The 57,671-nt window shown below is 63.3% G+C and carries 45 protein-coding genes, 1 tRNA gene and 1 pseudogene (2 of these 47 cut by a window edge); 25 read left to right on the top strand and 22 right to left on the bottom strand.

All coding sequences use genetic code 11. The features are described 5' to 3' along the window. The 4 genes from nhaB to ACF8R4_RS24600 form a co-directional block, all read left to right on the top strand. Positions 1 to 879, top strand: partial view of a sodium/proton antiporter NhaB gene (nhaB, locus tag ACF8R4_RS24615; RefSeq protein WP_060497766.1) — the 3' portion only. Its footprint begins 624 nt before the window's first position; the window shows 879 of its 1,503 coding nt (coding positions 625-1,503); the start codon falls outside the window, past its left edge; the stop codon is at positions 877 to 879. A gap of 112 nt (positions 880 to 991) precedes the next feature. Beyond that, positions 992 to 1,537: a lipocalin family protein gene (locus ACF8R4_RS24610; RefSeq protein WP_060497767.1), complete on the top strand. Its 546-nt coding sequence runs from the start codon at positions 992 to 994 to the stop codon at positions 1,535 to 1,537. An 85-nt stretch (positions 1,538 to 1,622) separates the two neighbouring features. Beyond that, positions 1,623 to 2,069, top strand: a complete 447-nt coding sequence (locus ACF8R4_RS24605) for an NUDIX hydrolase (protein ID WP_164525259.1) — start codon at positions 1,623 to 1,625, stop codon at positions 2,067 to 2,069. A 16-nt stretch (positions 2,070 to 2,085) separates the two neighbouring features. Beyond that, positions 2,086 to 3,045, top strand: coding sequence for a ribonuclease Z (locus ACF8R4_RS24600; RefSeq protein WP_164524821.1), 960 nt, complete (start codon positions 2,086 to 2,088; stop codon positions 3,043 to 3,045). 314 nt (positions 3,046 to 3,359) lie between these two features. Here the strand turns inward: ACF8R4_RS24600 and ACF8R4_RS24595 are convergent, their stop codons facing one another. Together ACF8R4_RS24595 and ACF8R4_RS24590 are read right to left on the bottom strand one after the other, a co-directional pair. Then, positions 3,360 to 4,643, bottom strand: a complete 1,284-nt coding sequence (locus ACF8R4_RS24595; protein WP_392493641.1) for a Zn-dependent hydrolase — start codon at positions 4,641 to 4,643, stop codon at positions 3,360 to 3,362. Positions 4,644 to 4,781: 138 nt separating this feature from the next. Beyond that, entirely contained in the window at positions 4,782 to 6,272 is a 1,491-nt protein-coding gene (locus ACF8R4_RS24590; protein WP_104834315.1) for an NCS1 family nucleobase:cation symporter-1, read from the bottom strand. Positions 6,273 to 6,616: 344 nt separating this feature from the next. Between ACF8R4_RS24590 and hydA the strand changes: the two genes are divergently transcribed. From hydA to preA, 3 genes are all read left to right on the top strand, one after another. Next, complete coding sequence (gene hydA, locus ACF8R4_RS24585) at positions 6,617 to 8,056, top strand: dihydropyrimidinase (RefSeq protein ID WP_060497772.1); 1,440 nt, start codon at positions 6,617 to 6,619, stop codon at positions 8,054 to 8,056. Positions 8,057 to 8,140: 84 nt separating this feature from the next. Beyond that, positions 8,141 to 9,508 carry an NAD(P)-dependent oxidoreductase gene (locus ACF8R4_RS24580; RefSeq protein WP_200928637.1) on the top strand — a complete coding sequence of 456 codons (1,368 nt, stop codon included), beginning with the start codon at positions 8,141 to 8,143 and terminating at the stop codon, positions 9,506 to 9,508. Next, positions 9,509 to 10,783, top strand: a complete 1,275-nt coding sequence (preA, locus tag ACF8R4_RS24575; RefSeq protein ID WP_105946594.1) for an NAD-dependent dihydropyrimidine dehydrogenase subunit PreA — start codon at positions 9,509 to 9,511, stop codon at positions 10,781 to 10,783. It abuts the gene before it with no gap. Positions 10,784 to 10,919: 136 nt separating this feature from the next. Here preA and ACF8R4_RS24570 read toward each other — a convergent pair whose 3' ends face one another. The 5 genes from ACF8R4_RS24570 to gnd form a co-directional block, all read right to left on the bottom strand. Continuing rightward, on the bottom strand, positions 10,920 to 11,540 hold the full coding sequence (locus ACF8R4_RS24570; protein WP_060497831.1) for a TetR/AcrR family transcriptional regulator: 621 nt from the start codon (positions 11,538 to 11,540) through the stop codon (positions 10,920 to 10,922). After that, on the bottom strand, positions 11,540 to 11,896 hold the full coding sequence (locus tag ACF8R4_RS24565) for a VOC family protein (RefSeq protein WP_060497774.1): 357 nt from the start codon (positions 11,894 to 11,896) through the stop codon (positions 11,540 to 11,542). Before ACF8R4_RS24565 ends, ACF8R4_RS24570 begins: the two co-directional genes overlap by 1 nt. Positions 11,897 to 11,976: 80 nt before the next feature. Continuing rightward, positions 11,977 to 13,773 carry a glycoside hydrolase family 15 protein gene (locus ACF8R4_RS24560; protein WP_060497775.1) on the bottom strand — a complete coding sequence of 599 codons (1,797 nt, stop codon included), beginning with the start codon at positions 13,771 to 13,773 and terminating at the stop codon, positions 11,977 to 11,979. A gap of 61 nt (positions 13,774 to 13,834) precedes the next feature. Continuing rightward, on the bottom strand, positions 13,835 to 15,331 hold the full coding sequence (gene zwf, locus ACF8R4_RS24555) for a glucose-6-phosphate dehydrogenase (protein WP_060497776.1): 1,497 nt from the start codon (positions 15,329 to 15,331) through the stop codon (positions 13,835 to 13,837). Further along, complete coding sequence (gnd, locus tag ACF8R4_RS24550; protein WP_110225572.1) at positions 15,328 to 16,362, bottom strand: phosphogluconate dehydrogenase (NAD(+)-dependent, decarboxylating); 1,035 nt, start codon at positions 16,360 to 16,362, stop codon at positions 15,328 to 15,330. Before gnd ends, zwf begins: the two co-directional genes overlap by 4 nt. Before the next feature lie 152 nt (positions 16,363 to 16,514). On the opposite strand from gnd, the gene ACF8R4_RS24545 reads away from it, so the two are divergent. The 8 genes from ACF8R4_RS24545 to ACF8R4_RS24510 all read left to right on the top strand — a co-directional run bounded on the left by ACF8R4_RS24545 (position 16,515) and on the right by ACF8R4_RS24510 (position 29,436). Then, positions 16,515 to 16,682: a DUF6026 family protein gene (locus ACF8R4_RS24545; protein ID WP_013973320.1), complete on the top strand. Its 168-nt coding sequence runs from the start codon at positions 16,515 to 16,517 to the stop codon at positions 16,680 to 16,682. A 564-nt stretch (positions 16,683 to 17,246) separates the two neighbouring features. Next, positions 17,247 to 18,806, top strand: a complete 1,560-nt coding sequence (gene glgA, locus ACF8R4_RS24540) for a glycogen synthase GlgA (RefSeq protein ID WP_060497778.1) — start codon at positions 17,247 to 17,249, stop codon at positions 18,804 to 18,806. 14 nt (positions 18,807 to 18,820) lie between these two features. After that, a complete protein-coding gene (gene treZ / locus ACF8R4_RS24535) occupies positions 18,821 to 20,563 on the top strand; it encodes a malto-oligosyltrehalose trehalohydrolase (protein ID WP_392493639.1) in 1,743 nt (580 codons plus the stop codon). After that, entirely contained in the window at positions 20,560 to 22,629 is a 2,070-nt protein-coding gene (gene malQ, locus ACF8R4_RS24530; RefSeq protein ID WP_060497780.1) for a 4-alpha-glucanotransferase, read from the top strand. The genes treZ and malQ overlap by 4 nt, the downstream gene beginning before the upstream one ends. Then, positions 22,626 to 25,400, top strand: coding sequence for a malto-oligosyltrehalose synthase (locus tag ACF8R4_RS24525; protein ID WP_392493637.1), 2,775 nt, complete (start codon positions 22,626 to 22,628; stop codon positions 25,398 to 25,400). Before malQ ends, ACF8R4_RS24525 begins: the two co-directional genes overlap by 4 nt. Before the next feature lie 14 nt (positions 25,401 to 25,414). After that, positions 25,415 to 25,699: a DUF2934 domain-containing protein gene (locus ACF8R4_RS24520; protein ID WP_060497782.1), complete on the top strand. Its 285-nt coding sequence runs from the start codon at positions 25,415 to 25,417 to the stop codon at positions 25,697 to 25,699. 153 nt (positions 25,700 to 25,852) lie between these two features. After that, positions 25,853 to 28,006, top strand: a complete 2,154-nt coding sequence (glgX, locus tag ACF8R4_RS24515) for a glycogen debranching protein GlgX (protein ID WP_019096701.1) — start codon at positions 25,853 to 25,855, stop codon at positions 28,004 to 28,006. A 353-nt stretch (positions 28,007 to 28,359) separates the two neighbouring features. Then, positions 28,360 to 29,436 (top strand): autotransporter outer membrane beta-barrel domain-containing protein, encoded by a 1,077-nt coding sequence (locus tag ACF8R4_RS24510; protein ID WP_200928641.1) that lies wholly within the window; start codon positions 28,360 to 28,362, stop codon positions 29,434 to 29,436. A 41-nt stretch (positions 29,437 to 29,477) separates the two neighbouring features. Here the strand turns inward: ACF8R4_RS24510 and glgB are convergent, their stop codons facing one another. The 3 genes from glgB to ACF8R4_RS24495 form a co-directional block, all read right to left on the bottom strand. Beyond that, positions 29,478 to 31,688 carry a 1,4-alpha-glucan branching protein GlgB gene (glgB, locus tag ACF8R4_RS24505; RefSeq protein ID WP_200928642.1) on the bottom strand — a complete coding sequence of 737 codons (2,211 nt, stop codon included), beginning with the start codon at positions 31,686 to 31,688 and terminating at the stop codon, positions 29,478 to 29,480. Continuing rightward, positions 31,685 to 35,005, bottom strand: a complete 3,321-nt coding sequence (gene treS / locus ACF8R4_RS24500; RefSeq protein WP_392493635.1) for a maltose alpha-D-glucosyltransferase — start codon at positions 35,003 to 35,005, stop codon at positions 31,685 to 31,687. Before treS ends, glgB begins: the two co-directional genes overlap by 4 nt. 141 nt (positions 35,006 to 35,146) lie before the next feature. After that, positions 35,147 to 37,165, bottom strand: coding sequence for an alpha-1,4-glucan--maltose-1-phosphate maltosyltransferase (locus ACF8R4_RS24495; RefSeq protein ID WP_104834307.1), 2,019 nt, complete (start codon positions 37,163 to 37,165; stop codon positions 35,147 to 35,149). A gap of 139 nt (positions 37,166 to 37,304) precedes the next feature. On the opposite strand from ACF8R4_RS24495, the gene ACF8R4_RS24490 reads away from it, so the two are divergent. After that, positions 37,305 to 37,466 (top strand): hypothetical protein, encoded by a 162-nt coding sequence (locus ACF8R4_RS24490; protein ID WP_015271006.1) that lies wholly within the window; start codon positions 37,305 to 37,307, stop codon positions 37,464 to 37,466. Positions 37,467 to 37,564: 98 nt separating this feature from the next. Here the strand turns inward: ACF8R4_RS24490 and ACF8R4_RS24485 are convergent, their stop codons facing one another. Continuing rightward, positions 37,565 to 39,247, bottom strand: coding sequence for an AMP-binding protein (locus ACF8R4_RS24485; RefSeq protein ID WP_392493633.1), 1,683 nt, complete (start codon positions 39,245 to 39,247; stop codon positions 37,565 to 37,567). A 320-nt stretch (positions 39,248 to 39,567) separates the two neighbouring features. Here ACF8R4_RS24485 and ACF8R4_RS24480 point away from each other — a divergent pair, with 320 nt between their 5' ends. Genes ACF8R4_RS24480 through ACF8R4_RS24465 form a run of 4 tightly spaced genes read left to right on the top strand, consistent with a single transcriptional unit; the run spans position 39,568 to position 45,126 of the window. Then, positions 39,568 to 40,731, top strand: coding sequence for an isovaleryl-CoA dehydrogenase (locus tag ACF8R4_RS24480; RefSeq protein ID WP_104834305.1), 1,164 nt, complete (start codon positions 39,568 to 39,570; stop codon positions 40,729 to 40,731). A gap of 19 nt (positions 40,732 to 40,750) precedes the next feature. Further along, positions 40,751 to 42,358 carry a carboxyl transferase domain-containing protein gene (locus tag ACF8R4_RS24475; RefSeq protein ID WP_012273265.1) on the top strand — a complete coding sequence of 536 codons (1,608 nt, stop codon included), beginning with the start codon at positions 40,751 to 40,753 and terminating at the stop codon, positions 42,356 to 42,358. A gap of 3 nt (positions 42,359 to 42,361) precedes the next feature. Further along, positions 42,362 to 43,177, top strand: a complete 816-nt coding sequence (locus tag ACF8R4_RS24470; protein ID WP_060497790.1) for a gamma-carboxygeranoyl-CoA hydratase — start codon at positions 42,362 to 42,364, stop codon at positions 43,175 to 43,177. After that, complete coding sequence (locus ACF8R4_RS24465) at positions 43,174 to 45,126, top strand: acetyl/propionyl/methylcrotonyl-CoA carboxylase subunit alpha (RefSeq protein ID WP_060497791.1); 1,953 nt, start codon at positions 43,174 to 43,176, stop codon at positions 45,124 to 45,126. The genes ACF8R4_RS24470 and ACF8R4_RS24465 overlap by 4 nt, the downstream gene beginning before the upstream one ends. A 33-nt stretch (positions 45,127 to 45,159) precedes the next feature. On the opposite strand, the gene ACF8R4_RS24460 is transcribed toward ACF8R4_RS24465, so the two are convergent. Beyond that, positions 45,160 to 45,867 (bottom strand): S24 family peptidase, encoded by a 708-nt coding sequence (locus ACF8R4_RS24460; protein WP_060497792.1) that lies wholly within the window; start codon positions 45,865 to 45,867, stop codon positions 45,160 to 45,162. An 88-nt stretch (positions 45,868 to 45,955) separates the two neighbouring features. On the opposite strand from ACF8R4_RS24460, the gene ACF8R4_RS24455 reads away from it, so the two are divergent. The 3 genes and pseudogenes from ACF8R4_RS24455 to ACF8R4_RS24445 form a co-directional block, all read left to right on the top strand. Then, positions 45,956 to 46,267 (top strand): DUF6124 family protein, encoded by a 312-nt coding sequence (locus ACF8R4_RS24455; protein WP_060497793.1) that lies wholly within the window; start codon positions 45,956 to 45,958, stop codon positions 46,265 to 46,267. Positions 46,268 to 46,704: 437 nt separating this feature from the next. Beyond that, positions 46,705 to 47,220, top strand: coding sequence for a DUF4880 domain-containing protein (locus ACF8R4_RS24450; protein WP_060497794.1), 516 nt, complete (start codon positions 46,705 to 46,707; stop codon positions 47,218 to 47,220). Between the two features lie 30 nt (positions 47,221 to 47,250). After that, positions 47,251 to 47,592 (top strand): annotated as a pseudogene (locus tag ACF8R4_RS24445) (aspartate racemase); the annotation flags it as partial. Here the strand turns inward: ACF8R4_RS24445 and ACF8R4_RS24440 are convergent. From ACF8R4_RS24440 to ACF8R4_RS24410, 7 genes are all read right to left on the bottom strand, one after another. Next, positions 47,517 to 47,807 carry a dihydrodipicolinate synthase family protein gene (locus ACF8R4_RS24440; RefSeq protein WP_232905558.1) on the bottom strand — a complete coding sequence of 97 codons (291 nt, stop codon included), beginning with the start codon at positions 47,805 to 47,807 and terminating at the stop codon, positions 47,517 to 47,519. The pseudogene ACF8R4_RS24445 and the gene ACF8R4_RS24440 sit on opposite strands and share 76 nt — an antisense overlap. A 181-nt stretch (positions 47,808 to 47,988) precedes the next feature. Continuing rightward, positions 47,989 to 48,064: transfer RNA gene (locus ACF8R4_RS24435), tRNA-Gly, on the bottom strand. Between the two features lie 63 nt (positions 48,065 to 48,127). Further along, on the bottom strand, positions 48,128 to 48,688 hold the full coding sequence (gene pgsA, locus ACF8R4_RS24430) for a CDP-diacylglycerol--glycerol-3-phosphate 3-phosphatidyltransferase (RefSeq protein ID WP_060492890.1): 561 nt from the start codon (positions 48,686 to 48,688) through the stop codon (positions 48,128 to 48,130). Positions 48,689 to 48,721: 33 nt separating this feature from the next. Further along, positions 48,722 to 50,545 carry an excinuclease ABC subunit UvrC gene (uvrC, locus tag ACF8R4_RS24425; protein WP_060497798.1) on the bottom strand — a complete coding sequence of 608 codons (1,824 nt, stop codon included), beginning with the start codon at positions 50,543 to 50,545 and terminating at the stop codon, positions 48,722 to 48,724. Between the two features lie 5 nt (positions 50,546 to 50,550). Further along, the gene (gene uvrY, locus ACF8R4_RS24420) at positions 50,551 to 51,189 is read right to left on the bottom strand and encodes a UvrY/SirA/GacA family response regulator transcription factor (protein WP_003251380.1); all 639 of its coding nucleotides are present in this window, start codon (positions 51,187 to 51,189) and stop codon (positions 50,551 to 50,553) included. 63 nt (positions 51,190 to 51,252) lie between these two features. After that, on the bottom strand, positions 51,253 to 51,642 hold the full coding sequence (locus ACF8R4_RS24415) for a helix-turn-helix domain-containing protein (RefSeq protein WP_060497799.1): 390 nt from the start codon (positions 51,640 to 51,642) through the stop codon (positions 51,253 to 51,255). A gap of 118 nt (positions 51,643 to 51,760) precedes the next feature. Next, a complete protein-coding gene (locus tag ACF8R4_RS24410) occupies positions 51,761 to 52,192 on the bottom strand; it encodes a GNAT family N-acetyltransferase (protein WP_060497800.1) in 432 nt (143 codons plus the stop codon). A gap of 212 nt (positions 52,193 to 52,404) precedes the next feature. Between ACF8R4_RS24410 and ACF8R4_RS24405 the strand changes: the two genes are divergently transcribed. Continuing rightward, the gene (locus ACF8R4_RS24405; RefSeq protein WP_060497801.1) at positions 52,405 to 54,021 is read left to right on the top strand and encodes an inorganic phosphate transporter; all 1,617 of its coding nucleotides are present in this window, start codon (positions 52,405 to 52,407) and stop codon (positions 54,019 to 54,021) included. A 5-nt stretch (positions 54,022 to 54,026) separates the two neighbouring features. On the opposite strand, the gene ACF8R4_RS24400 is transcribed toward ACF8R4_RS24405, so the two are convergent. From ACF8R4_RS24400 to ACF8R4_RS24390, 3 genes are all read right to left on the bottom strand, one after another. Then, positions 54,027 to 54,722 (bottom strand): glutathione S-transferase N-terminal domain-containing protein, encoded by a 696-nt coding sequence (locus ACF8R4_RS24400; protein WP_156867580.1) that lies wholly within the window; start codon positions 54,720 to 54,722, stop codon positions 54,027 to 54,029. 251 nt (positions 54,723 to 54,973) lie between these two features. After that, the gene (locus ACF8R4_RS24395; protein ID WP_060497803.1) at positions 54,974 to 55,471 is read right to left on the bottom strand and encodes a PaaI family thioesterase; all 498 of its coding nucleotides are present in this window, start codon (positions 55,469 to 55,471) and stop codon (positions 54,974 to 54,976) included. 59 nt (positions 55,472 to 55,530) lie between these two features. Then, positions 55,531 to 56,913, bottom strand: a complete 1,383-nt coding sequence (locus tag ACF8R4_RS24390; RefSeq protein ID WP_104834300.1) for an amino acid permease — start codon at positions 56,911 to 56,913, stop codon at positions 55,531 to 55,533. Between the two features lie 256 nt (positions 56,914 to 57,169). Here ACF8R4_RS24390 and gcvA point away from each other — a divergent pair, with 256 nt between their 5' ends. Beyond that, positions 57,170 to 57,671: the 5' portion of a transcriptional regulator GcvA gene (gene gcvA, locus ACF8R4_RS24385; RefSeq protein WP_164524836.1), read on the top strand. Its footprint extends 395 nt past the window's final position; only the first 502 of its 897 coding nucleotides appear in the window; it begins with the start codon at positions 57,170 to 57,172; its stop codon lies off the right edge, out of view.

The raw sequence follows: 57,671 nt of genomic DNA, 5'->3' as shown, positions 1-57,671 counted from the left end.
GGCGCGGTGGGTACTGCCCTGGGCGGTGTTTGCACGCTGGTGGGCGAGCCGCAAAACCTGCTGATCGGCCATGAAATGGGCTGGCACTTTTCCGACTTCTTCTTCAAGGTGGCGCCCGTGTCGCTGCCGGTGCTGGGTGCCGGCCTGCTCACTTGCGTGCTGCTGGAGAAGCTTCGCCTGTTCGGCTACGGCACGCTGATGCCTGAACCCGTGCGTCAGGTACTGGCCACCTATGCGGCCGAAGACGACGCGGCCCGCACCCAGGCCCAGCGCCTGGCGCTGTGGGTGCAAGGTTTGGCTGCGCTGATCCTGATCGTATGCCTGGGGCTGCATGTGGCCGAGGTTGGCCTGATCGGCCTGATGGTGATTGTGCTGATCACGGCCTTTACCGGCATCACCGATGAGCACCGCCTGGGCCGTGCCTTCCAGGACGCCATGCCGTTCACGTCCTTGCTGGTGGTGTTCTTCGCCGTGGTGGCAGTGATTCATCAGCAGCAACTGTTCAGCCCCTTGATCAGCTGGGTGCTGACGCTGCCTGCCGAGCAACAGCCGGGCATGCTGTACCTGGCCAACGGCCTGCTGTCGGCGATCAGCGACAACGTGTTCGTTGCCACCATCTACATCACCGAAGTGAAGCAGGCGTTTCTCAATGGCGGCATGAGCCGCGAGCATTTCGAGACACTGGCGGTGGCGATCAATACCGGTACCAACCTGCCCAGCGTGGCGACACCGAATGGCCAGGCCGCGTTTCTGTTCCTGCTGACCTCGGCAATTGCGCCGTTGATCCGGCTGTCGTATGGGCGGATGGTGTGGATGGCCTTGCCTTATACCGTGGTGATGGGTGGGCTGGGGTGGTGGGCGGTGACATACTGGTTGTGAGGTCGAGGTTATCGTAGCGCGCGCGTGCATGCCTCCCATATCCAATACAACTTTTGCCCCGCGCCCGCATCGAAACACAGGTAACTCCCCATCCGTTCCAAGGAGGTTCGCCATGGCACTACGCACCCCGTTGCTGCTGTCCTGCATCACCCTGGCCCTGCTCGGTTGCGCCGGCAACGATCACCCGGCGCCGCCGCATACCCAGCAGGTCGATCTGCAACGCTATCAAGGCACCTGGTACGAACTGGCGCGGCTGCCGATGTTCTTCCAGCGCAACTGCGTGCAGTCCGAGGCGCACTATGGCCTGCGTACCGATGGCCGCATCGACGTGACCAACCGTTGCCAGGAGAAGGACGGCCAGTGGAATGAAGCCAAAGGTGTCGCCGAAGCCCAGCAACCGGGCAGCACCGACAAGCTGTGGGTACGCTTCGACAACTGGTTCAGCCGCCTGGCCCCCGGCCTGACCAAGGGCGAATACTGGGTGCTGTACCACGACAAGGACTACCGCGTGGCGTTGGTCGGCCACCCCAACCGTGAGTACCTGTGGCTGCTGTCGCGCACGCCGGCGGTCCCCGACCAGCAACGCGAGCAACTGCTGAGCATCGCGCGGGAGCAAGGCTATGACACCAGCAAGCTCATCTGGCGTCAGGCAGAATAGCTCACCATCGACGGCATGCGGTAATCCGGCTAAGGTGTGCGCCCTTTATCGACTCGAAGGAACGAGCCCGTTGAGCACTCAACCGCTGCAAGTACCCCGTATCCGTTTTCTGGCCCTGTGCGTGTTCCATCACCAGGGCAAGATCCTGGTCAACGTGTTTGACGACCCGGCCACCGGCCAGACGCTGTGCCGCCCCTTGGGAGGCGGCGTCGAGTTCGGTGAGTTGGCTCAGGATGCCATTGCCCGGGAAATCCATGAAGAGCTGGGCCAGCCGATCAGCGATGCAAGACTGCTCGGCACCCTCGAAAGCCTGTTCACCTATGCAGGCAAGCCGGGGCATGAGATTGTGCAGGTGTACGATGCGCGCTTCGATGACGCCGGCCTGTACGAGCAAGACTGGCTGGACGGCCACGAGTCCGACAACAGCCCGTTCCGCGCCCGCTGGTGCAACAGCGCCGACTTCGCTCGCATCGGCCCACTGGTGCCACAGGGGCTGCAGGTGATGCTGCGCAACCTGTCGCTGCTGGACTGAATCAGGAGCCCTGAGCATGGACCTGCTGTTCCTGGGCACCTCTGCCGGGGTGCCGACCAAGGCGCGCAACGTCAGCGCCACTGCGGTGATCGAAGCCAGTGGCAGCCACTGGTACCTGGTCGACTGCGGCGAAGGCACCCAGCATCAGTTGCTGCACACGCCGCTGTCGATCCGTGACTTGCGTGCCATTTTCATCACCCATGTGCACGGCGACCATTGCTTTGGCCTGCCAGGCCTGCTGGCCAGTGCCGGGATGAGCGGGCGCACCCAGCCGCTGGAGCTGATTTTGCCCGCTGCACTGCATGACTGGGTACGTCAGGGCCTGTTGGCCAGCGACACCTTCCTGCCCTTCGAACTGCGCCTGCTGGCCGTGGAGGACGTGGCCGAATGGCGCAGCGAGACCCTGCAAGTGACCACCGTGCAGTTGTCACACCGGGTACCGAGCGTCGCTTTCGTGTTCACCGAACTCAACCCCGAGCCGCGCCTGGACATCCAGCGCCTGGAAGCCGAAGGCATTCCACGCGGGCCACTGTGGGGCGAGCTGGCCAAAGGCTTGAAGACGCGGCATGGCGGGCAGTGGCTAGACGGTAGCGACTACTTGCGCCCTTCGCGCCCGCCGCGCCGGGTGATCGTGTGCGGGGACAACGACAACCCCGAATTGCTGGCCGATGTCGCCAAAGGCGCTGATGTGCTGGTGCACGAAGCCACGTTCACCCAGGCCGTGGTCGAGCGCACCGGGATCACCTTCGGCCACAGCACCGCAGCAGCGGTAGCGCGCTTTGCCGAAGCGGCAGGCGTGCGCAACCTGGTGCTGACGCACTTTAGCGCCCGCTACCAAAGCGATCCCAAGCGCAGCCCGAATATCGATAACGTGCGTGACGAAGCCCTCGCCCACTACCACGGGCAACTGACCCTGGCGCAGGACCTGCAGCGTTATCACATTAACCGCAATGGCTGTCTTGAGGCTGTTGGCTGATATATGCCAGGAGATAGGCGTGGTACTTACAGGTGCCTGTCTTGAATTTTGAGGTGGCGCGTAAACCGAGCGCCGCCCGCGCGGCGCATCGCGAGCTGTGCTCGCTCCTACGTTTGTTTCGGGCCAGTAACGCCTGTGGCAGGCGCGCGCGACAACCTGGTGTGTACGACGCGATATCGCGCCATGCGCCAAAGCGTCCGCGCGCAAATCTCACAGGCATATTTGGCCGGAAACAAACGTAGGAGCGAGCACAGCTCGCGATGCGCCGCGCGGGCGGCGCTCGATCTCAAAGTCGCCACATAACCCACGCCAAGCTAGGCCGCCAACCTCCCGCTGGCAATGGCCTCCGACGCCGCCAGCATCGCCCGCAGCAACACCGCACACCCTGCCGCCAGGTCATCCGGCGTGGCGTTCTCGATCTCGTTGTGGCTGATGCCGTTCTCGCATGGCACGAATATCATCCCCGCCGGCCCCAGTTCGGCCAGGAAGATCGCGTCATGCCCCGCGCCGCTGACGATGTCCATGTGCGGCAGGCCCAATGCCTTGGCCGACTCGCGCACCGCATCGACACAGCCCTTGTCGAAGTACAGCGCCGGGAAGTCCGCCGTAGGTACCAGTTCATGGCTCAGGCCATGCTTGGCACAGGTGGCCTCGATCACCCCGCGCACCTCGGCAATCATCGCATTCAGCTGCTCGCCCTCCAGGTGCCGGAAATCCAAGGTCATGCGCACCTCACCCGGGATCACGTTACGCGACCCGGGGTACGCCTGCAGGCATCCCACGGTGCCGCAGGCATGGGGCTGATGGCCGAGGGCGGTGCGGTTGACTGCTTCCACTACCGCAGCGGCACCGACCAATGCATCCTTGCGCAGGTGCATGGGCGTCGGCCCGGCATGGGCCTCGACACCACGCAGTGTCAGGTCGAACCACTTCTGGCCCAGGGCACCCAGCACCACGCCGATGGTCTTGGCCTGATCTTCGAGGATGGGCCCCTGCTCGATATGCGCTTCGAAGTACGCCCCCACCGGGTGGCCCAGCACTGCACGAGGGCCCGCATAACCGATGGCATTCAAGGCCTCGCCAACGCTCACACCCTGGGCATCGCGCTTGGCCAGGGTTTCTTCCAGGGTGAACTTGCCGGCAAACACCCCCGAGCCCATCATGCAAGGCGCAAAACGCGAACCTTCTTCGTTGGTCCACACCACGACTTCCAACGGTGCTTCGGTTTCCAACCCCAGGTCGTTGAGGGTGCGGATCACCTCCAGCCCGGCCATCACCCCGAAGCAGCCATCGAACTTGCCGCCCGTAGGCTGGGTGTCGATATGGCTGCCGGTCATCACCGGGGGGAGCTTGGGGTTACGCCCGGGACGGCGGGCAAAGATGTTGCCGATGGCGTCGATGCTGACCGTGCAACCGGCGGCCTCGCACCACTGCACGAACAGGTCGCGGGCCTGGCGGTCGAGGTCGGTCAGGGCCAGGCGGCAAACGCCCCCTTTCACGGTGGCACCGAGGTGGGCCAGGTCCATCAACGATTGCCACAGACGATTGCTGTCGACATGGTGAGCATTGGTTTTGAGGATGTCTTGGACTGGATTCACAGGTTTCTCCTTCAGGCTTTTTTGTTGTCTGCCAGGGCCCTATCGCCGGCAAGCCAGCTCCCACAGGTACTGCACACCATTCGAAAGCTGTGGTGAACCTGTGGGAGCGGGCTTGCCCGCGAAGAGGCCAGCGCGGTCTCAAGGCAATGGCTTGGCCAGCCGCGCAGGACTGCGAGCCGCCACGCTGGCGAAGACGTAATACAGACCCCCACCCAGCAACGAGCCGGTGAACCAGCCGTAGTCGTAAAACCAGCTGAAACTGCTGTTGCCAATGGCCATCACGGTCAGCGCCACCGGCAAGGCAAAGGCGGCAAACCCGGCCCAGTTCCACGCCGGATACACGTCATCCCGGTACAGCCCGGCCAGGTCCAGCTGCTGCCGACGGATCAGGAAGTAGTCCACCACCATGATCCCGGCAATCGGCCCGAGCAGGCTGGAATAGCCAAGCAACCAGTTGGAATACACGCTCTCCAGGCTCAGGTCGGACACGATCCAGCCCAGCTTCTTCAGCAGCTCATGCCCCATCAGCGCCAAACCGATGAAGCCGGTCAGCCATACCGCACGGCTGCGCCCGATCAGGCGAGGGGCAATGTTCTGGAAGTCGTTGGTCGGTGACACGATGTTGGCGGCGGTGTTGGTCGACAGCGTGGCGATCACGATCAGCGCCATGGCCAGGGCCACCCAGAACGGGCTGTGGATCTTGCCGATCAGGCTGACCGGGTCGGACACGGTTTCGCCCACCAGCGACGCCGAGGCAGCGGTCAGCACCACGCCCAGCGAAGCGAACAGGAACATGGTCAGCGGCAGGCCGAAGATCTGCCCCAGAATCTGGTCTTTCTGGCTGCGGGCGTAACGGCTGAAATCGGGAATGTTCAGCGACAACGTGGCCCAGAAACCGACCATGGCGGTAAGCCCGGCGCAGAAGTAACTGACCACGCTCGCCCCTTCCGGGCGCTTGGGTGGCTGGGCCAGCAGTTCGGTCATCGACATGTGCGGCAACGCCCAGAACAGCAGCCCGACGCCCACCGCCACCAGCAGCGGTGCCGACAGTGTTTCCAGCCACTTGATCGACTCGGCGCCGCGCAGCACCACCCACAGGTTCAGGCACCAGAAGATCATGAAGCCGATCACCTCGCCGGTGCCGCCCAGTGCTTTCCAGTCATCGAACACCGACCCGAGAAACAGGTGAATGGCCAGCCCGCCAAACATCGTCTGGATACCGAACCAGCCGCACGCGACCACCGCGCGGATCAGGCACGGTACGTTGGAACCGAGGATGCCGAAGGACGAGCGCAACAGCACCGGAAACGGGATGCCGTACTTGGTGCCGGGAAACGCGTTGAGGGTAAGCGGAATCAGCACGATCACGTTGGCCAGCAGGATAGCCAGCAACGCCTCGCCCACGCTGAGGCCGAAGTAAGCGGTGAGCACGCCGCCCAAGGTGTAGGTGGGTACGCAGATGGACATGCCTACCCACAGGGCAGTGATGTGCCATTTGTTCCAGGTGCGCTGGTGCACTTTGGTGGGCGCGATGTCGTGGTTGTAGCGCGGGCTGTCGAGGACATCACTGCCCTCGGACAGCTCGAACAGGCCATCTTGCTCGACCACTTCCGATCTGCTCTGTTGCATGGGCCCTTCTCCAGATTTTCTTTTAATTGTTTGCTCATCGGGCTAATTCGATGGCCGGAGTACGCACGCGTAATCGTGCTTAAAAATCTTGACCAGAATTTCATCTTGTCAAGTGAGTCAAAAACCTTCGAAACCCCCGCAACCAGCGCTAACTGAATTATTAATCGTTAAATATCAGGTAGTTAAAAACCACAAAAATAATAGGAAAATTTTCTTGATGAATCCCCAATCAGCATCTAGCCTCGAATCTTGTCAGGCCTGACAGGATTAACCGACCTGCCCGCCCTGCACCCGTGACAATTCCAAGAACCGGCCCAGACCGGTCAGCCTGCGAGGAAAACGGCATGTCCCTGTTGATCCGTGGCGCCACCGTGGTTACCCACGAAGAAAGTTACCCCGCCGATGTCCTGTGTGCCGATGGCCTGATCCGCGCCATCGGGCAAAACCTCGAACCCCCGACCGACTGCGAGATCCTCGACGGCAGTGGCCAGTACCTGATGCCCGGTGGCATCGACCCGCATACCCACATGCAGTTGCCGTTCATGGGCACCGTGGCCAGCGAGGACTTCTTCAGCGGCACCGCTGCGGGCCTGGCCGGCGGCACGACCTCGATCATCGACTTCGTCATCCCCAACCCGCAGCAGTCGTTGCTGGAGGCCTTCCACACCTGGCGCGGCTGGGCACAGAAAAGCGCCAGCGACTATGGCTTCCATGTCGCCATCACCTGGTGGAGCGAGCAGGTGGCTGAAGAGATGGGCGAGCTGGTGGCCAAGCACGGGGTGAACAGTTTCAAGCACTTCATGGCCTACAAGAACGCCATCATGGCCGCCGACGACACCCTGGTGGCCAGCTTCGAGCGCTGCCTGCAGCTGGGTGCCGTGCCGACCGTGCATGCCGAAAACGGCGAACTGGTGTACCACCTGCAGAAAAAACTGCTGGCCCAAGGCCTGACCGGGCCGGAAGCCCACCCACTGTCGCGCCCGTCCCAGGTCGAGGGCGAGGCGGCCAGCCGCGCCATCCGCATTGCCGAAACCCTCGGCACGCCGCTGTACCTGGTGCACGTGTCCAGCCGCGAGGCACTGGATGAAATTGCCTACGCCCGGGGCAAGGGCCAGCCGGTGTATGGCGAGGTGCTGCCCGGCCACCTGCTGCTGGACGACAGCGTCTACCGTGACCCGGACTGGGCCACTGCGGCCGGCTACGTGATGAGCCCGCCGTTCCGCCCGCGTGAACACCAGCAAGCCCTGTGGCGCGGCTTGCAGTCGGGCAACCTGCACACCACCGCCACCGACCACTGCTGCTTCTGCGCCGAGCAGAAAGCCATGGGCCGCGACGACTTCAGCCGTATTCCCAACGGCACCGCCGGCATCGAGGACCGCATGGCAGTGCTGTGGGATGCCGGGGTGAACAGCGGGCGTTTGTCGATGCATGAGTTCGTTGCGCTCACCTCCACCAACACGGCGAAGATCTTCAACCTGTTCCCGCGCAAAGGTGCCATCCGTGTTGGCGCCGATGCCGACCTGGTGCTGTGGGACCCGCAGGGCACCCGCACCATCTCGGCCCAGACCCACCACCAGCGGGTGGACTTCAACATCTTCGAAGGCCGCACCGTGCGTGGCATCCCCAGCCACACCATCAGCCAGGGCAAGGTGCTGTGGGCCGATGGCGACCTGCGTGCCGAAGCAGGCGCGGGGCGGTATGTGGAACGGCCGGCGTATCCGTCGGTGTATGAGGTGCTGGAGCGCAGGGCCGAGCATCAGCGCCCGACGCCCGTGCAGCGTTAAGGCGATTGGGGCGCGCAGCGCCGCCAGATAACACCGCCAAGCTTGCTTGTCGCCTGCCCCCACAAAAATAGAGAGGCTACAACCGTGATCGACGCCCTGAACCACTTGCCGCGCCCCCGGGCCGGTGCCGACCAGTTGGCCGAGCGCTTCGGCGACCTGGCCCTACCCCTCACCGCTCGCCAGGCCGCCGTCGAAAGCGCACGCTGCCTGTACTGCTACGACGCGCCCTGCGTCAACGCGTGCCCCAGTGACATCGACATCCCCTCGTTCATCCACCGCATCAGTGACGAAAACCTGCAAGGCGCCGCCGAACGCATCCTCTCCGCCAACATCCTCGGCGGCAGCTGCGCCCGTGTATGCCCCACCGAAATCCTCTGCCAGCAAGCCTGCGTGCGCAACAACGCGCAGGAGTGTGCGCCGGTACTGATCGGCCAGCTTCAGCGCTATGCCCTGGACAACGCCCACTTCACCGAACACCCGTTCAAGCGTTCACCGGCTACCGGCAAGCGTATCGCCGTGGTCGGTGCCGGGCCTGCAGGGCTGTCCTGTGCCCATCGCCTGGCCATGCACGGGCATGACGTGGTGGTGTTCGAGGCCTGTGACAAGGCTGGCGGCCTCAACGAGTACGGCATCGCCCGCTACAAACTGGTCGACGACTATGCGCAACGTGAAGTGGAATTCCTGCTGGGCATCGGTGGCATCGAAATTCGCCATGGCCAGCGCCTGGGCGACAACCTCAGCCTGGGCGAGTTGCGCGACCAGTACGACGCGGTATTCCTTGGCCTCGGCCTGAATGCCGTGCGCCAGTTGGGCCTGCCGGATGAAGAAGCCCCCGGCCTGCTCGCCGCCACCGCATACATCCGCGAACTGCGCCAGGCCGATGACCTGAGCCAATTGCCCTTGGCCGACCGCTGCCTGGTGATCGGTGCCGGCAACACCGCCATCGACATGGCCGTGCAGATGAGCCGCCTGGGCGCCCGCGACGTCAACCTCGTGTACCGCCGTGGCAATGCCGACATGGGCGCCACCGGCCACGAGCAAGACATTGCCAAGGCCAACCAGGTGCGCCTGCACACCTGGGCCCGCCCCGATGCCGTACTGCTGGATGACGCTGGCAAGGTGCGCGGCATGCGCTTCGCCCGCACCGAGCTGGCCGACGGCCGCCTGCGCGACACTGGCGAAACCTTCGAGCTGGCCGCCGATGCCATCTTCAAGGCCATCGGCCAACGCTTCGACGATGCCAGTCTCGGCGACCCGGTGGCTGCACAGCTGGCCCGCGAGGGTGAGCGCATCCGTGTCGACGAAACCCTGCAAACCAGCCTGCCGGGCGTGTATGCCGGCGGTGACTGCACTGCCCTCGGCCAGGACCTTACCGTCCAGGCCGTACAGCACGGCAAGCTGGCCGCCGAAGCCATCCATGCCCGACTTATGCTCAACGTGGAGGCAGCGTAAATGGCCGACTTGTCTATCGTGTTTGCCGGCATCAAGGCACCCAACCCGTTCTGGCTGGCTTCCGCGCCGCCCACCGACAAAGCCTACAACGTGGTCCGCGCCTTCGAGGCCGGCTGGGGCGGCGTGGTGTGGAAAACCCTGGGCGAGGACCCGGCGGCGGTCAATGTGTCGTCGCGTTACTCAGCACACTACGGCGCCAACCGCCAAGTGCAGGGCATCAACAACATCGAGTTGATCACCGACCGTTCGCTGGACATCAACCTGCGCGAAATCACCCAAGTGAAGAAAGACTGGCCCGATCGCGCATTGATCGTGTCACTGATGGTGCCGTGCGTGGAAGAATCGTGGAAGTTCATCCTGCCACTGGTGGAGGCCACCGGGGCCGACGGCATCGAGCTTAACTTCGGCTGCCCGCACGGCATGCCTGAACGGGGTATGGGCGCGGCGGTCGGCCAGGTGCCGGAGTACGTGGAAATGGTCACCCGCTGGTGCAAGACGCACTGCTCGCTGCCGGTGATCGTGAAGCTTACGCCGAACATCACCGACATCCGCCAATCGGCCCGTGCCGCGCACCGGGGCGGGGCCGATGCGGTGTCGTTGATCAACACCATCAACTCCATCACCAGTGTCGACCTCGACCGCATGGTCGCCCACCCCATCGTGGGGGACCAGAGCACCCACGGCGGTTACTGCGGCTCGGCGGTCAAGCCGATTGCACTGAACATGGTGGCGGAAATCGCCCGCGACCCGGAAACGCGTGGCTTGCCGATCTGCGGCATTGGCGGCATCGGCAACTGGCGTGATGCGGCAGAGTTCATGGCCTTGGGCAGCGGCGCCGTGCAGGTGTGCACGGCGGCGATGCTGCACGGGTTCCGCATTGTCGAGGACATGAAGGATGGCCTGGCGCGCTGGATGGACCAGCATGGGCATGCCACCATCGAAGCATTTCGCGGGCAGGCGGTGGGGCATACCACCGACTGGAAGTACCTGGACATCAACTACAAATCGGTGGCCCATATCGACCAGGAGGCCTGCATTGGCTGTGGGCGTTGCCATATAGCCTGTGAGGATACGTCTCACCAGGCCATTGCCAGCACGCTGAAGGCTGACGGCACGCATGCCTACAGTGTGATCGAGGAGGAATGCGTGGGCTGCAACCTGTGCCAGATCACCTGCCCTGTGGAAAGCTGCATCGAGATGGAGGCGCAGGATACCGGCAAGCCGTACCTGAACTGGACGCAGGATCCGCGTAATCCCTATCGCGAGGCGAGCTGAGGCAGATAGGGGCTGCTGCGCAACCCTTCGCGGGCAAGCCCACTCCCACAAGGACCGCGCCGCTTGTGAAGACCGCGCAATTCCTGTGGGAGCGGGCTTGCCCGCGAAGGGCCGCACAGCGGCCCCACTTGCTGTATCAAGGCTCTAACCCAATCCCTCGCAAGATCACACTGGTCACCGTCTGCACCGCACTCTCGAACGCCATGTCCGACAACATCTCCCCGCCATTGAGCAGTTCAACCTGGTAGCCAAAGTCAGCATAGTGCTGGGTCGAAGCCCAGATCATGTACAGCAACGCCGACGGCTCCACTGGCAGAATGCGCCCCTCCTCTACCCAACGGCGGATCTTGGCCTCTTTCAACTTGGCCCAGGGCACCAGGCTTTCCTCCAGGTTCACCCCCAGCACCGGCGCCCCGTGCAGCATTTCTTCGGCCCAGATCTTCGAACCCAGCGGCCGCGAACGCGAATGGCCCATCTTGGCGCGGATGTAACTGGTCAACACCACACGTGGGTCGTCGAAGTTCTCGAAGCACAGCGCGTCCTGCTTCCACACGTCCAGCAAGTCTTGCAGTACCGCGCGGAACAGGTCGTCCTTGGTGCTGAAGTAATAGTGCAGGTTGGAGCGCGGCAACTCGGCCTGTTCGGCAATGTCGCCCATGGAGGTGGCGCCATAGCCTTTTTCGGCGAACACCTTTTCCGCCGCCTGCAGAATCTTCTCGATATTGCGCCGGCGGATTTCGATCTTGTGGTTGGCCATCAGCCCTGGGCCGTCCACACCGCCAGTTCATAACCGTCCGGGTCGATGAAGTGGAAACGTCGCCCGCCGGGGAAGGCAAACGTTGCCCGGCTGATTTTCGCACCCGCCGCCTCGACCCGCTGCTGCGTGGCCTCCAGGTCGTCGGCATACAGGATGATCAGCGGCCCACCCGGAGTCACCGGCTCGCCAGTGGTAAAGCCGCCAGTCAACCGGCCATCGCTGAACTCGGTGTACGTAGGCCCGTAGTCGGTGAACACCCAGCCGAACACGCTGCCATAGAAGGCCTTGCTCCGTGCGATGTCGCTGACATTGAACTCGATGTTGTCGATCTGCCGATCAGTACCGCGAATGCCCATGGGTGCTCCGTGCCTAAGGGGTTTGGCCTAGTCTACTCCGCTTGCTCCAACGTGGTGCAATTCCTTGGTGCACGTCGCACCTATCTGCAACTCGCCCGGTCACGCACGGGGCACTGTGCCCGATACAAATTGAGCGCAGTGTTGATGATGCCGATATGACTGAACGCTTGAGGGTAGTTGCCAAGCATGCGCTGGCCGGCCGGGTCATATTGCTCGGCCAACAGGCCAAGGTCGTTGCACAGGCCGGTCAGGCGTTCATACAGCGCCTGCGCCTCTGCCTGGCGCCCGAGTAAGACATACACGTCAGCCAGCCAGAACGAGCACACCAGGAAAGTACCCTCCCCGGGCGTCAGGCCATCACTGCAACTGTCGCTGTCGTAACGCAACAGCAGGCCGTTCTTCAGCAAGCGCTGTTCGATCTGTTCAAGCGTGCGTAAAAAGCGTGGATCATCTGCCGGCAGAAATCCGGTCAGGGCAACCTGCAACAGGCTGGCGTCCATTTCTGTAGAACCGTAGGCCTGGACGAAATACCGACCGCTGGCATCAAGGCCACGCTCGCAGACTTCACGGTGGATCTCATCGGCTACCTGTCGGTAATGCCGCCCACGCTCACGGCCTTCCTCCGTGGTGTCAGCCAGCCCCGCAGCGCGGTCGAAGGTCACCCAGGCCATCACCTTGGAGTGCACGAACTGCTGCCGGCCGCCACGCACTTCCCAGATGCCTTCGTCCGGCTCGCGCCAGATGCCCTCGACGTAGGGCAAGATCAAGCGGGATATAGCAGCGCTGCGCGGGTGGCGCGGCAAACCGCCCTTGATCGCCTGGGTCATGGCATCGGCCAGTTCGCCGTAGATGTCCAGCTGCATCTGCTGCGAGGCGGCGTTGCCCACCCGCACGGGTTGCGAATGCTCGTAACCGGCCAGCCACGGCAAGGTGTATTCCTGCAAATCCCGTTCACCAGCCAGGCCGTACATGATCTGCATCTGTTCGGGGTTGCCGGCCACCGAACGCAGCAGCCATTCACGCCAGGCCTGGGCTTCGTCGAAATAGCCAAGGTTCATGAACGCCAGCAGGGTCATGGTGGCGTCGCGCAACCAGCAGAAGCGGTAGTCCCAGTTACGTTCCCCACCCACGCGCTCGGGCAGCGAGGTGGTGACGGCGGCGACGATGCCTCCCGTGGGGGCGTAGGTCATCGCCTTGAGGGTGAGCAACGAGCGGCGCACCAAAGCCGTGTAGGGACCTACGTGCGGGCAGCGGGCGGCAAAGGCCTGCCATTGATCGATGGTGTGGGCCAGGGCCAGGTCAGTGTCGCAGTCGGGTTGCACGGGCAGGTGCGAAGGCTGATGGCGCAGGCTGAAGATGTGCCGCTCACCTGTGCCAACGCGAAAACGGGCGACGGTATGGTGGTCGCGGGCATGGGGCGGCACGGTGCTGCACAGGATCAGTCGGTCAGGGCCCGCGACGGCGCTGAGGGTGAGTGGGTCGAGCCGTTCCACCCAGGGCACGCTGCGCCCGTAGTCGAAGCGCATGACCAAGTCCATTTCGAAGTTGGTTTCACCAGAGATGCCCTCGACGATTCGCACCACCGAATTGACCTCGCCCAAGGGCATGAAGTCGAGCACGCGGGCACGGCCAGTGGCGGTAACCCAGGTGGTTTCCAGCACCAGGGAGTCGTCCAGGTATTGGCGACTGCTGTGCTCGACCGGGTCGCAGGGGACCAGGCGCCAGCGGCCGTTTTCTTCGTTGCCCAGCAGTGCGGCGAATACGGCTGGGGCGTCGAAGCGTGGCAGGCACAGCCAGTCGAGTGAGCCGTCGCGGCTGACCAGGGCGGCGCTTCGGCAGTTGCCCAGCAGGGCGTAGTCTTCGATGTGGGTGGGCATTTGGTCTCCTTGATGTGATCGCCAGTGCCCGCGAAAGGGCCGGTACAGGGTCACAAACCTCTCACCCCAACCGGTGCCACTCGCGCTTGTCCCGCGCCAGCAGTTCGTTGCCTGCCTCAGGCCCATCGTCACCCGCCGGGTACTCATGCACTTCGCCATCCTGCGCCCAGGCATCGAGAAACGGCTGCACTGCACGCCAACCGTTCTCGATGTTGTCGGCACGCTGAAACAGGGTCTGATCACCGGTCAGGCAGTCGTAGATCAAGGTCTCGTAGCCGGTCGCCGGGGTCATCTTGAAGAAGTCTTTGTAGGCAAAGCCCAGCTCGACATTCTCCATCACCAGTTCCGGCCCAGGCCGCTTGGCCTGCAGGTCGAACCACATGCCTTCGTTGGGCTGAATCTGGATTTTCAGGTAATTGGGCTTGGGCCGCTCCAGCTCCGACTCGCGAAACTGCGCATAGGGCGCGGGCTTGAAGCAGATGGCGATTTCGGTATCGCGTACGCTCATGCGCTTGCCGGTGCGCAGGTAGAACGGCACGCCAGCCCAGCGCCAGTTGTCGATCATGACCTTCAGTGCCACGAAGGTTTCGGTCTGGCTGTCGGCAGCGACATTGGCCTCCTGCCGGTAGCCGGGCAACGGCTTGCGCCCCTGCTTGCCGGCAACGTACTGGCCACGCACGGAGTTTTTCAGGGCCATTTTCGCCGACCACGGGCGGATGGCGCCGACCACCTTGGCCTTTTCACTGCGCACGGCGTCAGCGCCGAACGCTGCGGGGGGCTCCATCGCCACCATCGCCAGCAGCTGGAACAGGTGGTTGGGCACCATGTCGCGCAGGGCGCCGGTGCTGTCGTAGAACGCGCCACGGGTTTCGACGCCAACCGTTTCCGCAGCGGTGATCTGCACATGGTCGATGTAGTGGTTGTTCCAGAACGATTCGAACAGGCCGTTGGAAAAACGGCTGACCAGAATGTTCTGCACCGTTTCTTTGCCCAGGTAATGGTCGATGCGGTAGATCTGCCGCTCGCCCATCACCTTCAGCAGGCAGGCGTTAAGCGCCTCGGCGCTGGCCAGATCGGTGCCGAACGGCTTCTCGACCACCACCCGGCGAAAGCCCCCGGCGGACTCGTCGAGCAAGCCGGCCTGCCCCAGGCGCTGGGCCACTTCGGGGAAGAAGCGTGGCGAGGTTGCCAGGTAGAAGATCGCATTACCATGGCTGGTCTTGTCGATGCGCTTGGCGATAGCCTGATAGGTCGCCGGGTCAAGAAAATCACCGGTCTGGTAATCCAGGCGTTTGGCCAGGCGTGCCCACCGCTTTTCGTCCAGGCATTTGGCCGTGCCCTTGTCCCGCTCGACCATGAACGCATGCAGGCGCCCGGCAAAATCCTCGGCGCTGGCCGGGTTGTGGTCGACGCCGACAATGCGCAGGTTGCGGTCCAGCAATCCATCGCGGCTGAGGTTGTACAGCGCCGGCATCAGCAGGCGCTTGACCAGGTCGCCATTGGCGCCGAACAGGAACAGGGTGCAAGGCGGTGCAGCAGGAATGGTCTGTTTGGTCATTCGGCTTTCTTCTCGACATGGCCACCAAAGCCCAGGCGCATGGCCGAGAGGATCTTGTCACCGTAAGTGCCCTGCTGCTGACGCGAGCGGAAGCGGGCGAACAGCGCGCTGGACAGCACCGGCACCGGCACTGCCTGTTCCACGGCGGCGTCGATGGTCCAACGGCCCTCGCCACTGTCGGACACCGAGCCGCTGAACTGCGACAGCTGCGGGTCGGCCACCAAGGCATCGGCGGTGAGGTCGAGCAACCACGAAGTGACCACGCTGCCGCGCCGCCACACTTCAGCGATCTCGGCCACGTTCAGGTCGAAGCGCTGGTCTTCGGGCAGCTCGTTGCCGCCCTTGCTGCGCAGCAGGTCGAAGCCTTCGGCATAGGCCTGCATCAGGCCGTATTCGATGCCGTTATGCACCATTTTCACGTAGTGCCCTGCACCGGGTGGGCCGGCGTGAATGTAGCCATGTTCGGCACGCTGGTGCTCGCCGCTACGGCCATGAGTACGCGGGATGTCGCCCACGCCCGGCGCCAGCGCCTTGAACAGCGGTTCCAGGCGCTCGAACACGTCCTTTTCGCCACCGATCATCATGCAGTAGCCACGGTCCAGGCCCCACACACCGCCGGAGGTGCCCACGTCCAGGTAATGCAGGCCGCGTTTGGCCAGTTCAGCGGCGCGGCGCATGTCGTCCTTGTAGAAGGTATTGCCACCGTCGATGATCGCATCGCCCGGCTCCAGCAGTTCGGCCAGTTGGGCGATGGTCTGCTCGGTCGGTTCACCGGCCGGCAGCATGACCCACACTGCGCGCGGCGCTTTCAGTTTTTGTACCAGCGCACCGAGGTCGTGTGCGCCTTGAGCACCCTCGCCTTCCAGCCCGGTGATGGCCTCACGGTTGCGGTCGTGTACCACGGTGCGGTGGCCGGCGCGCATCAGGCGCCTTGCGATATTGCCGCCCATGCGGCCCAGCCCGACGATTCCCAGTTGCATGAGCCGATGCTCCCCTTTCGAAATGGTTGACGACACAGTCCAGCTTTTCAGATTAGTCCAGCGTACCGCAGGAGGGTTCAGCGACGAACGGCGAGACCACGATAAACAAAAAAGTTCCCAAGCCCTGCGAAAGAATTCAGAATGCGCCCCGCGTGAAGCGTCTACGCTTTAATTGTCACCAGCCAGAACCGCGAGGTGTGCTCATGGGTACCTTAATGCCAGCAACCCCAACCCAGACACTTTATGTCTCCGTGCGCCGTGATGAGCTGCGTAAACTGAAAGACGAGCGTGACCAGCTGCGCCAGCAGGTCGCCCAACTGAACCTGCTGCTGGCGCAAGCGCGTACCGACGGCAAGGCCGTCAGCCTCTGATCTTTCCTTCCTCTCAGTGGGGGCTGTAGGGCTCCCACCTGTTGACTCTACTTTTCCAGGTCAGTCCCCTTCGCGGGTTCACCCGCGAAGAAGCAAACGCCCATCCAATGCCCCACTATGGTGCAACCGCCCACTCCGGCCACAATTTGGCGCACCCGCAAAACGGCTCCGGCAAACCTTTTCACATCCAGTCACATACGCCAACGTTTGCGTCTATTTCGCACCTCACATTAATGACCAGTGGGTCACCTTTTTATCGCGTTCTCTCCTACACTCGGTTTTCGGCCCGCCATTTGCTCAAGGGAAGAGTGACGTAAAAAAGTCGAACTTTAAGGAAAGCCGGTAGGTCATGAATTAAGTAGGCCAAACGCATGGGGCACTCCCAGCCACGGCCCACCCACCCCAACCAGTCCACTCGCCTGCGGCCGGAATGCCGACAGCGCTGTGCCTGCGCGCACGACTCAGGGGCATGGAACGCACTACGCAGATTCGAACCAGAGAGAACCAACACGATATATCGCCACGGGTGCCAGCACCCGGCCAAGCATAGGGACGGAGAGAAGTATGATCAGTGCCGCTGTCGAGCCTCACGTAGATTCATTCAACCCGGACAACCGCGAGCCGCTCACACCGGACTTCGCCAAGACAGGCACGGCACCCGGCGCCCAGCGCCAGCACAACCCCAACAAGCGCAAGATCCTGTTCGTAACCTCGGAAATCGCCGATCTGGTGAAAACCGGTGGCCTGGGCGACGTATCTGCCGCCCTGCCCCGCGCCTTGGCGCATCTGCACGATGTGCGGGTGCTGATCCCCGGCTACCGCCAGGTGATGGAAAGCGACAACCCCATCCACATCGTCGGTGAACTGGGCGGCCACGCGGCACTGCCGCCGTGCAAGATCGGGCGCATGGACATGGCCGACGGCCTGGTGATCTATGTGCTGATCTGCCCCGAACTGTACCAGCGCGACGGCACGCCCTATGGTGCCAACAATGGCCGCGACTGGCCCGACAACCACATCCGCTTCGCCCGCCTGGGCCTGGCCGCCGCCGAAATTGCGGCTGGCGAAGGCAAGATCCACTGGACACCCGAAGTGGTGCACGCCCATGACTGGCCCGCCGGCCTGGCCCCGGCCTACATGCACTGGCGCGGGCTAAGCACGCCTACCCTGTTCACCATTCACAACCTGGCTTACCAAGGTGTGTACAGCCGGGGTTGCAGCCCGGAGCTGGCCATTCCCGACCACGCCATGCAGCAGGAAGGCATGGAGTTCTACGGCAAGCTGTCGTTCCTCAAGGCGGGCCTGGCCTACTCCAGCCACATCACCACGGTCAGCGCCACCTATGCCCGGGAAATCACCACCCCCGAATTTGGCTGCGGCCTGGACGGTTTCCTGGCCAGCAAGGCCCAGCAAGGCCTGCTCGGTGGTATCCCCAACGGCATCGACGAAAGCTGGGATTCGGCCACCGACAAGCACCTGCAGCACAACTTCAGCATCAATGACTGGGAAGGCAAGGCACGCAACACCCAGGAAGTGCGTGATCTGTTCGGCCTGGAAGCCTCGGAAGGCCCGCTGTTCGCCGTCGTTTCGCGGCTGGTCTATCAAAAGGGGCTGGACCTGACCCTGGGCGTGGCCGACTACATCGTCGAGCAAGGCGGGCAGATTGCGATCATCGGCCGTGGCGAGCCGGAAGAAGAACAGGCCATGCGTGAACTGGCGCTGCGCCACCCAGGCCGCATCGGTGTGCGCATCGGCTTCAACGAAACCGACGCACGGCGCATGTTCGCCGGCAGCGACTTCTTGCTGATGCCGTCACGCTACGAGCCGTGCGGCCTCAGCCAGATGTACGCACAGCGCTTCGGCTCGCTGCCGGTGGCGCGCAATACTGGCGGCCTGGCCGACACCATCGAGTGCGGCGTTACAGGCTTCCTGTTCAACGAATCCACCGTCGAGAGCTACCGCCAGGCACTCAGCCGCGCCTTCTATGTGTACGGCAAGAAGGACCTGCTGAACGCCATGCGCTGCCTGTCGATGACTCAGCCGTTCAACTGGTGCCAGGCGGTGGAACCCTATGCCCGTCTCTACGAGAACCTGGTCAAGCAGGCACAGCTGGGCCATTACTGAGCGAGGGTCAGAAGATGCACAGGCATGGCGCACACTTGCTGGACGCCACGTCGGCGCGCTTCGCCCTCTGGGCACCCGATGCGCGCAGCGTGAGCGTGGAACTGGAGCAGCAGCCGGCCATCGCGCTGCTGCCGGATGAAGAGGGCTGGTACACCGGCGTGGCCCCGTGCCAGGCCGGTGACCGTTACCACTACCGCGTCGACGGCGAACTGCGGGTTGCCGACCCGGCCTCGCGCTACCAGCCTGAAGGGGTACAGGGGCCGAGCCAAGTGGTGGATATGGCCGGTTACCCTTGGCAACACACGTGGCAAGGTCGGCCCTGGCACGAAGCGGTGATCCAAGAGCTGCATGTCGGCTTGCTCGATGGCTACGACGGCGTCGCCCGGCATTTGCCGCGCCTCGCCGAGCTGGGCATCAGTGCCATTGAGCTGATGCCGCTGGGGCAGTTCCCCGGCGAGCGCAACTGGGGCTACGACGGCGTGCTGCCGTTCGCGCCACAAAACACCTACGGCCCCCCCGAGCAGCTGTGTGCACTGGTCGACCAGGCCCACGGCCTGGGGCTGATGGTGCTGGTGGACGTGGTGTACAACCACTTCGGCCCCGACGGCAATTACCTGCACCAATACGCCAGCCCGTTCTTCCGCGAAGACCGGCAGACGCCCTGGGGCGCCGCCATCGACTTCCGCCGCCCGCAGGTGCGCGAGTACTTCATCCAGAACGCCCTGATGTGGCTGTGCGACTACCGCTGCGACGGCCTGCGCCTGGATGCCGTGCATGCCATCGACCAGCCCGACTTCCTGATCGAACTGGCGCAACGCGTGCGCGCCGCCGTGGAACCCGGCCGCCAGGTGTGGCTGGTGCTGGAAAACGAGCACAACCAGGCCGGCCTGCTGGAGCAAGGCTTCGACGCCCAGTGGAACGACGACGGCCACAATGCCCTGCACGTGCTGCTGACCGGTGAAACCGAAGGCTACTATGCCGATTACCAGCAACGCCCCATCGAGCAACTGGCGCGCTGCCTGGCCGAAGGCTTCGTGTTCCAGGGCCAGGCCAACCGCCATGGCACACCACGCGGTGAACCCAGTGGTCATTTGGCGCCCAGTTCTTTTGTATTGTTCCTGCAAAACCACGACCAGGTCGGCAACCGCGCCCTGGGCGAACGCCTGACCCGCCTGTGCCCGCCGCCGGCCTTGCGGGCGGCCACTGGCCTGCTGCTGTTGGCACCGATGATCCCGCTGCTGTTCATGGGCGACGACGATGGCAGCTGCCAGCCGTTCCTGTTTTTCACCGACTTTCATGACCAGCTGGCCGATGCCGTGCGCGAAGGCCGGCGCGGCGAATTCGCCCACTTCAACGCGTTCGCCGACCCCGAGCAACGCGCGCGTATTCCCGACCCCAACGCCGAACAGACCTTCGAAGCGTCACGCCCGCAAAACAAGGAAGTGATCGCCGGCTGGCACGGCCTGTACCAGCAACTACTCGGCCTGCGTCGCCGTCATGTCATCCCGTACCTGCCCGGTAGCCGTTCACTGGGCACCGAGGTGCACGGCGAAAAGGCGCTGACCGCACGCTGGCGCCTGGGCGATGGCAACACCCTGCGTATCGACCTGAACCTGGGCGACACACCGCAGTCCATCGAATTACCCGCAGCCTCCACTTGGCTGTTCGACAGCAGCGACACCCGACACCCCGATAGCCAACTGGCTGCCTACAGCTGCGTGGTCAGCCTGCTTCCCCCTGATCTGGAGCGTCCATGAGCGAAACCGCCCTGCACCGCTTGGCAAACCGCGTCGGGCTGAGCCGCGACTGGGTCGACGCCAACGCCCGGCCCCAGCGCGTCAGTGATGAGGTGCTGCGCAGTATCCTGGAAGGCCTGGGCCACCCGGCCGCCGATGACACCGCCATTGCCACCAGCCTGCGCGCTGTGGAGGCCGCAGAAGACAGCGAGCACCTGCCACCTCTGCTGACCGCCGACCTTGGCCAGCCGCTGGCGCTGGCACGCTACTTCAGCGCGGCCAGCGTCGCGCACTGCACCCTGGAAGACCACACCTCGCTTACCCTCAGCCTCGACGATCAGGCGCGCCTGCCCGGCGAGCTCCCCATAGGCTACCACCACGTTGAAATCGACAGCCGCCGCTTCACCGTGGCCGTGGCACCGCCGCGCTGTCACAGCCTGGAAGACAAGGTGCCGCACCCCCCGCCGCGCTGCTGGGGCTTGGCCGTGCAGCTGTACAGCCTGCGCCGCCCTGGCGACGGCGGCTACGGTGATTGCCTGGCGCTGGAGCAACTGGCCCGCTCCGCTGCCGAACGCGGCGCCGATGCCTTGGCCATCAGCCCGATCCACGCCCTGTCGGCCATCGACCAGGAACACTACAGCCCCTATTCACCCTCCAGCCGCCTGTTGCTCAACACCCTGTACGCCAGCCCCGCTGCGCTGCTGGGTGAACGGGAGGTGCGCATGGCCATCGAAGCCTGCGGCCTGGAGCAGCAACTGGAAGACCTGGAACAACGTTCACTGGTCGATTGGCCACGCGCCGCCAGCGCCCGACTGCGCCTGCTCGAAGCGCTGTACCAGGGCTTTAGCCAGGGCAACCATCCACTGCGCGCGGATTTCGACAGCTTCCGCGAAGCCGGCGGCCAGGCGCTTGAGCACCACTGCCGCTTCGAGGTACTGCAAGCACAGGCGGTAGAGCATGGCCTGGGCGCCGACTGGCGCAACTGGCCCAAGGCCTGGCACGACCCTTACCACCCGGAAGTTGAAGCTTTTGCCAACGCCTACCCGGCCAAGATCGAGTTCCATGCCTTTTGCCAATGGCTGACCGAGCGGGGCCTGCAGCGTGCGCAGGACGCCGCCCGCAGCAACGGCATGAGCGTTGGCCTGATCGCCGACCTGGCCGTGGGTGCCGACGGTGCCGGCAGCCAGGCCTGGAGCCGCCAGGACGAACTGCTGGCGGGCCTCAAGGTGGGTGCGCCGCCCGACATCCTCAACCGCGCCGGGCAGGACTGGGGCATCTGCGCGTTCTCGCCCGAAGGCCTCAAGCGCAATGGCTACCGCGCCTTCATCGAAATGCTGCGGGCCAACCTCGCCCACGCGGGCGGGCTGCGCATCGACCACGTGATGGGCCTGCGCCGGCTGTGGCTGATCCCACAGGGCGCCAAGCCCAGTGAAGGTGCCTACCTCAATTACCCACTGGACGACCTGCTGCGCCTGCTGGCGCTGGAGTCGGTGCGCCATCAGGCGATCATCCTGGGCGAAGACCTGGGCACCGTGCCCGATGGCCTGCGCGAAACCCTGGCGGAAAAAGCCGTGCTGGGCATGCGCGTGCTGCCCTTCGAGCAAGCCCAGCCCGGCCAGTTCAAGCCGATTCTCGACTGGCCGGACAACGCGCTGGCCACCACCGGCACCCACGACCTGGCGCCCTTGGCCGGCTGGCTGGAAAACCGCGACATCGACTGGAGCCATCGCTTGCAGCTGATCGATGCCGCCACCGAATTGCACTGGCGCCATGACCGCCAGAAAGAGCACGACGGCCTGCGCCGCACCCTGGAAGCCAACTACGGTGCGTTGAAGGACAACGACGCGCTGATCGATGCCGCCATCCGCTACGTCGGCCATACCCGCGCGCCGTTGGTGCTGGTGCCTTTGGAAGACCTCCTCGGTTGTGACGAGCAGCCCAACCTGCCGGGCACCACCGCCGGGCACCCCAACTGGCGCCGGCGGTTCGCCTTGCCAGTGCGCGATCTGCTGGATGACGAAGATGCCGCACGGCGCCTGGAACTGCTGGCCCAGGCCCGCGAACAGGCCTGGGAGCGTGACCGATGAAGCCCCTCACCGCGACCCTGCGCCTGCAATTTCACAGCGACTTCACCCTCGACAATGCCGTGCCGCTGGTGCCGTACTTCGCCCAGCTGGGCATCAGCCACCTGTATGCATCGCCCATCCTCAAAGCCCGTGCTGGCTCGCGCCATGGCTACGACGTGGTCGACCCGACCTGCGTCAACCCCGAGCTGGGCGGCGAGGCCGCGCTGGAGCGGTTGGTCGCCGCGTTGCGCCAGCACGGCATGGGGCTGATCCTCGACACGGTGTCGAACCACATGGCCGTGGGCGGCGCCGACAACCCCTGGTGGCAAAGCGTGCTGGCCTGGGGCCGGCGCAGCCCGTATGCAGAATTCTTCGACATCCAGTGGCATTCCAGCGACCCGCTGCTGGCCGGGCAACTGCTGCTGCCATTCCTGGGCAGCGACTATGGCGTGGCATTGAAGGATGGCGAGATACCGCTGGAATTCGACCCGCATCACGGCTTGCTGCAGGTGGCGCATTACGAGCACCGCTTCCCGATCTGCCCGATCGACTATGGCTGGATCCTGGCGCTCAGCCCGGAGCCGGCCCTGAAGGCCCTGGCCGAGCACTTCACCGCCTTGAACGACTCGGCCACGCCGCTGGCCGATGCGCTCCCGCTGCAGGCCGAGCTGGCCCGCCTGACCCGCGAGGGCGCCGACCTCGACTCGGCCCTGCTGGCGTTCGACAGCCGCAGCGAGGCCGGCTTCAAGCGCTTGCACCTGCTGCTGGAGCGCCAGACCTACCGCCTGGCCAGCTGGCGCACCGCCGCCGACGACATCAACTGGCGGCGCTTTTTCGACATCAACGAACTCGGCGGGCTGCGGGTGGAACGCACGGCGGTGTTCGAGGCCACCCACGCCAAGCTGTTCGAACTGATCGAACGCGGCCTGGTGGACGGCCTGCGCATCGACCATATCGACGGCCTTGCCGACCCGCGTGGCTACTGTCGCAAGCTGCGCCGGCGCGTCGATGGCCTGTTGGCACGCCGGCCTTTGCAGGCTGCCCTGGAACACTTCCCGATCTACGTGGAGAAGATCCTCGGCGCCAACGAGCACCTGCACCGAGACTGGCTAACCGACGGCACCACCGGCTACGAGTTCATGAACCAAATCTCGCTGTTGCAGCACGACCCGGCTGGCGAAGCGCCGCTGACGGAACTGTGGGCCAACGTCACCGAGCGCCCGGACTTCCCTGAAGAAGTGCGTCAGGCGCGCCACCTGGTGCTCAACGCCAGCCTGGCTGGAGACTGCGAATCGGTAGCCCAGGCCCTGTTGCAGGTGGCGCGCAACGACCTGATGACCCGCGACCTGACCCTGGGCGCCATTCGCCGGGCCTTGCAGGCCCTGGTGGCGCATTACCCGGTGTACCGCACCTACTTCAACGCCTGCGGGCGGCCGGCTGAAGACGAAGGTTTTTTCCAGCAAGCGTTGGCCAATGCCCTGCAAGACCTCGGCGAAGCCGACTGGCCGCTGCTGGAGCACCTTGAGCAATGGCTCGGCGGGCAAGGCTGGCGGCACCTGCCACCGGGCCGCGCCCGCAAGCAGTTGCGCCATGCTTGCGTGCGTTTCCAGCAGCTGACCGCGCCCAGTGCCGCCAAGGCCGTGGAAGACACCGCCTTCTACCGCAGTGCCCGGCTGCTGTCGCGCAACGACGTAGGCTTCGAGGCCGAACGTTTCAGCGCCTCGCCCATGCACTTCCACAACGAAGCCCAGCGGCGCCTGCGCGACTTCCCCGACAACCTGCTGGCCACCGCCACGCACGACCACAAGCGCGGCGAAGACACCCGCGCACGCCTGGCTGTGCTCAGCGAGCGCGGCCCTTGGCTGGCCAGCCGGGTAGAACATTGGCGCGAACTGGCCGAGCCCCTGCGTATGCAGCTGGACGATGGCCTTGCACCCAGCCCCGGCGACGAGCTGATGCTGTTGCAAACCCTGCTCGGCAGCTGGCCGCTGGACCTCGACCTGCACGACGGCAACGCCCTGCGCCAGTACGCCGACCGCATCCGCCAGTGGCAGCAGAAGGCCTTGCGCGAAGCCAAGCTGCGCAGCAGCTGGAGCGCCCCGAACGACGCCTACGAAAACGCCTGTGCTCGTTACATCGACCGCCTGCTGCTGGACAACGAGAACCAGCAGCTGCGCAAATCGGTGGCCGATGCCGCGCAACTGCTGGCCTGCCCCGGCGCCCTCAATGGCCTGGTGCAGGCCTTGCTACGCATGACCACGCCCGGTGTACCCGACCTGTACCAGGGCAACGAGTATTGGGACTTCAGCCTGGTCGACCCGGACAACCGTCGCGCCGTGGACTACGCTTGCAGGCGGGCCACCCTGGGCGATGCCACGCCCGCCACCGAGCTGCTGGCCCACTGGCGCGACGGCCGCATCAAGCAGGCCTTGATCGCCCGGCTGCTGGACTGCCGCCAGGCCCATGCCGACCTGTTCCGCCGCGGCGCCTACCTGCCGCTGACGGTACAAGGCCGACATGCAGACCATGTGATCGCCTTTGCCCGCCTGGGTGAAGGCGAACGCGCCATCGTCGTCGCCCCACGCCTGGCCAGTGGCCTGCTGGGCGGCGCCGCAACCCCGTTGATCCCGGCACAGAACTGGGACGACACCCGGCTGGTACTACCGTTTGCCTTGTCGCCTGCCAACTCGACGGGACTTTTCCCTTACGCGGCGGTCAGCCCTTCAAGGGAGCTGATGTTGAGCGCCGTGCTGGCGGAGTTTCCGGTCAACCTGTTGATACAACAATCTTGAGCATCAGGAGCGTCATGATGAGTGTCGATGAAAAACGTATTCGCGAATTCGCTTACCAGATCTGGGAGTCCGAGGGTAAGCCTGTAGGCGAGGAAGATCGCCACTGGGACATGGCCCGCAAGCTGGCCGAAGCTGAAGCCCTGGCACCCAAGGCGGCACCGCGCAAGAAGGCGCCGGCCAAGGCCAAGGTAGCGGCTGAGCCCAAAGCACCAGCAGAACCCAAGGTTGCTGCACTGCCGGGTGTGAAACCTGCTGCGGCGAAAAAGCCCCGGGCGGCGAAAAAACCGGCTGCCGGTTAAGCCTGCACCGGCCTCTTCGCGGGCTCGCCCGCTCCCACAGGTACAGCATCAACCTCCAGCCCTGTGGAGACCTTGTGGGAGCGGGCAAGCCCGCGAAGGGGCCGGTGCAGGACTAAACAGTTCCCCTTCAACCAAGGCCCCCTGAGGATTGCCATGAGCCCCCGCACCCCAAAGAAAACCCGCTCAGTTGCCCCATCGCGCATCCGCGAAGGCCTGCCCTTTCCCCTTGGCGCCACCTGGGATGGCCTTGGGGTCAACTTCGCCCTGTTCTCGGCCAACGCCACCAAGGTCGAGCTGTGCCTGTTCGACTCCACCGGCGAGCAGGAAATCGAACGCATCGAGCTGCCCGAATACACCGACGAGATCTACCACGGCTACCTGCCCGACGCGCACCCCGGCCTGGTCTATGGCTACCGGGTGTACGGCCCTTACGAGCCAGAGAACGGCCACCGCTTCAACCCCAACAAACTGCTGATCGACCCCTACGCCAAACAGCTGGTCGGCAGCCTGAAATGGTCCGAGGCGCTGTTCGGCTACACCATCGGCCACCCCGACGGCGACTTGTCGTTCGACGAACGCGACAGCGCGCCCTTCGTGCCCAAGTGCAAGGTGATCGATCCGGCGTTTACCTGGGGCCGCGACCAGCGCGTGCTCATCCCCTGGGAACGCACCATCATCTACGAAGCGCACACCCGCGGCATCAGCATGCGCCACCCGGCCGTACCGGAGGAACTACGTGGCACCTTTGCTGGCCTGGCCAATGACGAGTTGCTCAAGCACATCAAGGAGCTGGGCGTTTCCAGCATCGAGTTGCTGCCCATCCACGCCTTCGTCAACGACCAGCACTTGCTGGACAAGGGGCTGAACAACTACTGGGGCTATAACAGCATCGCCTTCTTCGCCCCCCACCCGCGCTACCTGGCCAGCGGCAAGATCGCGGAATTCAAGGAAATGGTCGCGCACCTGCACGACGCCGGGCTGGAGGTGATTCTGGACGTGGTCTACAACCACACCGCCGAAGGCAACGAGCGTGGCCCCACCCTGTCGATGCGCGGCATCGACAACGCTTCGTACTACCGCCTGATGCCGGACGACAAGCGCTACTACATCAACGATTCCGGCACCGGCAACACCCTGGACCTGAGCCACCCCTGCGTGCTGCAACTGGTCACCGACTCGCTGCGCTACTGGGCCGGCGAAATGCATGTGGATGGCTTCCGCTTCGACCTGGCAACCATCCTGGGCCGTTACCGCGAAGGCTACAGCGAGCGCCATGGTTTTCTCGTTGCCTGCCGACAGGACCCGATGCTGAGCCAGGTCAAGCTGATTGCCGAACCCTGGGACTGCGGCCCCGGCGGCTATCAGGTGGGCAATTTCGCCCCGGGCTGGGCCGAATGGAACGACCGCTTCCGCGACACCGTGCGGGCGTTCTGGAAAGGCGACGAAGGCCAGCTGGCCGACTTTGCCTCGCGCATGACCGCCTCGGGCGATATGTTCAACAACCGTGGCCGGCGCCCGTATGCCTCGGTCAACTTCGTCACCGCCCACGATGGCTTCACCCTGCGCGACCTGGTGTCGTACAACCACAAGCACAACGAAGACAACGACGAGAACAACCAGGACGGCACCGACAACAACTTGTCGTGGAACTGCGGCGTGGAAGGGCCGACCGACGACCCGGGCATCAATGCCTTGCGCATGCGCCAGATGCGCAACTACTTCGCCACCTTGCTGCTGGCCCAAGGCACGCCGATGATCGTTGCCGGCGACGAGTTCAGCCGTACCCAGCACGGCAATAACAACGCCTACTGCCAGGACAGCGAGATCGGTTGGGTGAACTGGGACCTGGACCAGGACGGCGAGGAGCTGCTGGCCTTCGTCAAACGCCTCACCCGCCTGCGCCTGGCCTACCCGGTGCTGCGCCGTTCGCGCTTTCTGGTGGGGGACTACAATGAGGCCATCGGGGTCAAGGACGTGACCTGGCTGGCGCCCGATGGCAGCGAAATGAGCGTCGAGCAGTGGGAAGACCCGCACGGGCGTTGCCTGGGCATGCTGATCGACGGCCGTGCGCAGGTCAGCGGTATTGCCCGGCCGGGTGCCGAGGCCACGGTATTGCTGATCGTCAATGCTCACCACGACATCGTGCCGTTCAAGTTGCCGGCCGTGCCCGAGGGCGAGTACTGGAGCTGTCTGGTCGATACCGACCGGCCGGAGCTGCGCAAGGGGCAACATCTGCAGTTCGACAGCACGTTCGAGGTCAAAGGGCGGTCGATGCTGCTGATGGTGTTGCAGCACGAGGAAGACTGAATCCCTTGCCAGTGGCAATGCGGTGAGCCTCTAGCAATCATTCTTCATAGCCGGGGCGCGGCAAATAGCGAACCCGGCTATGCCTTACCTGTTTATTCGATTAATCAAGGGGTTGAACCAAACCACGAAGCGTGAACAGATTCTTCACATTTTCTTGACGCAAGCGGCGTCCTCTCCTTAGCTGAAACCTTACCTAGTCGTAAATTTCTCGCGCCGGGCCTCTAGCTCGCGCCTTTGTGCGCGCTTGCACAGGCTGGCGTGCTGGTTTGGGTCGCCCTCTGTTTTGCCGTACAGCTCGTGACAACAGGCCAGGTCCTCGGGCTGTAACCCACAAAAAACAAAGGAGATCCGCCATGAAATGCACCGCGACCCCCTTGCGCTTCGACAGCATTTTCTACGCGGTTTCCACGTCGATGCTTCTGGCAACCCCGGTGGAAACGTTCGCGTACGAGCTGCAAGGTGACCCCACCTCGCCCGGCTTCTTGCAGCAGTCTGCGCTGCCGCAGCTCTCGCTAGACCCGGTCAGCGCCAGTGGCCTGAGCATCGGCACGCTGAATGCCTTTTCACAGAAGATGAGCGAACGCCACGGGCAGGCGGCACCGGACCTGGTTGCCAGACAGTGGGCGCAGTTTTTCCCGACCACCTCGCGCAACGGCGCGCAACCCCCGGAGCAGCTTGAGGCGCCCAGCCAGCAACTGATGATCGGCCCGGACCTGTTCGTGCGTGAAACGGCTGCGGGCAATGTGCACCGCGCCGGGATTTTCGTGGGGCACAACAACCTGCAAAGCAGCTTCAACGGCATGCGCCCACTGTTGGGCGACAAGCAGCGCAATGCGGTGAACCTGAGCGGGGAAAGCCTGGGCGTGTACTGGAGCATGACCCATGAACAGGGCTGGCACCTGGACGCCGTGGCCATGGGCTCGCGCATCGATGTGCTGGGGCGTGGCGAGAACGGCCAGCGCGTGGACGACAGCGGCCACGCGATGACCTTTTCGGTGGAAGGTGGGTACCCGATTCGCCTGGGTGGCAACTGGGTGATCGAGCCTCAGGCACAGTTGATCAACCAACAGTTCTTCCCCGGTAACCAGGTGCAGGAAGAAACCCTGCAGGCCTTCGACAGCCAGCCGAGCTGGAGTGGCCGGGTGGGTGCGAAATTGTCCGGGCGCTACGAAGTGCGCGGCATGCCGATTGAACCCTATGTGCGGACCAACATGTGGTATGACTTCAGCAATGCCGACGAGGTGAAGCTGGACCAGGTCGACAAGATCTCCAGCTCGCGCTACTCGACCACGGTGGAATTGGGCTTGGGGCTGGTGGCGCGGGTGACACCTTTGGTGGCCTTGTTTGTGAGCGCCGATTACAGCAGTGATGTAGATGACAATGATTTGAATGGGCTGATTGGTAGCCTTGGGGTGCGGATGCGGTGGTAGGCCTGTGCCATTGTTGGGGCTGCGCAGCAGCCCCAACAATCTCAAGCCGGTTTCATTATCAGTACCCCAAGCGGCGGCAAGTTGAGGGCTAGCGACAATGGCTGCCCATGACTGGCCACTGCCTCACTGGCCACCACCCCCAGATTGCCCACATTAGACCCGGCATACAGCTCAGCATCGCTGTTCAACAACTCCTGCCAACGCTCACCAAAGGGCACGCCAATCCGATACCCCTCACGCGGCACCGGGGTGAAGTTGGCCACCACCAGCACCGGCTCGCCACTGCTGCTCCAGCGCAACCAGGCGTACACGCTGTTCTGCGCATCATCACCGATTAGCCACTGGAAGCCCTGCGGCTGGCAGTCCTGCTCATGCAGTGCGGGCACCTCGCGGTACAGCCGGTTAAGATCGCTTACCAGCCGCTGCACGCCTTGGTGCTCGGGGTACTGCAACAGGTACCAGTCCAGTTCGCTGTCATGGTTCCACTCACGCCACTGGCCGAACTCGCAGCCCATGAACAGCAGCTTCTTGCCCGGGTGCGCCCACATGAAAGTGAGGTAGGCACGCAGGTTGGCGAACTTCTGCCAGCGGTCGCCGGGCATCTTGTCGATCAGCGAATGCTTGCCATGCACCACTTCGTCGTGGGAGATGGGCAGGATGAAGTGCTCGGAGTAGGCATAGATCAGCCCGAAGCTCATCTCGTTGTGGTGATAGGTGCGGTGCACCGGGTCGTTCTGGATGTAATGCAGGGTGTCGTGCATCCAGCCCATGTTCCACTTGTAGGCAAAGCCCAGCCCGCCTTGCTGGGTGGGCTGGCTGACACCGGGCCAGGCGGTGGATTCCTCGGCGATGATGAGCGCGCCCGGGGCCTCGTGGGCCGCCACGCCGTTGAGGTGGCGGATGAAGTCGATGGCTTCCAGGTTTTCACGCCCGCCGTAGCGGTTGGGCACCCACTCGCCGGCCTTGCGCGAGTAGTCGCGGTACAGCATGGAAGCCACCGCATCGACCCGCAGGCCATCGATGTGGAAGTGCTTCAACCAGTGCAGGGCCGAGGCCATCATGAAGCCGCGCACTTCGTTGCGGCCCAGGTTGTAGATCAGGGTGTTCCAGTCCTGGTGGTAGCCCTCCAGAGGGTTGTCGTATTCGTACAGGGCGGTGCCGTCGAAGCGCGCCAGGCCGTGTTCATCGGTGGGGAAATGCGCAGGCACCCAGTCCAGCAGCACGCCAATGCCGCCCTGGTGGCAGGCATCGACGAAGGCGGCGAAGTCCTCGGCACTGCCGTAGCGAGATGTAGGCGCGAACATCGACAGCGGCTGGTAGCCCCAGGAGCCGCCGAACGGATGCTCCATGATCGGCAGCAGTTCGATGTGGGTGAAGCCCAGTTGCTGCACGTAAGGCACCAGGCGCTCGGCCAGTTCGCGCCAGTTGTAATAGCGCCCGACTTCGCCCGCTTCATCCAGCTCGCAGCGCCACGACCCGGGGTGCAGCTCGTAGATCGAAAGCGGCGCGTTATAGGCATGGCGCTGCGCGCGCTGTGCCATCCAGTCGTGGTCCTGCCAATCGTAGCTCAGCGCATGGGCAACCTTGGACGCGGTGCTCGGCGGCAATTCGGTGGCGCGGGCCAGCGGGTCGGCCTTCAGCGGCAGAATACCCTCCTTGCCCAGCACCTCAAATTTGTAGGTTTCGCCCACGCCCAGGCGCGGCACGAACAGCTCCCACACCCCGGCGCTGTGGCGCAGGCGCATGGGGTGGCGGCGGCCGTCCCAATTGTTGAAATCACCGACTACCGACACCCTGCGGGCATTGGGCGCCCACACCGAGAAGCACACGCCGTCGATGCCCTCGACCTGGATCGGCTGGGCGCCGAAACGCCCGGACAAATCGCGGTGGTTACCTTCGGCGAACAAATAAAGGTCCATGTCGCCCAGCTGTGGGCCGAAGCTGTAGGGGTCTTCAGTCACCTGCTCGCCGCCGGCCCAGCCGATGTGCAACAGGTAGGGCTGTGCCTCATCAAGGTGCGCGCTGAACAACCCAGGCAGGCTACCCTGCTCCATTTCGGCAAGAATGCGCCCGTCATGCCGCGCCAGGATGCGCACATTCAGGGCGTTGGGCAGAAAGGCGCGAACCACCTGCCCGCCCGCGCCGTCGCCATGGGGGCCGAGTACCGCAAATGGATCGGCGTGTTCGGCGCGGGCCAGGGCGTCGAGGTCCCGTTGCCGAAGGCCACCGTTTTCACGCGTTGTAACGTTCATTCTGACTCTCCCCAGGTACTGATCAGTCCATGCAGGCCATGCAAAGGCACGGCCAGCCAGCTTGGACGGTTCTCGGCTTCGTATGTAATTTCGTAGGCGGCTTTTTCCAGGCAGAACAGTTCCAGTGCGGCGCGCTCGCCCTGGGCCTGTTGCCAGGCATGGGGCATGGCCGCGGTGGCCAGGCCATAGGCTTCGACGAAGGCGTGGCGCGACTGATGCAGGTACTGCCGGGCAACCCGCTGACGCGCCTGGCGCGCCGGGCCGGAAAGGTCGACCGCAGACGCGCTGCGCAAGATCATGGCAGCAGCATAGTCGAAGGATCGCAGCACGCCGCTCACATCCTTGTACGGGCTGTGTTTAGCCCGGCGCTCTTGCAGTGAGCGGGACGGTTCGCCTTCAAAATCGATCAGGTAAGCGTCGCCCTGCACCACCAGCACCTGGCCCAGATGGAGGTCGCCGTGCACGCGCATCAGCAGGCCACCCTGGGCCTGCCCGGCCAGCTGGCTGATGTGTTGGGCCAGGCCGTCGCGTTGTTGCTGCAGGTCGTCGACTAAGGCCTGGCTGTCACTGTCGAGGTTGTCGCGGTGCTGGGCCAGCACGTCGAGGGCGCGGGTCAGTTCGGCGCTGATCTGCGTGGCCCAGTGCTGGCTGTCGCTGGCATCACTGGGGCGCGGGCGGAACGCCTCATCGTCGGTGGGTGCGGCCAGCAGCAGGTGCATTTCACCCAGGCGCTGCCCAAGCAAGGCGGCGAAGCCGCTGAGTTCGGCCAACGCGTCGGTGTGCGGCTCGACATCATTGGCGGTGGGCTCCATCTGGTCGCGGATCGCCCGCTCCAAGGTGTTCTGGGTCCAGGCCCAGGCATCGCCCTGGTTGTTCAGGTAGCCCTGGGCAATCATCAGCAAATGGGGCGTATGTTGTTCGTCTACCCGGCTGACCCAGGCCAGCAACGGCGAGATATTGGCAAAGCCGGCAGCGGTGAGGTAGGCACTCATTTCCAGTTCGGGGTGGATACCCGGGTTGACCCGGCGGATCAGCTTGAGCACCACCCGGTCGCCGATCACCACCGAACTGTTGGACTGTTCGGCGCTGAGGTAGCGCACTGCACTTTCGTCGTTCAACGCCAGGCCTGCCAACGGCGCCGTGCTTTCGAAACGCAGCTCACCCTCGCCGTTGCCACACGGCAGGCTAATGCCCTCCTGGCAGGCGCGCAGCACGGCGCGGATGAAAGGTTCGAGGACGAAGGCATCGGTGATCAGGCCGACCTGATGGGCGCGGCGCACCCGCGACAGGGCCAGTTGCTGCGGCAGCGCGGTGTTGATGTCCTCTTCACGCAGCAGGCCGAACGGCAGCTGATACCGATTGGCCGTGCCGTCGCTGAGCACTTCGATTTCGCTGAGCAGAACCGGCGTGGTGGCGGTGCCGAAGCGTACGCCGTAGCACAGCCTGACGGCGTCGATTGGCCCTTCCTTGCCCGCGAACCAGCGCCGTTTTGGCAGGTATTGCGGCAGGATGCTGTGTTGAAGGGTGTCGCTTGACGGAGCCTCCAGCAATTCTTCCAAGCGTTTGCGCAGCACTAGCGTAGTCAATTCGGGTAACCCCTCGGTGGCCTGGACGTGCCAACTGGGCATGCGGTCGTGGGGAGTCAGCAGGAACCAGTAGAAGGCATAGGGTGGCAAGGTGAGCAGGAACGGCAACTGGCCTATCGGCGGGAAGGCGCTGCCGCCGAGCATCTCCACCGGTACTTTGTCGGCGTAGTGTGACAATTCCAGTTCGGCGGCCTGGGCGGCACGGGAAACGTTGGCCACGCACAGGATCACCTCGGTATTGCCTTCAGCATCGGTGTGCTCGCGGATATAGGCGAGGATGCGCCGGTTGCTGGGCGTGAGCGTGCGCAAGCTGCCGCGGCCAAAGGCCTTCTGCTGCTTACGCACCGCCAGCATGCGCCGCGTCCAGTTCAGCAATGAATGCGGGTCGTGGCTTTGGGCTTCGACGTTGACGGTCTGGTAGCCGTACAGCGGGTCCATGATCGGCGGCAACACCAGGCGCTGCGGGTCGGCACGCGAAAAGCCGCCGTTGCGGTCTGGCGACCATTGCATGGGCGTGCGCACCCCATCGCGATCACCCAGGTAGATGTTGTCGCCCATACCCAGTTCGTCGCCGTAGTACAAGGTCGGTGTGCCGGGCATCGACAGCAGCAGGCTGGTGAGCAGCTCGATACGCCGGCGGTCACGCTGCAGCAGTGGCGCCAGGCGCCGGCGGATCCCCAGGTTGATGCGGGCGCGGCGGTCTTCGGCGTAGTAGTTCCACAGGTAGTCGCGCTCACGGTCGGTGACCATTTCCAGGGTCAGCTCATCGTGGTTGCGCAGGAAGATCGCCCATTGGCAGTTGGCGGGGATTTCCGGCGTCTGGCGCAGGATGTCGGTGATCGGAAAACGGTCCTCCATGGCCAGGGCCATGTACATGCGCGGCATCAGCGGGAAATGGAAGGCCATGTGGCACTCGTCGCCTTCGCCTTCGCCGAAGTACGGCCGGGTGTCTTCGGGCCACTGGTTGGCCTCGGCCAGCAGCATGCGATCGGGGTAATTGGCGTCGATCTCGGCGCGGATGGCCTTCAGGACATCGTGGGTTTCTGCGAGGTTTTCGTTGTTTGTGCCGTCGCGTTCGATCAGGTAGGGGATGGCATCCAGGCGCAAGCCATCGACGCCCAGGTCGAGCCAGAAACGCATGACGCCGATCACCGCCTTGAGCACCTGCGGATTGTCGAAATTGAGGTCGGGCTGGTGCGAATAGAAGCGGTGCCAGAAGTACTGGCCGGCGACCGGGTCCCAGGTCCAGTTGGACTTTTCGGTGTCGAGAAAGATGATGCGCGTGCCGTCGTACTTCTGGTCATCGTCGGACCACACATAGAAATCGCGCGCCTTGCTGCCGCGCTTGGCATGGCGGGCACGCTGGAACCACGGGTGCTGGTCGCTGGTGTGGTTGATGACCAGCTCGGTGATCACCCGCAGGCCGCGCTTGTGGGCCTCGGCGATGAAACGACGGGCGTCAGCCAGGCTGCCGTAATCAGGGTGCACGGCCTTGTATTCGGCGATGTCGTAACCGTCGTCGCGCCGTGGCGAGGGGTAGAACGGCAGCAGCCACAAGGTGTTGACGCCCAGCTCGGCGATGTAGTCGAGCTTGCTGATCAGGCCGGCGAAGTCGCCGATGCCGTCGTTGTTCGAATCGAAGAACGACTTGATGTGCAGCTGGTAGATGACGGCGTCCTTGTACCACAGCGGGTCGTCGATGAAGGCTGCCGGGCGGGAACGCTTGGCCATGGGGGACTCCTCTCTGTCCTCGGTTTCGCACTCTCTCTGTGGGAGCGGGCTTGCCCGCGAACACCGGCGAAGCCGGTGCCATAGACCGCGGCGCCTGCTTCGCGGGCAAGCCCGCTCCCACAGGGGATGTGGTGTGCCGTACTAATGGGCCTTTTCGATACGCCAGATACCGAATGGCTGGTGCCAGGGTTCGATGCGCATGAACTGGGTCTTGCCGTACCACGACCAGCGATGACCGTTCATCAGGTCTTCGCCATGGGTTTCGGCGTTGTCGTCCAGGCCCAGCTCCCACAGCGGCAGCTCGAAATGGGCCTCCTGGGCGTTGTGCGGGTCGAGGCTGATGGCCACCAGGATGTAGTTGTCGCGCTCGGGAGTGCGTTTGGCAAAGTACAGGATGTTGTCGTTCCAGCAGTTGAAGAACGCCACGCCCAGGTGGGTCTGCAAGGCGCGGTTCTGGCGGCGGATGCGGTTGAGCTGGGCGATCTCGGCAATGATGTTGCCGGGTTGGGTGAAGTCCCGTGGGCGGATTTCGTATTTCTCCGAATCCAGGTACTCCTCCTTGCCCGGCAGCGGCGTGCCTTCGCACAGTTCAAAGCCCGAATACATGCCCCACAGGCCCGAGCCCATGGTGGCCAGTGCGGCGCGGATGAGGAAGCCGGCACGGCCGGAGGTATGCAGGAAGTACGGGTTGATATCCGGCGTGTTGACGAAAAAATTGGGCCGGTAGCACTGGCTCCACGGCGGCTGGTTGAGCTGCTCGTAGAACTCGCGCAGCTCCTGTTTGGTGTTACGCCAGGTGAAATAGGTATAGCTCTGCGCATAGCCGACCTTGCCTAGCCGCGCCATCATGGCCGGCCGGGTGAAGGCCTCGGCGAGGAAGATCACGTCCGGATGCCGGGCGCGCACGTCGGCAATCAGCCATTGCCAGAACGGCAGCGGTTTGGTGTGCGGGTTGTCGACACGGAAGGTTTTCACGCCCTCCTCCACCCAGCCGATGATCACATCGCGCAGGGCCAGCCACAGGCTCGGCACCGCGTCGGGGGCGTAGAAGTCGACGTTGACGATGTCCTGGTACTTTTTCGGCGGGTTCTCGGCATAGCGGATGGTGCCGTCCGGGCGCCAGCTGAACCAGCCTGGGTGCTCCTTGAGCCAGGGGTGGTCCTGGGAGCACTGGATGGCGAAGTCGAGGGCGATCTCCAGGCCGTGCTCGGCAGCCGCAGCCACCAAGCGGCGGAAGTCGTCGCGGCTGCCCAGTTGCGGGTGAATCGCATCGTGGCCACCTTCGGCGCTGCCGATGGCGTAAGGGCTGCCCGGGTCGCCCGGCTGGGCCGTGAGTGCGTTGTTGCGGCCTTTGCGGTGTTGCATGCCAATGGGGTGGATGGGCGGGAAGTACAGCACGTCGAAGCCCATGTCGCGGATCATCGGCAGGCGTTCATGCACATCGTTGAACGTGCCGTGGCGCTTGGGGTCGTCAGTGATCGAGCGTGGGAACAGCTCGTACCAGCTGGCAAACTGGGCTGCCGGGCGGTCGACATCAACGGGGAATTCACGGCTGCGGGCCAGGTAGCTGCGGTGTTCGGCCTCACTCATCAGGCGTGCGGTGGCCGGGTCGAGAAACAGCGCTACCTGGTCGTCGGTGCCGAGTGTGGCCAGGCGCTGCTGCGTGGCCTGTAGTTCATCACGCAGGGCGCCTTTGCACAGGTCGATGCCTTTGCCCAGCATCAACCGGCCCTCTTCCAGCTCCAGCGTGACCTCGACACCGGCGTGGTACTTTTTCTCCAGGTCGTGGCAATAGGTGGCGAAGGGGTCGACCCAGGCTTCGATGCTGAACAGGTGTGGGCCCAGCTCGGTGGGGGTGAATTCGGCCAGCCAAAGGTCGTTGCCCGGTGAGTGCATGGGCACGCAATGCCAGCGCCGGCTGTTGGCCTGCCGCCAGCTGAGCATCACCGCCAGGCGATCGTGACCATCGCAATAGACCTTGCTGCTGACCGCCACCGGCTGGCCGCTGATGGCCTTGGCGGCGAAGGTGCCGGCTTCGAGCACGGGTTGGGTGTCTTCGATCACGATACGCGGCGCCAGCAGCGCCTGGGACAGACTGATGGCCTGGTTTGCGTGATCATTCGCCGTGGGCACGCTTTCAAAGGGCTCGTTACGTGACATCGACCTTGCTCCCTCAGGCTGGTGGCGGTAAGGGTTCAGAGCCGGGCATACACGCGGGGTTCAAAAAAATTGAGCGAACGGCAGCTGCGCGAAGTCGAAGCCTGCAGCCCCTCTTCATTCACCCACGCGAGGTCAGGCCATGAACATTCCCATTCCACCGGAAACCCCCGATCCCAACATCGACGACCCCAGCTTGCCGCCGCCCGTGCCGGAAGAAGAGCCGGACGAGTTGCCGATCAAGCCGACTGTGCCACCGACAGTGGGCGACCCGCCGAGTCAGGAGCCGCCGGTGAAAGCCTAAGGGTAGACCAGGTTTTTGCACTGGCAGGTATGCTCCCACAGGGACCGCGCGGCACCCTGTGGGGGTTTACCCGCGAAAGGGCCGGCACAGCCAGTACATCAACCCGCTGATACCGCCGAAATCTCCGCCACACTGATCTCCCGCATGCGGAACTTCTGCACCTTGCCCGTCACCGTCATCGGGTATTCGTCAACGAAACGGATATGCCGTGGCACCTTGAAGTGTGCGATGCGTGCCTTGCACCAGCTCAGCAGCTCTTCCACGGTGGCGCTGTGCCCAGGGTGCAACTTGATCCAGGCGACAATTTCTTCACCATAGCGGCTGCACGGAATGCCGATCACCTGCGCATCGGCCACCGCCGGGTGGGTGTAGAAGAACTCTTCCAGCTCACGCGGGTAAATGTTCTCACCGCCACGAATGATCATGTCCTTGTTGCGCCCAACGATGCGCACGTACCCGTGCGCGTCCATCACCGCCAGGTCGCCCGAGTGCATCCACCCCGCCGGGTCGATGGCGTCCGCCGTGGCTTGAGGGTTGTTCCAGTAACCCAGCATCACGCTGTAACCACGGGTGCACAGCTCGCCGATCTCACCGCGCGGGACGATGCAGCCGTCGGCGTCCACCAGTTTGTTCTCCAGCTGCGGCTGGGTGCGGCCGACGGTGGTCACGCGCAGCTCCAACTCATCATCGGGGCCGGTTTGCAGCGATACCGGGCTGGTTTCGGTCATGCCGTAGGCAATTTGCACTTCGGCCATGTGCATCTGGTCGATGACCCGGCGCATGACTTCGATCGGGCAAGTGGCACCGGCCATGATGCCGCTGCGCAGGGTCGACAGGTCCATTTGCGCACGCAAAGGGTGGTCGAGCATGGCGATGAACATGGTCGGCACGCCGTACAGGATGCTGGCACGCTCCTCGGCCACGGCGCGCAGGGTGAGCTCGGCGTCGAAGGCATCGTTGGGGTAGATCATGGTGCTGCCGTGGGTGATGCAACCGAGGTTGGCCATGACCATGCCGAAGCAGTGATACAGCGGCACCGGGATCACCATGCGGTCGTGCTCGGTCAGGCCCAGGCTTTCGCCGACCATGAAGCCGTTGTTGAGGATGTTGTAGTGGCTGAGCGTGGCGCCTTTGGGCGCGCCGGTGGTGCCGGAGGTGTACTGGATGTTCACCGGCTGGTCGAACTGCAGGCTTTGCTGACGAGCGGTATAGGCTTCTGTCGAGGTCTGTCCTGCCCTCTCAACCAGCGCTTGCCAAGGCAGGAAGCCGCCAGGCGGGTTGGCCGCCAGGCTGATGACCCCGCGCAACTCGGGCAGGCGCTCGCAGGCCAGTTCACCTGGCGTGGCACTGGCCAGTTCCGGCGCCAATTCCTGGACCATGGCGTGATAATCGGAGGTCTTGAAGGCATCGGCGCACACCAGCCAGCGGCAGCCGGACTGGCGCAACACGTATTCCAGTTCGCCCACGCGGTAGGCGGGGTTAATGTTGACGAGAATGGCGCCGACCTTGGCGCTGGCCAGCTGCAGGATGCACCACTGCGCGCAGTTGGGTGACCAGATGCCGACCCGGTCCCCAGTGTTGACGCCCAGGGCCATCAGGGCGCGGGCATGGGTATCGACCTGCTCGCCCAGCTGTCGCCAGCTGTAGCGCAACCCCTGATGACGCGACACCAGCGCCTCGCTGTCAGTACAGCGGGCCACGGTGGCATCGAAGGCCTGGCCGATGGTCTGGGTCAGCAAGGCTTGGTCCTGGCGACCGCGGGTATAGCTCGGTTGACTCATGGGTGTCCCTTCTTGTGGTTGTTCTGGGCACGGCTGAAGCAGCGGGAATACTCTGGCGCAGATTTACGTTTACGTAAAGGTGATGAGTAGATTGACAGTGATCGCATGCAGGTTTACGTTAACGTAAAGGTGATCAACAGCACCGGGCTTGCTGGCATGGCACCGACCCTGTGGGAGCGGGTTCACCCGCGAATGCGATCAGTCAGGCAATGACGGTGACCCTGCTGAAGCATTCGCGGGTGAACCCGCTCCCACAGGGCCGGTGTAAAGGCCTTGAGCTACGGTGTAACCCAATTTCAAGAACAAGAAGGTGCCCCAGCATGCATTACCCCTCCCTGAACTTCGCCCTGGGCGAAACCATCGACATGCTCCGCGACCAGGTCCGCGCCTTCGTCGCGACCGAACTGGCCCCGCGCGCCGCACAAATCGACCACGATAACCTGTTCCCCGCCGACATGTGGCGCAAGTTCGGCGACATGGGCCTGCTGGGCATCACCGTGCCGGAAGAGTACGGCGGCGCCGGCCTGGGCTACCTGGCCCACGTGGTGTCGATGGAAGAAATCAGCCGTGGCTCGGCCTCGGTGGCCCTGTCGTACGGCGCCCACTCCAACCTGTGCGTCAATCAGATCAACCGCAACGGCACCCATGAGCAGAAGCTCAAGTACCTGCCCAAGCTGATCAGCGGCGAGCACATCGGCGCGCTGGCCATGAGCGAGCCCAATGCCGGCTCCGACGTCGTGTCGATGAAGCTGCGTGCCGAGAAGCGCGGCGATCATTATGTGCTCAACGGCAGCAAGACCTGGATCACCAACGGCCCCGACGCCAACACCTACGTGATCTATGCCAAGACCGACCTGGACAAAGGCCCGCACGGCATCACCGCCTTCATCGTCGAACGTGACTGGAAAGGTTTCAGCCGCAGCAACAAGTTCGACAAACTGGGCATGCGCGGTTCCAACACCTGCGAGCTGTTCTTCGACAGTGTTGAAGTGCCGCAAGAGAACATTCTCGGCCAGCTCAACGGTGGCGTGCGCGTGCTGATGAGTGGCCTGGACTACGAGCGCGTGGTGCTGTCCGGCGGCCCGACCGGCATCATGCAAAGCTGCATGGACCTGGTGGTCCCCTACATTCATGACCGCAAGCAGTTCGGCCAGAGCATCGGCGAGTTCCAGCTGATCCAGGGCAAGATCGCCGACATGTACACCCAGCTCAATGCCAGCCGTGCCTACCTGTACGCCGTGGCCCAGGCCTGCGACCGTGGCGAGACCACCCGCAAGGACGCCGCCGGGGTCATCCTGTACACCGCCGAACGCGCCACGCAAATGGCCCTGGAGGCGATCCAGATTCTCGGTGGCAACGGCTACATCAACGAATTCCCGGCCGGTCGCCTGCTGCGCGACGCCAAGCTGTACGAAATCGGTGCCGGCACCAGCGAAATCCGCCGGATGCTGATCGGCCGCGAACTGTTCAACGAAACCCGCTGAACATAAAGGACGGGCGCACATGGCTACCTTGCACACCCAGATCAACCCGCGTTCGGCGGAGTTCGCCGGCAACAGCGCGGCCATGCTTGAACAGGTCCAGGCCCTGCGCGGCCTGCTTGCCCAGGTGGCCCAGGGCGGCGGGCCCAAAGCCCAGGAGCGGCACACCTCACGCGGCAAGTTGCTGCCACGCGAGCGTATCGACCGCCTGCTGGACCCAGGCTCGCCGTTCCTCGAAATCGGCCAGTTGGCCGCTCATGAGGTGTACGGCGAAGACGTGCCGGCTGCGGGCGTGATAGCGGGTATCGGCCGCGTCGAAGGCGTGGAATGCATGATCGTGGCCAACGACGCCACGGTCAAAGGCGGTTCGTACTACCCGCTGACAGTGAAAAAGCACCTGCGCGCGCAGACCATCGCCCTGCAAAACCGCTTGCCATGCATTTACCTGGTGGACTCGGGCGGCGCCAACCTGCCACGCCAGGACGAAGTATTCCCGGACCGCGAACACTTCGGCCGGATCTTCTTCAACCAGGCCAACATGAGCGCGCAGGGCATCCCGCAGATCGCCGTGGTGATGGGGTCGTGCACCGCTGGCGGTGCGTATGTGCCGGCCATGGCCGACGAAGCGATCATGGTGCGCCAACAGGCAACGATCTTCCTCGCCGGCCCGCCGCTGGTAAAAGCCGCCACCGGTGAGGTGGTCAGCGCCGAAGACCTCGGCGGCGCCGATGTGCATTGCCGCACCAGCGGCGTGGCCGACCACTATGCCGACAACGACGAACACGCCCTGGCGATCGCCCGGCGCAGCGTGGCCAACCTTAACTGGCACAAACTGGGCAAGCTGCAGCGCCTGGCGCCGGTGGCGCCGCTGTATGCGGCCGACGAGCTGTATGGCGTGGTGCCGGCCGATGCCAAGCAACCGTTCGATGTACGTGAGGTGATCGCCCGGCTGGTCGATGGCTCGGTGTTCGATGAGTTCAAGGCGCTGTTCGGCACCACCCTGGTGTGCGGCTTCGCCCACCTGCATGGCTACCCGGTGGCGATTTTGGCCAACAACGGCATCCTGTTCGCCGAAGCCGCGCAAAAAGGCGCGCACTTCATCGAGCTGGCCTGCCAGCGCGGCATTCCGCTGCTGTTCCTGCAGAACATCACCGGCTTCATGGTCGGCAAGAAGTACGAAGAAGGCGGCATCGCCAAGCACGGTGCCAAGCTGGTGACCGCCGTGGCCTGCGCCCAGGTGCCCAAGTTCACGGTCATCATCGGCGGCAGCTTCGGCGCCGGCAACTATGGCATGTGCGGCCGCGCCTACGACCCGCGCTTCCTGTGGATGTGGCCCAATGCACGCATTGGCGTGATGGGCGCCGAACAGGCCGCAGGCGTGCTGGCCCAGGTCAAGCGCGAGCAAAGTGAGCGTAGCGGCCAGCCGTTCAGTGCCGAGGACGAGGCCAGGCTCAAGCAGCCGATCCTCGACCAGTACGAGCACCAGGGCCACCCTTACTACTCCAGCGCCCGCCTGTGGGACGACGGTGTCATCGACCCGGCACAAACCCGCGACGTGCTTGGCCTGGCGTTGTCTGCCGCGCTGAACGCGCCGATCGAACAGAGCCGCTTCGGCATTTTCCGGATGTGACCCATGAGCGATTTCAGCACCCTCGAAGTGATCCGCGACCCACGCGGTTTCGCCACCCTGTGGCTGAGCCGCGAGGACAAGAACAACGCCTTCAATGCGCAGATGATCCGCGAGCTGATCGTGGCCATCGACCAGTTGGCCGAAGACGCCAGCCTGCGCTTCGTGCTGCTGCGCGGCCGTGGCCGGCACTTCAGCGCCGGCGCCGACCTGGCCTGGATGCAGCAATCGGCGCAGCTGGATTTCAACACCAACCTGGATGATGCCCACGAACTGGGCGAACTGATGTACGCCCTGCACCGCCTCAAGGCCCCAACCCTGGCCGTGGTGCAAGGTGCAGCCTTTGGCGGCGCGCTGGGCCTGATCAGTTGCTGCGACATGGCCATTGGCGCCGAAGACGCCCAGCTGTGCCTGTCGGAAGTACGCATCGGCCTGGCCCCGGCAGTGATCAGCCCGTTCGTGGTCAAGGCGATCGGTGAACGCGCCGCGCGCCGCTATGCCCTCACTGCCGAGCGTTTCAGTGGCGTGCGGGCCCGCGAGCTGGGTTTGTTGGCCGAGGTGTATCCGGCCAGCGAACTGGACGCTCAGGTCGAAGCCTGGGTAACCAACCTGCTGCAGAACAGCCCGCAGGCGTTGCGCGCCACCAAGGACCTGCTGCGCGAAGTGGACGACGGCGAATTCAGCCCGGCCCTGCGGCGCTACTGCGAGAACACCATCGCCCGCATCCGCGTCAGCGCCGAAGGCCAGGAAGGCCTGCGCGCCTTCCTGGAAAAACGCCGCCCCGCCTGGCAAACCGATGACAAGAAGGAGCCGCGCCCATGAGCCGCCCCGTTTTGACCACCCTGCTGGTCGCCAACCGCGGCGAAATCGCCTGCCGGGTAATGCGCACCGCCAAGGCCATGGGCCTGACCACCGTCGCCGTGCACAGCGCCACCGACCGTGACGCCCGGCACAGCCGCGAAGCGGATATCCGCGTTGACCTGGGCGGCACCAAGGCCGCCGAAAGTTACCTGCTGGTCGACAAACTGCTGGCCGCCGCCAAGGCCAGTGGCGCCCAGGCCATCCACCCGGGCTATGGCTTCCTGTCCGAGAACGCAGGCTTCGCACGCGCCATAGAACAGGCCGGGCTGATCTTCCTCGGCCCACCGGCCAACGCCATCGATGCCATGGGCAGCAAGTCGGCAGCCAAGGCGCTGATGGAGGCTGCCGGGGTGCCGCTGGTGCCGGGCTACCACGGTGAAGGGCAGGACCTGGACACCTTCCGCGCCGCTGCCGAACGCATTGGCTACCCGGTGCTGCTCAAGGCCAGTGCCGGCGGCGGCGGCAAGGGCATGAAAGTGGTCGAGGAAGAAAGCCAGCTGGCCGACGCCCTGGCTTCGGCCCAGCGTGAAGCCCAGTCGTCGTTCGGCGATGCGCGCATGCTGGTTGAAAAGTACGTGCTCAAGCCGCGCCACGTAGAGATCCAGGTGTTCGCCGACCAGCACGGCAACTGCCTGTACCTCAACGAACGCGACTGCTCCATTCAGCGCCGCCACCAGAAAGTGGTCGAAGAAGCCCCAGCCCCTGGCTTGTCGCCTGAACTGCGCCGGGCCATGGGTGAGGCTGCGGTGCGTGCCGCCCAGGCCATCGGCTACGTGGGTGCCGGCACGGTCGAGTTCCTGCTCGACGCCCGTGGCGAGTTCTTCTTCATGGAAATGAACACCCGCCTGCAGGTGGAACACCCGGTCACCGAGGCCATCACCGGTCTGGACCTGGTGGCCTGGCAGATTCGCGTGGCCTGCGGTGAGGCGTTGCCGATTACCCAGGAACAGGTGCCGCTGATCGGCCATGCCATCGAAGTGCGCTTGTATGCCGAAGACCCGGCCAACGAATTCCTGCCGGCGACCGGCAAGCTGGCGCTGTACCGTGAGTCGGCGCCGGGTGAAGGCCGGCGGGTGGACAGCGGGGTCGGTGAAGGTGACGTGGTATCGCCGTTCTACGACCCGATGCTGGGCAAGCTGATCGCCTGGGGCGAAGACCGCGAACAGGCACGCCTGCGCTTGCTGGCCATGCTCGACGAGTTCGCCATTGGCGGGCTGAAGACCAACATCGCCTTCCTGCGCCGCATTCTGGCCCACCCGGCATTTGCTGAAGCTGAGTTGGATACCGGCTTCATTCCGCGCCACCAGGAGGTGTTGCTACCAGCGCCAAACGCACTGCCGGCCAGCTTCTGGGAAGCCGCAGCCGAAGCCTGGCTGCAAGGCCAGGCCGGGCATCAGCGTGATGACGACCGCCGTTCGCCGTGGGGTGAGCGCAACGGTTTGCGCCTGGGCCTGCCCGCACGCACCAGCCTGCACCTGGTAAGCAGTGGCCAGGACCAGGCGGTTGCCCTGGAGCGCAGCGCTACGTCCACCTACCAGCTGGAGGGCGAACAGCTGGTGCATGATCAGGCCGGTGTGCGCCGCCAGCACCTGGCGATCCGCCGGGGTGGCACGCTTTACCTGCACTGGGATGGCGAGATGCACGCCATCGAGGCCTTCGACCCGATTGCCGAAGCCGAGGCCAGCCACAGCCATCAGGGCGGCTTGGGCGCGCCCATGAACGGCAGCATCGTGCGGGTATTGGTCGAGCCAGGGCAAGTGGTAGAAGCAGGTGCCGCGCTGGTGGTGCTGGAGGCCATGAAGATGGAGCACAGCATTCGTGCGCCACATGGCGGGACGGTGAAGGCGCTGTTCTGCCAGGAAGGGGATATGGTCAGCGAAGGGACAGTGCTGGTCGAGCTGACAGAGTGAGGTCAGCGGGGGCTGCTTTGCAGCCCCTTCATTCTAGAAGGCACCGTGCACTCGCACGACCACTCCAAGAAACTCGCAACCTTCTTCACAGAGCAGCGTCGGGTAGTTGTTATTGAGGGCCTTCAGGTACCGCTGCCCGCCGTCCTCAGCCAACTCGCGAAAAATCGCCGGTTTGCCCGGCTGACGAGCGATAACCAAACGCCCCCCCTCAACTTCCACCCCAGGATCAACCAGCATCCGCATGCCCTGTGGCACACTGCGACCACTGACGGCGCTCATCGCGTCGTTCTCAACTGTCAGCCAGAATGCTTTGCCTTGGGCCAGGTAATCCGTCTGTTCGAACACGCTGGGCTCCTCAACATCTGTAGCACCCAACTCACTCCAGTCCTTGACCGGGTAGCGGAAACACACGATGTACTGCATGAGGTCCAGGTCGTCCTCGGCATCATCCACCCCGTAGGCGCCACGGTCCTCGCCAACCTGGCCCTGAATGCGCAGCTGCAGGCTGACGTTGTAATGGGGCATGCCAATCTCGACAAACGTGCGGTTCATCGACTCGATTTTCGGCTGACGCCGCTTGTTCACCCAATGCCCCACACTGCCTTGAGACACACCAACGCGCTCGGCAAGCTGCTCCTGGGTAAGCCCTAGCTCCTCCATCCGGTCACGGACGAGGGCAATCCATTTATCCATATTCATCGCTGGCACGATACGGGCTGCCCTGAACCGCTCAATAAACATTCAGTATTATTTATCAAAGGGCGAAAAAATACTTCAGGTATTAGTATTGGTTTCACCCCTACCTTTACTGGCTCTAGCAGGTATCAGGATGAAACCACCGAAAAACGACGAAACAGATCTCGACAGCGAAGCCGCCCGCCGCGCCCTCGACTACTACCTCAACCCCAACCCGCCACGCCCCACGCTGGACAACAAGATCTGGACCTTGCACGAGGGCGTAACCGGCGACCAGGCCCAGGAGCACGCCATCGCCCTGCTGCGCTGCGCTGCCGCCACCGCGCAGGAAACAGCCACCCACCAGCACGGCAGCCAGCGCGAGCTGACCTTCGCCTTGATGCACATGATGGACATGGCCCGCGCGCTGCTGGAGCACAAACGCGCCGCCGATCCGGACTATTGAGTAAAAAAGAAGGGAGAGAACGTGATAGCCGCGTAACGGCAAAGGCCCCGACTGCCGGGACAAGGAAGCGCATCGGTAAAACTTTTTTACCGAAAGGACGAAAATTCATTTGACTGGCAAATGATAACGATTATTATTGCACTCAGCTGATCGCGAGATCCGCTGGATAACCTGGAGCTTAGGTCGCTCTCAGATTATCTCCTCATCAGGCTAATCACGGTTTTTGACCCGGCTTTTTGCCGGGTCTTTTTTTTGGTTCTTCAGGCTAACGAAGATCGTGATGGCGCGCATGATAGCAAAGGTGTTTCAGGGCGTGAACGCTCATTACAAAACTTTGCGGAATCAGCAGTTGAGAATCAATCTCGTTTCATCTACGCTGATCACGCATCAAGGAAGATGCCCCCATCCCCTCCCCTTTGTAAAGCAAGGAGCTGTCCATGACCCGTCTGCTACTGCCCCTTGAGCACCCAGGCCCAGTTGCCGAACAGGATGCCGACCACGCCCTGCTGCATGCCCTGAAGCGGCTGCCCCGGCGCGTACAGCAAGTGTTCCTGCTCAACCGCCTCGATCAACTGGACTTCGCCAGCATCGCCGCCCGCCTCGACCTGCCATTGGCCAGTATCGAGCGGCACATGGACCAGGCGTTGCAGGCCGGCCGCTCGCGCCGGGACGTGCTGGCAAGTGTTGCCGGGCAATGGTATGTGCGCTTGCAAAGCCCACAGGTGACGGCGTGCGAGCGGATCGACTTTCGTCGCTGGCTGGACGCGGACACCGCGAACCTTCAAGCGTTTCACGAAACAGAACTGCGCTGGCGCAGCCTGCTGGCACCGGCTCGGCAGCTTGGCCATGACGGCTGGTATCGTCAAGGCCGAGCAGCGCTGTCGCTGGGTGGTTGTTCGATTGCGGTCGTGCTTGGTGTGGCGGCGTTGGTGCTGTTTGGTTTCTGGGCCTGATGAATGCCCCAGCCAACCGCCGCTACAACCATCCATCAAGCCTGTTTATCGGTGCAGGACAATGGCGCTACGTTGATCGTGCCAGGTATGGCCGAGTTGTCTCTGGTCTGTGCTGATCTCCAGCGGCGCGGGATACCTACCTTGGATATCAATGAAATCTACGCCACCTTCGCCACCCGGGGGCCGGGTAATCCGCGTGCTCTGCCGTTTAAACTCGGAATCTTAGGCGGGGTGGGTCCCGCTGCAACTGTCGATTTCATGGGGAAAGTCGTTGCGAATACCCCTGCGGGATGCGATCAGGACCACATCAAAATGGTTGTTGAGCAAAACCCACAGATTTCGGATCGTACGGCTAACCTGCTGCGTGGAGAGCGGGTACGCTCAACGACCTCATCTGCCAGCAAGGCAGAGGTTTGAGCGATCACGCGAGGGCGACCGTTGATGATTTTCGAGCCGAAAGCGACCAGCTCTTTGGACTCATCCTTGCTCAGGTACACATGCATTCCGGTTCCGGAGCTCAGCACAAAACCATGAACACCGGCCGCAATGTAACGCTCAATCAGCGCTTCGAATCGCGCATAGTCGATTTTGCCTTGGGCGTCGAACGGCGTGGTGATGGCAAGGTTGACACCGGAAAAATTGAATGCCGGCCCTGCGGGTTACACGCCTGCAACAGCGAGGGAGGAGGGATTGAAAAAACGCAGGCATAAAAAAAGAGGCCTTTCGGCCTCTTCTTTTTGATCCCAGCGACGCACTGAGGATCGAATTTGGAGCGGGAAACGAGACTCGAACTCGCGACCCCGACCTTGGCAAGGTCGTGCTCTACCAACTGAGCTATTCCCGCGTCGTGATGGGTGCCATTCTAGCGATTTCTAAAACAGCGTCAACCCCTTGATTCAAAAAACTTTTATTTCTGCTCCGAACCTTCGCGCAGGTGCGGCCAGGCGGCCAGCAGGTAGTGCACCATCGACCACAGCGTCAGCCCCGCCGCCACCAGCAGCAGCCCGTAACCCAGGATGACCCAGAAAGTCACCGCCGGTGGGTTGGCCAGCAGAATCACCAGTGCCAGCATCTGCGCTGCCGTCTTCCACTTGCCAAGGTTGGACACCGCCACATGCGCGCGTGCGCCCAGCTCGGCCATCCACTCGCGCAGTGCCGACACCACGATTTCGCGGCCGATGATGACTGCAGCCGGCAGGGTCAGCCAGAAGTTGGCGTGAGTCTGCACCAGCAGCACCAGGGCCACGGCCACCATCAGTTTGTCGGCCACCGGGTCCAGGAAGGCACCGAACGGCGTGCTCTGCTGCAGGCGACGCGCCAGGTAACCGTCCAGCCAGTCGGTGGCAGCGGCAACGGCGAACACGCTGCTGGCGGCCATGTAGCTCCAGTGATAGGGCACATAGAACAGCAGGATGAAGATCGGGATGAGCAGGACGCGTAGAACGGTGAGCAGGTTTGGAATATTCATCGGTACGACTGGCTGCAAGTTGAGCCCGGCATTCTACTCGCTATGCAGGCTGGCATAAATTGATTCGGCAAGCTTTTTACTGATGCCGGGGGCTTTGGCGATTTCATCGATACTGGCGCGGTTGAGCTCTTGCAGGCCGCCGAAATGTTTCAGCAGGTCACGGCGGCGCTTCGGCCCTACCCCGGCCACATCTTCAAGGCTGGAGACCCGACGGGCCTTGCCACGACGGGCGCGGTGACCGGTGATGGCAAAACGGTGGGCTTCATCGCGGATCTGCTGGATCAGGTGCAGTGCGGCAGAATCGCCCTTGAGGGTAAATTCGTGGTGCACGTCGTTCAGATAAAGGGTCTCGAAGCCTGCCTTGCGGGTGACGCCTTTGGCCACGCCTAGCAGGGTCAGGTCGTTGAAGCCCAATTCCTGCATCACATCGCGTGCCATGTTCAGCTGGCCCTTGCCGCCGTCCACCAGCAACACATCGGGCAGCTTGCCCTCGCCGTCCCTGATACGCCCGTAGCGGCGAGTCAGCGCCTGATGCATGGCGGCATAGTCATCACCGCCGGTAATGCCTTCGATGTTGAACCGACGGTAATCGGACTTCAGCGGGCCTTCGGGGCCGAACACCACGCAACTGGCCACGGTGGCTTCGCCGCTGGAATGGCTGATGTCGTAGCACTCCAGACGCTGCGGCACTTCATCCAGGCCCAGCACTTCGGCCAGGGCCTCGAAGCGGGCAGCCATGTGCTGGCGGTTGGCCAGGCGGGCGTTGAGCGCCTGCTCGGCGTTGGTCACGGCCAGCTGCTGCCAGCGGGCGCGTGTGCCGCGCACCCGGTGGCTGATGGTCAGCTCGCGGCCACGCAGCGTGTGCAGCGCTTCGGTGATGGCTTCGAAGTCTTCGTGAACCACGTTGACGATCAACTCGCCCGGCAGTTCGCGCTCTGCGTTGCCCAGGTAGTACTGGGAAAGGAATGCGGCCATGACCTCGGCCACCTCTTCCTCGATACCCACCTGCGGGAAAAAGTTCTTGCTGCCCAGTACTCGCCCACCGCGCACGCTGATCAGGTGCACACAGGCGCCACCCGGGTTGACGAAAGCGGCGATGACGTCGACGTCGCCACTGCCACCTTCTATGTACTGCTGGTCCTGCACGCGCCGCAACAGGGCGATCTGGTCACGCAGTTCGGCAGCTTTCTCGAAATTGAGGGCCATGGCGGCCGTTTCCATCTCGGCATTCAATTCGTTGCCCAACTGCTGGCTACGCCCTTCCAGGAACATGACCGAGTGGCGCACATCCTCCGCATATTCCTCGGCAGTCACCAACCCGGTGCAGGGCCCTTTGCAGCGTTTGATCTGGTACTGCAGGCAAGGCCGGGTGCGGTTTGCGTAATAGCTGTCCTCGCACTGGCGCACGGAAAAGGCCTTTTGCAGCAAGCTGAGGCTTTCGCGAATGGCACCGGCGCTGGGGTACGGGCCGAAGTAGCGGCCCTTGGCCTTTTTCGCCCCACGGTGAATGCCCAGCCGTGGGAACTCGCCATCGGACAGGAACACATAGGGGTAGGATTTGTCGTCGCGCAGGAGGATGTTGTAGGGCGGGCGCCACTCCTTGATCAGGTTCTGTTCCAGCAGCAACGCCTCGGTTTCGTTGGCGGTGATGGTGGTTTCGACCTGCGCAATGCGCGCTACCAGCGCGGCAGTCTTGGGCGCCAAGCCAGTCTTGCGGAAATAGCTGGCCAGGCGCTTCTTGAGGTTCTTGGCCTTGCCCACGTAAAGCAGCCGGGCTTCGGCATCGAACATCCGGTAAACGCCCGGCCGCCCACTGCAGGTCGCCAGGAATGCGCTGGCATCAAACACTTGAGACATGAGGTTTACAGGCTTGCGTCGACCATACCGTGGCGAACGGCCAGCAAGGTCAGTTCGACGTCGCTGGTGACCGAGAGTTTTTCAAAGATCCGATAACGGTAAGTATTGACGGTCTTGGGCGAGAGGCACAACTTGTCAGAGATGATCTGCACTTTCTGGCAGCCGACGATCATCAGGGCAATCTGGATTTCCCGTTCGGACAACGCGTCAAACGGCGAACCCTGCGGCTGAAACGGTTTCAGTGCCAACTGCTGGGCGATCTGCGGGCTGATATAGCGTTGGCCGGCAAAGGCCAGCCGAATAGCCTGGACCATTTCATCAAGGCCTGCCCCCTTGGTCAGATAGCCGGCAGCGCCGGCCTGCAGCAAGCGCGTGGGGAACGGGTCTTCCTCGCACACCGTCACGGCGACTACCTTGATGTCCGGATGGCTGCGCAGCAATTTGCGGGTAGCCTCCAGGCCACCGATGCCGGGCATTTTCACGTCCATCAGCACCACATCCGGCTTGAGCTCACGGGCCAGTTTGAGCGCCGACTCGCCCGAGTCCCCCTCACCCACTACCTGCAGGCCGTCGATGTCGGCGAGCATGCGCGTAATACCGGTTCGTACCAGATCGTGATCATCGACCACTAAGACCCTAATCAAGCACACACCTCGTCAGCAGGGCGATTGGATCCCGCCACCTTAACAAAATTTTTCACAGTGGGCCTAACGCATTGATTCCGTCAGAAACACCTGATGCTTAACGGGCAGAGGCCTCGCTGTTTTCCGGGGTTTACCGTTGCTGGACAAACGCCCCAACAGGTGCCAAATCGCCGCCTGATCCTCGAACGGCAGTTGGCGGAATGCCTCCAGCAAACCGGGCTCATCCGTACTCAAACCTTCGAGCGGTACAGGGGTGCGTGTACCGCAAAGCACATACAGCGCATCCACCCCCCTGACAGCCAACGCGGCCAGGTAATCGATCCGAGGGGTACGCTCACCGCTTTCATACTTGCCCTGAGCATTGGGCTCGACACCGCCGATATCGCCAAAAACTCGCTGGGTCATGCCCAGTCGTTCGCGCTCTTCCCGCAGCCGCGGACCGATTCCATTCATTGGAGTTTCTCCTCTTCCTTGATATCCCTGGTGCCCGGCCCACCCTCTGCAGACAGCTCTAGGCACGTGGATCCACTATGCACATGCTCTTGGACCGCGACAAGCCATCATTGGGCCATTAGTTGATGGCGCGCTGCATACGCACAAAGCAATCGTCTTTTCCCATTTCAACGAAACCGTGGCGCTGATACAGCTGACGGGCCGGGTTGCTGCGAAACACCATTAGCCGCAGCAGCGGCAGGCGCCGCTGCCTGGCCCAGAGCGCCAACTGCTCCAATACCCAGCTGCCGACCCCGCGCCCACGGTGCTCGGGCAACAGGTGCAACTCGCGGATGAACAACGCCTGGCGGTCATGGCTGAGGCTGCAGAAACCCAATAGGGTGTCGCCTTCGGTCACCAGCCACTGCTCGCGCCAGCCCCAGGCCTCGTCGAAGGCTTCTTCGATCCACAACAGGTCGTATTCGCGGTAGTACGGCAACATCGCGCGGCGCGTGAGGTCGCGGGCGAAGGTGCAGTGGCGGTCGCTGGCGGGGGTTAACTGTAAAGGCATCGCATTTCGCTCATCGGGGATGACACACGGTCGCACAAACACCGCCCCTGCGGATACGCATCGCGTTTTTTCGTAGCGAATCGTCGCACGACCCTGCCATTACCGTTTGTCTTGAGACTAGACAATTCATTGATCGAGGTCACGGCCGGGTTACGAATTGTTTCTATGCTCAAGGCCTTCGGCACCCACGCCCAACGCCAACCGGAGCACCCATGGCAACCCCGCCACTGGCCAGCCAGCCGCAACTGGCCCAGCGCGACTCCCGCCTGCAGCTTGCCCACACGCCAGGGCGCGCCACCCTCGTGTTGTTCTTCGGCCTGCTACTGGCCGGCATTGCCTATACCGTCTGGAGCCTGAAACAGGATGTGACGGCCAGCGGCACGGTGATCACCACGGTCACACCGTTCCTTCTACTGGGCCTGGCGCTGCTGATTGCCCTGGGCTTTGAATTCGTCAATGGCTTTCATGACACCGCCAATGCCGTCGCCACGGTCATCTACACCCACTCGCTGCCGGCACCGGTGGCGGTCGTCTGGTCCGGGTTTTGCAACTTCCTTGGCGTGTTGCTTTCCAGCGGCGCGGTGGCGTTCGGCATCATTGCCCTGCTGCCGGTGGAGCTGATTTTGCAGGTCGGCTCCTCGGCCGGCTTTGCCATGGTCTTCGCCCTGCTGCTGGCAGCCATCATCTGGAACCTCGGCACCTGGTGGCTGGGCCTGCCGGCATCGTCCTCCCACACGCTGATCGGCTCGATCATCGGCGTGGGTGTGGCCAACGCGCTGATGCATGGGCGTGACGGCACCAGTGGCGTGGACTGGGCCCAAGCCAGCAAAGTCGGCTATGCCTTGCTGTTCTCACCCCTGATCGGCTTTGCCTGCGCGGCCTTGTTGCTGGTGGCGTTGCGTGCACTGGTCAAGCGCAAGGACCTGTATCAGGCGCCGGAAGGCCGCACCCTCCCTCCGTGGTGGATCCGCAGCGTCCTGATCCTCACCTGCACCGGCGTATCCTTTGCCCATGGCTCCAACGACGGCCAAAAAGGCATGGGCCTGATCATGCTGATCCTGGTCGGCACCCTGCCCATGGCCTATGCCCTGAACAAGACCATGCCCAACGAACAGGCTTTGCAGTTTTCGGCCATCGCCGAAGTAACCCGCCAGGCGCTGGTGCGCAGCCACCCGCAAGCGGCCCCGGCCGACCCACGCCAGGTACTGACCTTGTTCATTGCCGAGCCCACGGCCAGCCCGCAACTGGTACCGGCACTCGCGGCGCTGACCGGGATGATCGGCGACCAGGTCAAAGGCTATGGCTCGCTCAAGCGCGTGCCGGCCGAAGCCATGGCCAATGTGCGCAACGACATGTACCTGACCAGCGAAGCCATTCGCCTGATCGAAAAAAAACACCTGGTGGCATTCGATGCTGACACCCGAAGCCATGTAGAACTGTTCAAGGCACAGCTGGACGATGCCACCCGCTACATTCCACTGTGGGTGAAGGTGGTCGTGGCCATCGCGCTGGGGCTGGGCACCATGGTTGGCTGGCGGCGTATCGTGGTGACGGTGGGCGAGAAGATCGGTAAGGCCCACCTGAGCTATGCCCAGGGCGCCTCGGCTGAAGTGGTTGCGATGTGCACCATCGGCGCGGCGGACATGTTCGGGTTGCCGGTTTCGACCACCCATGTGCTGAGCTCTGGTGTAGCCGGCACCATGGTCGCCAACGGCTCAGGCATTCAGAAACGCACACTGATCAACCTGCTGATGGCCTGGGTGCTGACCCTGCCGGCAGCCATGGTGCTGGCAGGGTCGTTGTACTGGTTGTTGAACCAGGTCTTCTAGGTCTGTCAGGCGGGAATCTTCAGGCCGCGCTGCACGGCTGGCCGTTCAAGGAAGGCCGCCAGTACCCGTTGCACTTCCTTGAACTGATCAAAGCCTACCAACTCCCGCGCGTTGTAACGCTCCACCAGGTTGCGTACCCACGGGAAGATGGCGATGTCGGCGATGCTGTATTCGTCAACCATCCACTTCCGCCCTTTCAGGTGCCGATCCAGCACACCCAGCAGCCGTTTGGACTCGTTGACATAGCGATCACGCGGACGCTTGTCTTCATATTCCTTGCCAGCAAAGAAGTGGAAAAAGCCGACCTGGCCGAACATCGGCCCGATGCCGCCCATCTGGAACATCAGCCACTGCAGGGTCTGGTAACGCTGGGCAGGGTCCTGGCTGAGCAGTTGGCCGCTTTTCTCCGCCAGGTACTGCAGGATCGCCCCTGACTCGAACAACGGCAGCGGCTGACCACCCGGCCCGTGGGGGTCGAGAATGGCCGGGATCTTGTTATTCGCGCTGAGCGAAATGAACTCGGGGCTCAACTGGTCATCGTTGTCAAAACTGACCTTGTGCGCCTCGTAGGCCAGGCCGACTTCTTCGAGCATGATCGACACCTTGACGCCGTTGGGTGTCGGCAGGGAATAGAGCTGCAACCGCTCAGGGTATTTCGCAGGCCATTTGCGAGTAATGGGAAACAAGCTCAAATTAGTCATGGTCGGTCCCTGGGTTCATAGGAAAGAACACTCTATGTTTAACCATGAACGCTGGCTATTGCTGAAACGTTGTTGATCAAGAATGGCGCGGCGTTCAGCCGCGCCTGGTCTAGGCATCAATAGCGTGGTACGACTGACTCTCCAGCGTGGGAAATAATTACCTCTGCTCGAAACGGCTGTAGGCAGATTCAGCTAACCGGTTAGTCGAACTTACCCGCGAGCGGCGCGGAGGCCGCCTCCAGTCTCATGCATCAGAACTTTGCATGTGCCTTGAACTTGAGCTTTTCGGTGTCGACACGCACGAACACCGAGTCGGCGGTCACGGTCAGCACATCGTCGGCCCAGACTTCGCAGATCACCCGGCTCTTTCGCCCCACGTCCCCTTCCACACGCGCCTTGAGCAACAGCTCGACGCCCATGGGCGTGGGTTTCAGGTAGGTCAGGTTGAGCGTACCCGTGACGCAGTCGATGCGCGGCAGGCTGCCCGGCTCGCGGCCTTCATTGCGGTAGTGGTAAGCCATGGCCGTCCAGTTGGAATGACAGTCGACCAGCATCGCCAGCAGGCCGCCGTAAACCAGGCCGGGCCAGCCGATGAAGGTGCTGTCGGGCGCATGGCGGCATATCAGATGAACGTCGTCGGCGTCCCAGTGGCTTTGCAGGTGCAGCCCGCTGGGGTGGGAGCACCCGCAGCCATAACACGTGCCATCGGGTGCCGCGAGGGCCTGGAGGGAAAGGGCTTGATCGTTCATACGCTTCCTGTGCTTATTGAAATGGGGGCGCGCAACGCCCCCCCATTAAAGCAGAAACATCAGGCCGTCTGGGCAACCACCTTGGCACGCCGCTGGGTCAGCGAAACCAGCAGGATGAACAGGGTTACGCCAGCAGTCATCAGGGTTTCGTAGCGGTAGGCATCGCTGAACAGCATGTAGCCCAGCACCATGACGATGGTGCCGATCACCAGCCAGGTCAGCCACGGGAACAGCCACATCTTCAGTTCCAGCGGACGCCCTTCACGCTCGGCACGGGCACGCATGCGCAGTTGCGACACGGCAATCACCAGGTACACCAGCAAGGCAATGGCGCCGGTGGTGGACAGCAGGAAGCCGAACACCTTGCCTGGGAACACATAGTTGACGAAACAACCGGCAAAGCCTGCCAGGGTAGAGAAGATCACCGCCACGGTCGGTACGCCGGAGCCGGAGATGCGCTTGGTAACGCTCAGAGCCTGACCACGGGCACCCAGCGAATAGAGCATGCGCGACGCGGTATACAGCCCCGAGTTCATGCAACTGGTCACCGCTACCAGCACCACCAGGTCAACCAGCAGTTTGGCACCCGGCACGTTCAGCACCTCCAGTACGCGCTGGAACGAACCGACCGCCTTCAGTTCAGGATCATTCCAGGCCACCAGCGACACCACCAGGAAAATCGACGCCAGATAGAAGATGGCGATGCGGTACACCACCAGGTTGGTGGCACGGCGGATCTTGTCTTTCGGGTTGGCGGTTTCGTCAGCGGCAATGGTGACGATTTCGGCACCGAAGAACGAGAAGATGGTGATCAGTACACCACCCAGCACGGTCCCGAAGCCGTTGGGCATGAAGCCGCCGTTGTCCCACAGTCGGCTGACCCCGGACACTTCGGCCAGCGGCCAGAAGCCGAACACGGCCAAGGTGCAGACCACGATGAAGGCAATGATCGCCACCACCTTGACCAGGGCGAACCAGTACTCGAAGGCACCGAAGTTCTTCACGCTGATCAGGTTGGTGCACGACAGCACCAGCATGATGAGGAAGGCGAACAGCCACGATGGCACCCCAGGGAAGTAGGCATGCAGGATGTCCGCACCGGCAATGGCCTCGACCGGAATGATCAGCACCCAGAACCACCAGTACAGCCAACCGATGGTAAAGCCCGCCCATGGGCCAATGGCTTCTGAGGCATAGGTGGAAAACGAGCCACTGTTGGGGTTGGCGATGGCCATTTCGCCCAGCATGCGCATCACCAGCAAGACCAGCAGGCCGGTCATGGCGTAGGAGATCAGGATGGCCGGGCCGGCGGTGGCGATGGCGTTGGAGGAGCCGATGAACAGCCCGGCGCCGATGATGCCCGCAATGGAAATCATGGAAACCTGACGGGAGGTCAGGCCGTGTTGCAGGGAACGCTGTTTCTTGTTGTCTTGCGAAGCCATGAAGAACCCTCTAATGGGTCGGCCGCAGCGAGGCGGCTGAAGGTCGGAGCAGAATTCTTTTAAATTTCTGATAGTCGTTGTTGTTGTTTTTGCAGATGCCGGAAGCGGGTACTGACCTCCTCTTCGCATGACCGGTTGTAATCGTTGATCCAGGTCAGTATTAATCTATAGGCCGGGGTCAACAAACGACCTTTTCGAACCACATGATTCCGCTTTGGAATGAACTTCTTCCTTTTTTGCTCGGTATTTGCCCGTCATGTCCAAACGCCTGATGCCTTCGACCACCGCCCTTCAGTGCTTCGAAGCGGCCGCCCGCCACCTCAGCTTCACCCGCGCGGCGCAGGAACTGCACCTGACCCAGAGCGCCGTCAGCAAGCAGGTGGCGCAGCTTGAGGACATGCTCTCGCACTCGCTGTTCCAGCGCATTCGCCGCCGCCTGCACCTGACCCCGGCCGGCGCGCTGTACCTCACCGAAGTGAACAAGATCCTCACCCAGATCGACATTTCCAGCCGCTACATCCTCAGCTACGGCGATGAAACCGAAGTGCTGCGCATCGCCACCCAACCCACCTTCGGCGCCCGCTGGCTGGTGCCCAGACTCAAGGGTTTTGGCGACCGCTACCCACGCATCCACCTGGACGTGCGCAACGAACTGGAGCCCTTCGACCTGGTACAGGCCAAGGCAGACATCGCGTTTTTCTTCGGCCAGGGCACCTGGCCCGGGGCAACCTGCATCGAGCTGTTCAGCGAAGAAGTGG

Origin of the sequence: Pseudomonas sp. FYR_2 (assembly GCF_043106425.1) — a bacterium.
In the GTDB taxonomy this organism is placed as follows: domain Bacteria; phylum Pseudomonadota; class Gammaproteobacteria; order Pseudomonadales; family Pseudomonadaceae; genus Aquipseudomonas; species Aquipseudomonas monteilii.
The sequence above is the reverse complement of the archived record's forward strand: the minus strand, read 5'-3'. Positions and strand labels throughout refer to the sequence as shown.

Bases quoted from the DNA above. Each gene is read 5' to 3' on its own strand.
- ACF8R4_RS24410 (WP_060497800.1), bottom strand. From the start codon at position 52,192: ATGCCTTTACAGTTAACCCCCGCCAGCGACCGCCACTGCACCTTCGCC.
- ACF8R4_RS24525 (WP_392493637.1), top strand. From the start codon at position 22,626: ATGAAGCCCCTCACCGCGACCCTGCGCCTGCAATTTCACAGCGACTTC.
- ACF8R4_RS24475 (WP_012273265.1), top strand. From the start codon at position 40,751: ATGGCTACCTTGCACACCCAGATCAACCCGCGTTCGGCGGAGTTCGCC.
- ACF8R4_RS24470 (WP_060497790.1), top strand. From the start codon at position 42,362: ATGAGCGATTTCAGCACCCTCGAAGTGATCCGCGACCCACGCGGTTTC.
- ACF8R4_RS24390 (WP_104834300.1), bottom strand. From the start codon at position 56,913: ATGGCTTCGCAAGACAACAAGAAACAGCGTTCCCTGCAACACGGCCTG.
- ACF8R4_RS24510 (WP_200928641.1), top strand. From the start codon at position 28,360: ATGAAATGCACCGCGACCCCCTTGCGCTTCGACAGCATTTTCTACGCG.
- pgsA (WP_060492890.1), bottom strand. From the start codon at position 48,688: ATGAATATTCCAAACCTGCTCACCGTTCTACGCGTCCTGCTCATCCCG.
- ACF8R4_RS24570 (WP_060497831.1), bottom strand. From the start codon at position 11,540: ATGGCCAACCACAAGATCGAAATCCGCCGGCGCAATATCGAGAAGATT.
- treZ (WP_392493639.1), top strand. From the start codon at position 18,821: ATGCACAGGCATGGCGCACACTTGCTGGACGCCACGTCGGCGCGCTTC.
- ACF8R4_RS24545 (WP_013973320.1), top strand. From the start codon at position 16,515: ATGGGTACCTTAATGCCAGCAACCCCAACCCAGACACTTTATGTCTCC.
- ACF8R4_RS24565 (WP_060497774.1), bottom strand. From the start codon at position 11,896: ATGGGCATTCGCGGTACTGATCGGCAGATCGACAACATCGAGTTCAAT.
- glgB (WP_200928642.1), bottom strand. From the start codon at position 31,688: ATGAACGTTACAACGCGTGAAAACGGTGGCCTTCGGCAACGGGACCTC.
- treS (WP_392493635.1), bottom strand. From the start codon at position 35,005: ATGGCCAAGCGTTCCCGCCCGGCAGCCTTCATCGACGACCCGCTGTGG.
- glgA (WP_060497778.1), top strand. From the start codon at position 17,247: ATGATCAGTGCCGCTGTCGAGCCTCACGTAGATTCATTCAACCCGGAC.
- ACF8R4_RS24450 (WP_060497794.1), top strand. From the start codon at position 46,705: ATGACCCGTCTGCTACTGCCCCTTGAGCACCCAGGCCCAGTTGCCGAA.
- ACF8R4_RS24560 (WP_060497775.1), bottom strand. From the start codon at position 13,773: ATGCCCACCCACATCGAAGACTACGCCCTGCTGGGCAACTGCCGAAGC.
- ACF8R4_RS24495 (WP_104834307.1), bottom strand. From the start codon at position 37,165: ATGTCACGTAACGAGCCCTTTGAAAGCGTGCCCACGGCGAATGATCAC.
- ACF8R4_RS24490 (WP_015271006.1), top strand. From the start codon at position 37,305: ATGAACATTCCCATTCCACCGGAAACCCCCGATCCCAACATCGACGAC.
- ACF8R4_RS24405 (WP_060497801.1), top strand. From the start codon at position 52,405: ATGGCAACCCCGCCACTGGCCAGCCAGCCGCAACTGGCCCAGCGCGAC.
- malQ (WP_060497780.1), top strand. From the start codon at position 20,560: ATGAGCGAAACCGCCCTGCACCGCTTGGCAAACCGCGTCGGGCTGAGC.
- ACF8R4_RS24395 (WP_060497803.1), bottom strand. From the start codon at position 55,471: ATGAACGATCAAGCCCTTTCCCTCCAGGCCCTCGCGGCACCCGATGGC.
- ACF8R4_RS24480 (WP_104834305.1), top strand. From the start codon at position 39,568: ATGCATTACCCCTCCCTGAACTTCGCCCTGGGCGAAACCATCGACATG.
- hydA (WP_060497772.1), top strand. From the start codon at position 6,617: ATGTCCCTGTTGATCCGTGGCGCCACCGTGGTTACCCACGAAGAAAGT.
- glgX (WP_019096701.1), top strand. From the start codon at position 25,853: ATGAGCCCCCGCACCCCAAAGAAAACCCGCTCAGTTGCCCCATCGCGC.
- uvrC (WP_060497798.1), bottom strand. From the start codon at position 50,545: ATGTCTCAAGTGTTTGATGCCAGCGCATTCCTGGCGACCTGCAGTGGG.
- ACF8R4_RS24465 (WP_060497791.1), top strand. From the start codon at position 43,174: ATGAGCCGCCCCGTTTTGACCACCCTGCTGGTCGCCAACCGCGGCGAA.
- ACF8R4_RS24455 (WP_060497793.1), top strand. From the start codon at position 45,956: ATGAAACCACCGAAAAACGACGAAACAGATCTCGACAGCGAAGCCGCC.
- ACF8R4_RS24610 (WP_060497767.1), top strand. From the start codon at position 992: ATGGCACTACGCACCCCGTTGCTGCTGTCCTGCATCACCCTGGCCCTG.
- ACF8R4_RS24460 (WP_060497792.1), bottom strand. From the start codon at position 45,867: ATGTTTATTGAGCGGTTCAGGGCAGCCCGTATCGTGCCAGCGATGAAT.
- ACF8R4_RS24520 (WP_060497782.1), top strand. From the start codon at position 25,415: ATGATGAGTGTCGATGAAAAACGTATTCGCGAATTCGCTTACCAGATC.
- ACF8R4_RS24415 (WP_060497799.1), bottom strand. From the start codon at position 51,642: ATGAATGGAATCGGTCCGCGGCTGCGGGAAGAGCGCGAACGACTGGGC.
- ACF8R4_RS24590 (WP_104834315.1), bottom strand. From the start codon at position 6,272: ATGCAACAGAGCAGATCGGAAGTGGTCGAGCAAGATGGCCTGTTCGAG.
- ACF8R4_RS24485 (WP_392493633.1), bottom strand. From the start codon at position 39,247: ATGAGTCAACCGAGCTATACCCGCGGTCGCCAGGACCAAGCCTTGCTG.
- ACF8R4_RS24400 (WP_156867580.1), bottom strand. From the start codon at position 54,722: ATGACTAATTTGAGCTTGTTTCCCATTACTCGCAAATGGCCTGCGAAA.
- ACF8R4_RS24600 (WP_164524821.1), top strand. From the start codon at position 2,086: ATGGACCTGCTGTTCCTGGGCACCTCTGCCGGGGTGCCGACCAAGGCG.
- zwf (WP_060497776.1), bottom strand. From the start codon at position 15,331: ATGACCAAACAGACCATTCCTGCTGCACCGCCTTGCACCCTGTTCCTG.
- preA (WP_105946594.1), top strand. From the start codon at position 9,509: ATGGCCGACTTGTCTATCGTGTTTGCCGGCATCAAGGCACCCAACCCG.